This is a genomic window from Vibrio splendidus (assembly GCF_001557875.1).
GTDB classification, from domain to species: domain Bacteria; phylum Pseudomonadota; class Gammaproteobacteria; order Enterobacterales; family Vibrionaceae; genus Vibrio; species Vibrio splendidus_F.
The window spans coordinates 519,045-576,715 of sequence record NZ_LNRF01000001.1 but is presented as its reverse complement, the minus strand read 5'-3'; the positions used below and the strand labels follow the sequence as shown (position 1 = coordinate 576,715).

48 protein-coding genes (1 of these 48 only partly in view) are annotated in these 57,671 nt (G+C 44.9%); 24 read left to right on the top strand and 24 right to left on the bottom strand.

Annotation, left to right across the window (positions count from 1 at the left end; genetic code table 11):
- Both ATB74_RS02505 and ATB74_RS02500 read right to left on the bottom strand, forming a co-directional pair.
- Nucleotides 1-231 carry the beginning of a response regulator transcription factor gene (locus ATB74_RS02505; RefSeq protein ID WP_061016325.1) on the bottom strand. Its footprint begins 372 nt before the window's first position, so the window shows 231 of its 603 coding nt (coding positions 1-231); the start codon lies at nt 229-231; its stop codon lies beyond the left edge, outside the window.
- Nucleotides 232-242: 11 nt separating this feature from the next.
- On the bottom strand, nt 243-2,105 hold the full coding sequence (locus ATB74_RS02500; RefSeq protein WP_060981129.1) for a sensor histidine kinase: 1,863 nt from the start codon (nt 2,103-2,105) through the stop codon (nt 243-245).
- A 222-nt stretch (nt 2,106-2,327) separates the two neighbouring features.
- Here ATB74_RS02500 and dsrO point away from each other — a divergent pair, with 222 nt between their 5' ends.
- The 5 genes from dsrO to ATB74_RS02475 all read left to right on the top strand — a co-directional run bounded on the left by dsrO (nt 2,328) and on the right by ATB74_RS02475 (nt 9,540).
- Nucleotides 2,328-3,164, top strand: coding sequence for a sulfate reduction electron transfer complex DsrMKJOP subunit DsrO (dsrO, locus tag ATB74_RS02495; RefSeq protein ID WP_061016323.1), 837 nt, complete (start codon nt 2,328-2,330; stop codon nt 3,162-3,164).
- Nucleotides 3,161-4,309 (top strand): NrfD/PsrC family molybdoenzyme membrane anchor subunit, encoded by a 1,149-nt coding sequence (nrfD, locus tag ATB74_RS02490; protein WP_061016322.1) that lies wholly within the window; start codon nt 3,161-3,163, stop codon nt 4,307-4,309. Before dsrO ends, nrfD begins: the two co-directional genes overlap by 4 nt.
- A 14-nt stretch (nt 4,310-4,323) precedes the next feature.
- Nucleotides 4,324-7,416, top strand: coding sequence for a tetrathionate reductase subunit A (locus ATB74_RS02485; RefSeq protein WP_061016318.1), 3,093 nt, complete (start codon nt 4,324-4,326; stop codon nt 7,414-7,416).
- Between the two features lie 411 nt (nt 7,417-7,827).
- Entirely contained in the window at nt 7,828-8,469 is a 642-nt protein-coding gene (locus ATB74_RS02480; protein WP_061016316.1) for a c-type cytochrome, read from the top strand.
- A 9-nt stretch (nt 8,470-8,478) separates the two neighbouring features.
- The gene (locus ATB74_RS02475) at nt 8,479-9,540 is read left to right on the top strand and encodes a c-type cytochrome (protein ID WP_061016314.1); all 1,062 of its coding nucleotides are present in this window, start codon (nt 8,479-8,481) and stop codon (nt 9,538-9,540) included.
- 157 nt (nt 9,541-9,697) lie between these two features.
- Here the strand turns inward: ATB74_RS02475 and ATB74_RS02470 are convergent, their stop codons facing one another.
- Complete coding sequence (locus ATB74_RS02470) at nt 9,698-10,627, bottom strand: LysR family transcriptional regulator (RefSeq protein ID WP_061016313.1); 930 nt, start codon at nt 10,625-10,627, stop codon at nt 9,698-9,700.
- A gap of 26 nt (nt 10,628-10,653) precedes the next feature.
- Complete coding sequence (locus ATB74_RS02465; protein WP_061016312.1) at nt 10,654-11,094, bottom strand: Lrp/AsnC family transcriptional regulator; 441 nt, start codon at nt 11,092-11,094, stop codon at nt 10,654-10,656.
- A gap of 141 nt (nt 11,095-11,235) precedes the next feature.
- Here ATB74_RS02465 and ATB74_RS02460 point away from each other — a divergent pair, with 141 nt between their 5' ends.
- The gene (locus ATB74_RS02460; RefSeq protein ID WP_059017579.1) at nt 11,236-11,820 is read left to right on the top strand and encodes a LysE family translocator; all 585 of its coding nucleotides are present in this window, start codon (nt 11,236-11,238) and stop codon (nt 11,818-11,820) included.
- A 55-nt stretch (nt 11,821-11,875) separates the two neighbouring features.
- Here ATB74_RS02460 and ATB74_RS02455 read toward each other — a convergent pair whose 3' ends face one another.
- Nucleotides 11,876-12,265, bottom strand: coding sequence for a DUF1294 domain-containing protein (locus ATB74_RS02455; protein ID WP_061016310.1), 390 nt, complete (start codon nt 12,263-12,265; stop codon nt 11,876-11,878).
- Nucleotides 12,266-12,876: 611 nt separating this feature from the next.
- On the opposite strand from ATB74_RS02455, the gene pulA reads away from it, so the two are divergent.
- The gene (gene pulA / locus ATB74_RS02450; protein WP_061017703.1) at nt 12,877-16,518 is read left to right on the top strand and encodes a pullulanase-type alpha-1,6-glucosidase; all 3,642 of its coding nucleotides are present in this window, start codon (nt 12,877-12,879) and stop codon (nt 16,516-16,518) included.
- Between the two features lie 593 nt (nt 16,519-17,111).
- On the opposite strand, the gene ATB74_RS02445 is transcribed toward pulA, so the two are convergent.
- The gene (locus tag ATB74_RS02445) at nt 17,112-17,942 is read right to left on the bottom strand and encodes a MalM family protein (protein ID WP_061016308.1); all 831 of its coding nucleotides are present in this window, start codon (nt 17,940-17,942) and stop codon (nt 17,112-17,114) included.
- 162 nt (nt 17,943-18,104) lie between these two features.
- Nucleotides 18,105-19,313, bottom strand: a complete 1,209-nt coding sequence (gene lamB, locus ATB74_RS02440) for a maltoporin LamB (RefSeq protein ID WP_048660984.1) — start codon at nt 19,311-19,313, stop codon at nt 18,105-18,107.
- 434 nt (nt 19,314-19,747) lie between these two features.
- Between lamB and glgX the strand changes: the two genes are divergently transcribed.
- From glgX to ATB74_RS02425, 3 genes are all read left to right on the top strand, one after another.
- Nucleotides 19,748-21,721, top strand: coding sequence for a glycogen debranching protein GlgX (glgX, locus tag ATB74_RS02435; RefSeq protein WP_061016306.1), 1,974 nt, complete (start codon nt 19,748-19,750; stop codon nt 21,719-21,721).
- 248 nt (nt 21,722-21,969) lie between these two features.
- Complete coding sequence (locus tag ATB74_RS02430; protein ID WP_061016304.1) at nt 21,970-23,712, top strand: sensor domain-containing diguanylate cyclase; 1,743 nt, start codon at nt 21,970-21,972, stop codon at nt 23,710-23,712.
- 131 nt (nt 23,713-23,843) lie between these two features.
- The gene (locus ATB74_RS02425; protein WP_061016302.1) at nt 23,844-24,566 is read left to right on the top strand and encodes a tRNA (adenine(22)-N(1))-methyltransferase; all 723 of its coding nucleotides are present in this window, start codon (nt 23,844-23,846) and stop codon (nt 24,564-24,566) included.
- Between the two features lie 119 nt (nt 24,567-24,685).
- Here ATB74_RS02425 and ATB74_RS02420 read toward each other — a convergent pair whose 3' ends face one another.
- Complete coding sequence (locus ATB74_RS02420; protein WP_061016300.1) at nt 24,686-25,621, bottom strand: acyltransferase; 936 nt, start codon at nt 25,619-25,621, stop codon at nt 24,686-24,688.
- A gap of 342 nt (nt 25,622-25,963) precedes the next feature.
- Here ATB74_RS02420 and ATB74_RS02415 point away from each other — a divergent pair, with 342 nt between their 5' ends.
- The 3 genes from ATB74_RS02415 to ATB74_RS02405 all read left to right on the top strand — a co-directional run bounded on the left by ATB74_RS02415 (nt 25,964) and on the right by ATB74_RS02405 (nt 28,364).
- Nucleotides 25,964-26,767, top strand: a complete 804-nt coding sequence (locus tag ATB74_RS02415; RefSeq protein WP_061016298.1) for a ferredoxin--NADP reductase — start codon at nt 25,964-25,966, stop codon at nt 26,765-26,767.
- 68 nt (nt 26,768-26,835) lie between these two features.
- Nucleotides 26,836-27,174 carry a DUF1971 domain-containing protein gene (locus tag ATB74_RS02410; protein WP_060980644.1) on the top strand — a complete coding sequence of 113 codons (339 nt, stop codon included), beginning with the start codon at nt 26,836-26,838 and terminating at the stop codon, nt 27,172-27,174.
- 194 nt (nt 27,175-27,368) lie between these two features.
- Nucleotides 27,369-28,364 carry a 2-hydroxyacid dehydrogenase gene (locus tag ATB74_RS02405; protein WP_061016296.1) on the top strand — a complete coding sequence of 332 codons (996 nt, stop codon included), beginning with the start codon at nt 27,369-27,371 and terminating at the stop codon, nt 28,362-28,364.
- Between the two features lie 100 nt (nt 28,365-28,464).
- Here ATB74_RS02405 and ATB74_RS02400 read toward each other — a convergent pair whose 3' ends face one another.
- The 8 genes from ATB74_RS02400 to ltnD form a co-directional block, all read right to left on the bottom strand.
- Nucleotides 28,465-29,337, bottom strand: coding sequence for a patatin-like phospholipase family protein (locus tag ATB74_RS02400; protein WP_061016294.1), 873 nt, complete (start codon nt 29,335-29,337; stop codon nt 28,465-28,467).
- A 205-nt stretch (nt 29,338-29,542) separates the two neighbouring features.
- On the bottom strand, nt 29,543-30,994 hold the full coding sequence (locus ATB74_RS02395; RefSeq protein ID WP_061016292.1) for a catalase: 1,452 nt from the start codon (nt 30,992-30,994) through the stop codon (nt 29,543-29,545).
- A 201-nt stretch (nt 30,995-31,195) separates the two neighbouring features.
- A complete protein-coding gene (locus ATB74_RS02390) occupies nt 31,196-32,380 on the bottom strand; it encodes a glycerate kinase (protein ID WP_061016290.1) in 1,185 nt (394 codons plus the stop codon).
- Nucleotides 32,381-32,493: 113 nt separating this feature from the next.
- Complete coding sequence (locus ATB74_RS02385; protein ID WP_061016288.1) at nt 32,494-33,948, bottom strand: GntP family permease; 1,455 nt, start codon at nt 33,946-33,948, stop codon at nt 32,494-32,496.
- Nucleotides 33,949-34,109: 161 nt separating this feature from the next.
- On the bottom strand, nt 34,110-34,886 hold the full coding sequence (gene otnI, locus ATB74_RS02380; RefSeq protein ID WP_061016285.1) for a 2-oxo-tetronate isomerase: 777 nt from the start codon (nt 34,884-34,886) through the stop codon (nt 34,110-34,112).
- Nucleotides 34,886-35,533 (bottom strand): aldolase, encoded by a 648-nt coding sequence (locus tag ATB74_RS02375; protein WP_179946885.1) that lies wholly within the window; start codon nt 35,531-35,533, stop codon nt 34,886-34,888. Before ATB74_RS02375 ends, otnI begins: the two co-directional genes overlap by 1 nt.
- A gap of 11 nt (nt 35,534-35,544) precedes the next feature.
- Nucleotides 35,545-36,801 carry a 3-oxo-tetronate kinase gene (gene otnK, locus ATB74_RS02370; protein WP_061016283.1) on the bottom strand — a complete coding sequence of 419 codons (1,257 nt, stop codon included), beginning with the start codon at nt 36,799-36,801 and terminating at the stop codon, nt 35,545-35,547.
- 2 nt (nt 36,802-36,803) lie between these two features.
- Nucleotides 36,804-37,718, bottom strand: a complete 915-nt coding sequence (gene ltnD / locus ATB74_RS02365; RefSeq protein ID WP_061016281.1) for an L-threonate dehydrogenase — start codon at nt 37,716-37,718, stop codon at nt 36,804-36,806.
- 280 nt (nt 37,719-37,998) lie between these two features.
- Between ltnD and ATB74_RS02360 the strand changes: the two genes are divergently transcribed.
- Together ATB74_RS02360 and ATB74_RS02355 are read left to right on the top strand one after the other, a co-directional pair.
- Nucleotides 37,999-38,757 carry a DeoR/GlpR family DNA-binding transcription regulator gene (locus ATB74_RS02360; RefSeq protein WP_061016279.1) on the top strand — a complete coding sequence of 253 codons (759 nt, stop codon included), beginning with the start codon at nt 37,999-38,001 and terminating at the stop codon, nt 38,755-38,757.
- 179 nt (nt 38,758-38,936) lie between these two features.
- Nucleotides 38,937-39,398: a hypothetical protein gene (locus tag ATB74_RS02355; protein ID WP_061016277.1), complete on the top strand. Its 462-nt coding sequence runs from the start codon at nt 38,937-38,939 to the stop codon at nt 39,396-39,398.
- Between the two features lie 61 nt (nt 39,399-39,459).
- On the opposite strand, the gene ATB74_RS02350 is transcribed toward ATB74_RS02355, so the two are convergent.
- Nucleotides 39,460-41,694: a hypothetical protein gene (locus tag ATB74_RS02350; RefSeq protein WP_061016275.1), complete on the bottom strand. Its 2,235-nt coding sequence runs from the start codon at nt 41,692-41,694 to the stop codon at nt 39,460-39,462.
- Nucleotides 41,695-42,100: 406 nt separating this feature from the next.
- Between ATB74_RS02350 and ATB74_RS02345 the strand changes: the two genes are divergently transcribed.
- Complete coding sequence (locus tag ATB74_RS02345) at nt 42,101-43,000, top strand: AraC family transcriptional regulator (RefSeq protein ID WP_061016274.1); 900 nt, start codon at nt 42,101-42,103, stop codon at nt 42,998-43,000.
- Nucleotides 43,001-43,076: 76 nt separating this feature from the next.
- On the opposite strand, the gene ATB74_RS02340 is transcribed toward ATB74_RS02345, so the two are convergent.
- The 3 genes from ATB74_RS02340 to ATB74_RS02330 form a co-directional block, all read right to left on the bottom strand.
- On the bottom strand, nt 43,077-43,415 hold the full coding sequence (locus ATB74_RS02340) for a hypothetical protein (protein ID WP_060980660.1): 339 nt from the start codon (nt 43,413-43,415) through the stop codon (nt 43,077-43,079).
- A 197-nt stretch (nt 43,416-43,612) separates the two neighbouring features.
- Nucleotides 43,613-44,587, bottom strand: coding sequence for a Gfo/Idh/MocA family protein (locus ATB74_RS02335; protein WP_061016272.1), 975 nt, complete (start codon nt 44,585-44,587; stop codon nt 43,613-43,615).
- 3 nt (nt 44,588-44,590) lie between these two features.
- Entirely contained in the window at nt 44,591-44,893 is a 303-nt protein-coding gene (locus ATB74_RS02330) for a putative quinol monooxygenase (protein ID WP_061016270.1), read from the bottom strand.
- Nucleotides 44,894-44,999: 106 nt separating this feature from the next.
- On the opposite strand from ATB74_RS02330, the gene ATB74_RS02325 reads away from it, so the two are divergent.
- The gene (locus ATB74_RS02325) at nt 45,000-45,857 is read left to right on the top strand and encodes a LysR substrate-binding domain-containing protein (RefSeq protein ID WP_061016268.1); all 858 of its coding nucleotides are present in this window, start codon (nt 45,000-45,002) and stop codon (nt 45,855-45,857) included.
- A 65-nt stretch (nt 45,858-45,922) separates the two neighbouring features.
- Here ATB74_RS02325 and ATB74_RS02320 read toward each other — a convergent pair whose 3' ends face one another.
- Nucleotides 45,923-47,116 (bottom strand): winged helix-turn-helix domain-containing protein, encoded by a 1,194-nt coding sequence (locus ATB74_RS02320; RefSeq protein WP_061016266.1) that lies wholly within the window; start codon nt 47,114-47,116, stop codon nt 45,923-45,925.
- Between the two features lie 116 nt (nt 47,117-47,232).
- Nucleotides 47,233-48,030: a Cof-type HAD-IIB family hydrolase gene (locus tag ATB74_RS02315; protein WP_061016265.1), complete on the bottom strand. Its 798-nt coding sequence runs from the start codon at nt 48,028-48,030 to the stop codon at nt 47,233-47,235.
- Nucleotides 48,031-48,349: 319 nt separating this feature from the next.
- On the opposite strand from ATB74_RS02315, the gene ATB74_RS02310 reads away from it, so the two are divergent.
- The gene (locus tag ATB74_RS02310; RefSeq protein WP_017060936.1) at nt 48,350-48,691 is read left to right on the top strand and encodes an ArsR/SmtB family transcription factor; all 342 of its coding nucleotides are present in this window, start codon (nt 48,350-48,352) and stop codon (nt 48,689-48,691) included.
- Nucleotides 48,692-48,793: 102 nt separating this feature from the next.
- Nucleotides 48,794-49,849 (top strand): ACR3 family arsenite efflux transporter, encoded by a 1,056-nt coding sequence (gene arsB / locus ATB74_RS02305; RefSeq protein ID WP_061016262.1) that lies wholly within the window; start codon nt 48,794-48,796, stop codon nt 49,847-49,849.
- Between the two features lie 115 nt (nt 49,850-49,964).
- Here the strand turns inward: arsB and ATB74_RS02300 are convergent, their stop codons facing one another.
- Nucleotides 49,965-50,852, bottom strand: coding sequence for a LysR family transcriptional regulator (locus ATB74_RS02300; protein WP_061016261.1), 888 nt, complete (start codon nt 50,850-50,852; stop codon nt 49,965-49,967).
- 129 nt (nt 50,853-50,981) lie between these two features.
- Here ATB74_RS02300 and ATB74_RS02295 point away from each other — a divergent pair, with 129 nt between their 5' ends.
- The 5 genes from ATB74_RS02295 (at nt 50,982) to glpD (ending at nt 57,203) form a co-directional block, all read left to right on the top strand.
- Nucleotides 50,982-51,413: a PACE efflux transporter gene (locus tag ATB74_RS02295; protein WP_061016259.1), complete on the top strand. Its 432-nt coding sequence runs from the start codon at nt 50,982-50,984 to the stop codon at nt 51,411-51,413.
- Nucleotides 51,414-51,860: 447 nt separating this feature from the next.
- Nucleotides 51,861-52,715, top strand: a complete 855-nt coding sequence (locus tag ATB74_RS02290) for an MIP/aquaporin family protein (RefSeq protein ID WP_048609888.1) — start codon at nt 51,861-51,863, stop codon at nt 52,713-52,715.
- A gap of 59 nt (nt 52,716-52,774) precedes the next feature.
- The gene (gene glpK / locus ATB74_RS02285) at nt 52,775-54,295 is read left to right on the top strand and encodes a glycerol kinase GlpK (RefSeq protein ID WP_017064019.1); all 1,521 of its coding nucleotides are present in this window, start codon (nt 52,775-52,777) and stop codon (nt 54,293-54,295) included.
- 292 nt (nt 54,296-54,587) lie between these two features.
- Complete coding sequence (locus ATB74_RS02280; protein WP_017096306.1) at nt 54,588-55,373, top strand: DeoR/GlpR family transcriptional regulator; 786 nt, start codon at nt 54,588-54,590, stop codon at nt 55,371-55,373.
- A 270-nt stretch (nt 55,374-55,643) separates the two neighbouring features.
- A complete protein-coding gene (gene glpD, locus ATB74_RS02275) occupies nt 55,644-57,203 on the top strand; it encodes a glycerol-3-phosphate dehydrogenase (protein ID WP_061016257.1) in 1,560 nt (519 codons plus the stop codon).
- A gap of 206 nt (nt 57,204-57,409) precedes the next feature.
- Here the strand turns inward: glpD and ATB74_RS02270 are convergent, their stop codons facing one another.
- Nucleotides 57,410-57,646, bottom strand: a complete 237-nt coding sequence (locus ATB74_RS02270; protein ID WP_060980671.1) for a YdcH family protein — start codon at nt 57,644-57,646, stop codon at nt 57,410-57,412.
- Nucleotides 57,647-57,671 lie beyond the last annotated feature (25 nt).

Here is a 57,671-nt window from a genome sequence, read left to right as displayed (position 1 = left end):
CTGCACTTTCACCATCAACTCATGAACTTGCTGCCCTCTCATCTCTGGCATTCGACTGTCTAATACCACACACCCCGGTGCACTCAAATCTACTGAGTCCAAAAAACTCGGGCCATCTTCAAAAGCTGACACGGTGAAATCATGCTCTTCTAATAGGAACACCAACGAGTCACGCATCGACTCATCGTCATCAACCACATAAACAGGAAGCCTTTGATGAAGTTCAGACATAACAAGATTCCTTATGAATCACTTGAAAGAGAGAAAGGCAGTGTCACCGCAACATGACATCCATGTGGGGTAAGTGACGTGATCGTCATTTGCCCACGGTGATCTTCAATAACATCTTGGCAAATCGCGAGCCCAAGCCCCAAGCCGTTTTCTTTGCTACTCACAAAAGCTTGAGTCACATCTTGTTCAGTGAAATCTAAACCCGTGCCGTTGTCGATAATCGACAACATCATTTTATCCGGTTGATACTCGGTAATCACTTTAATTGTCGCCGGCTCACTGTTTTTGTTATCAATATCAGACATCGCACGTTGCTGTTGTGCGTTGCACGCATCGGTCGCATTGTTGATCAGGTTTACAATTACCTGTTGCAAGCCCACTGGGTCAACATTTAGCTTGATAGATTTGCCCACCGCATAACGTTCAATGCTGATCTTGTGCTTCTGTAATCGGAATTGCAGTAACTCAATGGTGTCTGTTAGCAACTGCTCAATATCGGTCTGAGACTTCTCTGATGAACGTTTTTTGATCATGTTTCTCAAGCGCTGGATGATTGCGTCAGCACGATCCACTTGCGACTGGATCTTCTCGAAGACAGGCTCTATATCAGTCAGCGGTTTGTTCTTCGAAATCCGCAGTAAACCACCTTCGCTATAGTTACGAATAGCTGCCAAGGGTTGATTGATCTCGTGTGCCAAACTGCTTCCAAGCTCACCAACTACCGCGATACGTTGAGAGTGCTCTAACTGCTCGCTCTTACTTTTCAGCTTGTGCAGCGTTGCTTCTAACTGCTTTTTGCTGCGACTGAATTTGTATTCCAACCAAAAGTGGTAAGCATTCAGTAACACCACCAAAATAAAGAACGCCCATGCCCACTGTTGATTGTATTTAAGCCAAATTAACGCCTCTTTCCACCAAGGTTGTTGCAGTGGGTGCATGTCGAGTTGTTGATAAAGCTTGTCTATCGAGAGCAGGCTTGTCGGTGGCGTCCAACCCGATGCATTCGCTGCAATCGCGGGCGCACTGCTCTTAGGCATCGCAAATAACACCTGACTCATTTGTTTGGCCAGTGCCGAAGAAGCCCGCTCTGTTTTGGCAAACGACCAGTTGGGGTACAACGGAGTAGACACTTGGCATCGGAATCCTTCTGGTGCTTGATTCTCGATAATTCTATATTGCTCTGCCACCAGCAAACCTTCACTGATCATGTTCTCAACTAAACAGCTTGGTACGACAGCCGCTTCAATGTGCCCTTCACGCAGTTGATACAAGCTGGCGTCAATTGGGAAACCTAAAAATTGGGTGTTAGAGAAAAAGTGGTTGGGATTAAGCCCTTGTTGCATCACTTGATAACGCATTGTTAGATAGCCACCGAATGCATTTTCAGATACTGCCGCAATCGGCTTACCACTCAATTGTTCGAGCGAAATATAAGGCGACATTCTTCTCACCACCAAGGCAGAGCCAATACTTCGGGTATTGCTGATGCTTCGATCTTCGAAGTTATGGCTGGTCATGGTCGCCATCCAAGAGAGGTCATATTGACGACCTAATCGTACCGCCTGACCCGGGTTGGTGATGACAAAGTCGACCTCAACACCTTTTACCGCCTCGGCCATCTCTTCTAAGTTGAAAGGCTTGAGAACAAAGTGTTTGCCGGGAATGCGCTCCGACAACCAATCCATCGTCGGCTGCCAACGCTGCTGCGCGGAAAGCTTACCTCGGATCGCCAGCACACCGACCTCAATAACCTGCTCCGACTCAACAGTGCTTGTCGTTGTAATTTCTTGCTCCGTTTGAGCGGCTAAACAGATTCCTGCGGTTAAGCTCAACCAACAAAGGCTAACAATTGATATTAGGTTTCGGACTGTCACTAAAATCTCTTTCTCCACACTGACGGCATATCCATCACTCAAATAACGCATTGACGACACGTTAAATAGAGCCTTTAAACAAAGCATAACAGCTAGGTTGCTAAAACCACATTTGTTCTAGATCAACTTTGATCTGGGTATGTGGAAATCCACAATACCCCGCGTACGCCCAAAATCTGACAATGAGCCCAACAGATAGAATACCCATTTATAGGTACCAATATGGACTCATTGAAAAGACGGTTTCTCAGCCAGTTCGGCAAAGTTTCCGCTGGTGCTGCGCTCATTCCCATTACCGGAATCAACACCGCAGTTGCCAGCACAGCCATTCGCAATAACAACCAACCAGACCGCAAAGGCGAAGTGGGTAAACGCTACGCCATGGCGGTTGATTTACGTAAATGCGTTGGCTGTCAGGCGTGTACTGTTGGCTGTAGCGTTGAAAACCAAGCGCCAATTGGTCAGTTCAGAACCACCGTAAAACAGTATGAAGTCTCCCTTGATGATGGTTCGACTGCTCAACAAGAGGTGAAGTCATTCATGTTGCCTCGCCTGTGTAACCACTGCGACGATGCTCCGTGCATCAAGGTTTGTCCTGTTCAAGCGACCTTCCAACGTGAAGATGGCATTGTAATGGTCGACAACGAACGCTGCGTAGCTTGTGCTTACTGTGTTCAAGCCTGCCCTTACGACGCTCGTTTCATCAATAACGACACCCTTACCGCAGACAAATGTACCTTCTGTGCACACCGCCTTGAAGACGGCTTACTGCCCGCTTGTGTCGAAACTTGTGTTGGTGGCGCGCGTGTCATTGGTGACCTTAAAGACCCAAACAGCGAGATCAACCGCCTGCTTAATGAAAACCAAGACGACATCAAAGTGCTTAAGCCAGAGCAGAATACCAACCCACATGTTTTCTATATCGGCATGAACGAGCGTTTCGTTAGCCATATCGAAGGTCAGCCTGCGATTTATGATCCAGCCACCATCGATAACTCATCCTCTAGCAAACAAGAATTGGCAATCGCGACACAAGGCAAACAAGGAGAGACAGCATGAATATCACTGAGGTGTTAGTTCCCGCTCAAGAGATCGCTTGGCTACCGTGGGCGGTTCAATATTTCTTCTACATTGGTTCGGCTTATGCGGCGGCTATTCTGTTTTTGATTGCACTGCTCTTCAAAAACTCAACCAGCCATCAATTTCGAGCAGCCCTCGTGCTTGTGATGGCTATCGGCGCGATTGTTGGGCCATTAGCGTTAACAGGTGACTTGCACCAACCCGGACGTGCTTGGCATTTCTATGCTCACATCACGCCTTGGTCATGGATGTCGTTAGGATCTCTGTTTCTCCCTCTGTTCTCTGGTCTAGCTGTCGCGACTGCTTGGGTTTATCTGCGAGATGACATTGCACAACTTAAAGAGAGTGAAAACCCACTTCTAAAACGCTTGTCTTGGCTGACACTAGGTCAGTGGCAAGTATCGACAAAGCTGATGATTACACTCGCTGCTGTGACAGCTATTTCGGGTTTAAGTATCGCGCTTTACACTGGTGCAGAGATTGCGATTTTGGCGAGTCGCCCGCTTTGGCATCAACCAGCTTCTCCACTGCTTTGGTTTACGACCGCATTTTTTGCTGCAACGGGTTTAACGCTGTTGATTTGGGCTCTACTGCCTTCAAGCAAGCCAAGCTTAAAACCAACAGACCTCGCTCTGGTACAAAGAACCATTACGTTAACGGGTGGCCTTGCCATCATTCTTACGTCGATTTGGGCATCTAACCATGGTCACTTCAACCTGTATGAGAACGACGCTTGGGGTATCAATCTAGGCATCATGACCACCAGCATCTTGCTGTGCATGATCTTAGTTTTGCCTCTGCAACGTCTATCGCAAAGTAAGCTAGGAATTATCTGTGTTGCGCTTGCGACCATCGTTTCAGCATGGGCGGTACGTTGGGTCACCATGATGGAAGTTCAAACCATTCCACGTTTTGATGTGGGTCTATTCCCTTACGAACTGCCTATGGGTAGCGCTGGGTTACTTGGCATAGTTGGCATGTGCGGCCTTTGGTTAGCGCTTGCGTTGTTCGCCTCTGAAATCGTGTCTGCTGGATCGACAAGAACAACTGGCTCTGCGACAAAAACAACATCTAAGCCAAACCAAAATACATCGTCACCACTTAACCGCTCACATAGCTTGTAGCCTGAGGAATCATCATGGATAACAAACGTCGTCAATTTTTGAAAACAGGCCTTGCTGCCGGTGGTGTTGGAGCTTTTGCGGCAGGTTATGCGACAACCACAAAGCACATGGTTCACGGTACTATCGATGGCACCGCAGGTAAGAAAACCAACCACATCCATCACGGTAACTCACTAGAGACGGAATACAGTGTCGATGAACAAGATAAGATCTCGCCGAATCCAAATCAGCGCGTAGCACCATCAATGTGTTTTGGTTGCTGGACACTGTGTGGCTTGCGTGTACGTATCGATAATCGCAATGACGAGATCTTGCGTATCTCAGGCAACCCGTACCATCCACTATCAAGCGACCAACAGATCCCGTTCAAAACACCGGTAAAAGACGCCTACATTGGCTTGTCTGGTGAGTCCGGTATCAATAACCGTTCGACAGCCTGCGCCCGTGGCAACGGCATGTTAGAGATTCAAAACAGCCCTTACCGAGTCACTCAACCGCTCAAACGCGTCGGTAAGCGTGGTGAAGGCAAGTGGGCACCGATCAGCTACGAACAACTTATCTCTGAGATTACCGAGGGTGGGGATCTATTCGGAGAGGGCGAAGTCGAAGGCTTACGTTCGATTCGCGACATTGAAACACCACTTGATCCACATAATCCTGAATACGGCCCAAAAGCCAATCAACTGCTTGTGACCAATGCCGGTAATGAAGGTCGTGACGACATCTTGAAGCGCTTTGCTTTTAACAGTTACGGCACACGCAACTTTGGTCACCACGGATCTTACTGTGGCTACGCGTTCCGCGCAGGTTCAGGCGCGATCATGAACGATCTAGACAAGTTCTCGCACTTAAAACCAGACTTCAACAACGCAGAGTTCATTCTTTTCATCGGTATGTCTCCGGCTCAAGCGGGTAACCCGTTTAAGCGTCAAGCAAGACAATTAGCTGAGGCTCGTACCAACGGAAAACTCAGCTACACCATAGTGACTCCAAGTCTTCCAGCGGGATCGTCAAGCCTTGCTGCAGGCGATCGTAACAACTGGCTGCCGATCAAACCGGGCACCGACTCAGCATTAGTTCTGGGCATGATCCAATGGATCATTGAAAACCAGCGCTACAATCACGACTTCTTGTCTCGCCCAAGTGCGCAAGCGATGAAGAAAGCAGGCACCACGCATTGGTGTAATGCATCTCACCTTGTGATCAGCGACGAAACACACCCACAAAACGGGCGTATGCTACGCGCATCAGATATTGGTTTGCTAGAAACGGGTGAGCCACTATCTGACGATGATGCATTTGTTGCACTAAATGTGACAACGTCACTATTATCATCACATATTCAGGTCAATGAAGCGACTCTGTTCGTCGATCAGGACGTAGAAATTGATGGTCAGACTGTCCGTGTTAAGTCTTCCCTACAAAGATTGAAAGAAGAAGCCTTCAAATATGACCTTGCTTACTACAGCGAGCAGTGTGACATCCCACAAGACCAAATTATTGCATTAGCGAAGCGTTTCACAAGCTACGGAACGAAAGCAGTGGTGGATACTCATGGTGGTAACATGCACACCAACGGCTTCTACAACTCGTTCTCTATTCTGATGCTGAACGCGCTGATCGGTAACATCAACGCGAAAGGCGGTGCGATGGCGAAAGCGGGCGGCTACCCAACTTCGGTCGCAGGTCCTCGTTACGACTTTACCAAGTTCAAGGGTAAAACGAAGCCTCAAGGCGTGTTCTTATCTCGCAGCAAATTCCCGTATCATAAAACCAGCGAATACAAACGTCGTGTTGCCGCAGGTGAATCCCCCTACCCAACGCGAGCGCCATGGTATCCAATCTCTGCGCCGCTGTTAACCGAGCACTTATCAGCTGCGATTGATGGTTACCCTTACCGCGCAAAAGCGTGGATCAACCACATGGCGAACCCACTTTATGGTGTACCGGGTTTAGACAACTTGCTAGGTGAGAAGCTTAAGGATCCAAAACAGCTTGGTTTGATCGTGTCTATCGATGCCTTCATCAATGAAACCACAGCGTTGTCTGATTACCTAGTGCCAGACACGGTAACCTACGAAAGCTGGGGCATGGCAACACCGTGGCACGGCGTCGCTACCAAAGCGATCACCGCTCGTTGGCCGATAGTTGAGCCTAAAACCTCACGCACTCAAGACGGACGAGCCATCAACCTAGAGAACTTCTTTATTGATCTGGCAAAAACACTCGAGCTAGGCGGCTTTGGTGATGATGCAATCAAAGACAGCCAAGGCAATTGGCACGGTATCCACAGTGCAGAAGACTTCTACCTGCGCTCTGCGGCGAACTTAGCATTTGCCAAAGGCGGCGTGCCGAATGTGGACGCTGAGGACATTATTTGGTCTGGTCTTGAGCGCCTTGTTCCTGCGATGAACAAAACAATTAAGTCTGAAGAGATGCTAAAAGTGGCGTACATCTTTGCGCGCGGTGGTCGTTTTGAAGACGCCACCAATGCCTACACCAATGAAACCATGAAGTACAAATGGACCAAGCCACTGGCTATTTGGAATGAAAAGCTTGGCACCTCTCGCAACACCATCAGTGGCGAGCAGTACATGGGTTGCCCAACGTGGTATCCACAAAAGTTGGCAGACGGCACGCCATTGGCTGAGCAGTTCCCAGCAAAAGAGTGGCCATTTACTCTGACTAACTTTAAATCCAACATTCACAGTGCGGTGTCTAACCTGTCGCCGCGCTTGGAATCTATCAAGGGTGTGAATCCGGTGTACATTCATCCGCAAGACGCCTCTTCAGCGGGCATAAAAACCGGGGACGTATTTGCGATTGAAACGCCGAGCGCAACCACAAAAGCATTGGCGATGGTGATCGATGGTATCAAGCCGGGCACATTAGGCTTTGAACATGGTTTTGGCCACAAAGAGCTCGGTGAACGTGCGCACTGGATTGGTGACACACAACAACCAGTGAAAATGAAATCGAACGATGGCGTTAACATTAATGATATAGGCTTGATTGACCCGACGAGAGAAGGCAAAGGTGTAATGCTGGATTGGGTTGTGGGCGCAGCAGCAAGACAAGCACTTCCGGCTAAGATCTACAAAGTCTAGGCGTTAAACCTCCCCTATTTCAGTCAAATCAAGACAGGGCAGAGTAGAGCAACTTCGTCATTCGAGGTTGCTCTTCTTTTTCTAACCGATTCAACACCCAACCATCAACTCTTCACGTCACTTCCCTACAAATCTCTTACCTAGCCCGATCAAGCGGCTATGCTTATACAATCGGTGCCATAAAAGAGCCTTAACAAGCAGTTACACCGAGGCGAACATGGCAGTTCCCTTGCATTTCGTTAACGGCAGTTGGATTGGCCTATCGAAATTCACATCAATGCCATTATGGTGGTTGAGGTTATTAATGTGAGACTTACCTCAAGTTCCAAGTGAATTAATGTGGAAATCCACAATAGCGCGAGCAACCAATTATGTCGAAAATGCGTGCACTATAACCAATAGCGACGCCTCATGATTAAGCTGAACATAAAAACTCAATCTCTAACGCTTTGCATCAGTGCTCTAGGAAGCCTTTCTTTATCAGGCTTTGCACAAGCAGTGCCTAATCCAATGCCAGAAGCCGCAGAAACTTGTAGCGGTTGCCACCAAGCCGACGGTAAAGGCATGCCTAACATCGCCCCTATGCTTGCTGGGCTGAATGCTGACTACCTAGAACATCAATTGATTCTATTTTCTAGTGGAGAGCGTCAAAGCGCGATCATGAAAGGCATGGCCGATGGCGTGTCTGATCCTGCTATTCGTCGCGAAGTTGCCGAATACTTTGCCTCACTACCTTCATACGAATTCACAGATTTAGAGCAGCGCGGCTCACAAGCAGATATCGAGAACCCGTATCGCAAGCTTGTATTTCAAGGCGATTGGGACCGAAATATTCCAGCATGTGCTACCTGCCACGGCCCAAGTGGTATGGGCGTAGACAAGTTCCCACGCCTAGCGAGCCAACACGCCGACTACCTTCAAGCTCAGCTCAACGCTTGGAAAAACGGCACTCGTAAGGGGGATGATTTGAACATGATGGGCAATATCGCCAGCAAGTTAACCGACGATGAAATCAAAAACCTGTCTTACTACTTCGCATCTTTTCGATACTAAAGGGCTAGCATGAAAACACTACTTTTAATTACCGCAACCCTTGCCTCTGGAATCGCTTACGCCGAAGGTGAGTTACCCGATCGTCAAACCGAACTGCCAGCCGTTGAAAAAGCGAAAGACAACAAATACCTGGTGCCACGCGACTTAGTAGATATTCCAGCGGGAGAATTTGGCGACAAAGTAAAATTGGGTTACTCACTGTTTGTTGATTCACAACAGATGCGCGGCAAATACGTCGGCAACGAGCAAAACTGTGTCAACTGCCACATGCAAGCAGGCATGAAGCCCAATGCAGCACCACTTTGGGGCGCGTACATGGCTTATCCGGCTTATCGTAAGAAAAACGACAAGGTCAACAGCTACGCTGAGCGTATTCAAGGCTGTTTCACCTACTCAATGAACGGAATCGCACCAGCCCTCGATTCAAAAGAACTGGTCGCACTCAGCGCTTATTCCTATTGGTTGGCGATGGGTGGCATCTTAGATAAAAACGGTATGCAAAACACGCCCGTTCCTGAAATCAGCGATGCAGATTTGCAAGTCGGTGGTAAAGCAGAAAGCTTCCCTCTCCCTAAAGAACTGTTAAGCCAATATCCAATCGATGACAGAAGTAAATTAGCTGGGCGCGGCTACCCTAAGATAGCTAACCCTGAACAAGAACCTTCGATAGCGCGTGGTGAGAAGGTTTACCAAACCAGCTGCCAAACATGTCATGGTCAAAATGGCGAAGGCATTAAAGGGGCTGATGGTCGCTCATACTTCCCACCACTTTGGGGGGAAAACGCGTTTAACTGGGGCGCTGGGATGCACCGCATAAACACAGCGGCTTACTTCATTTACGAAAATATGCCACTTGGTAAGAGCCAACAGCTTTCAATTCAAGATGCATGGGATGTGGCCGCGTTTGTGAATAGCCATGAACGCCCACAAGATCCGAGATACAAGGGTGATGTTGCCGGCAATGCTGAACGTTATCACAACCACCAAGGCTACTATGGCAAAGAAATTGATGATCATGTGCTGGGTACAAAAGCCTATCCGAGTGGTAAGGAAGTGATCCACAATCATTAGTCTCGAATAAATAGCCACGCTCTTCGAGGAAAAGAACTGTTCACGCCAGCTATAGCTCAACTTTACATTGTAAACTAGTGAACGCTAGAAAAGTAAAAAGAAGCCAGTTCGTGTAACGTTCTGGCTTCTTTTTTGATTTGATATAGCAGAGAAACCGTTAATCTTGCTGCATCTTCTCCCAAATCGTCGGCGACCCAATATAATCTTGAACTGAGGTAATGAACTCTTTCACTAACTTGGTCTGCTTGCGGTGTGGGTAGACAGCATAAATAGCGGTATCAGCTGTTGAGATGGCATAATCAGGGAGCAGTGTGACTAAGCCCAACTCTTTCATTGAGGCGTACAGGTTTGATTGATCGAGGAAGCCATAACCTAAGCCATCTTTCACACAAGACACCATGGTACGAACGTCACTCACTTTATAGTTACCGCGAATCGTCAGGCTCTGGAAAGTATCGCCGCCCGGCTCTTCGCTGATACACAGATGATCGACCGTCATATCACCATTGGTATAAATCACAGCAGGTAGCGCAAGTAAGTCTTGTGGCGTCTTCGGCTCACCGTGCTGCTTAACAAAATCATTCGACGCGACCAACATGAAGTTACTGTCAGCAATCTTCTTCGCAATCAAATTCGATTCAACGAGCTTGCTAAAACGAAACGCAATATCAAACTGTCCCGCAATGATGTTGGCGATCTTATCGTCCAGTGAAAGTACGATCTGAACATCTGGGTATTTTCTCATAAACTGAGTGATGATAGGTTGCAGGTATTGCTGACCAAAATAGATCGGTGACGTAATTCGTAGCACACCTTTAGGCTCAGACTGATAGGAATCAGCAATGCCCTGTATCTGATTGATGGTGTCTTTCAGCACATAAGTTTGCGCAAGAATATCTTCCCCAGCAGACGTCAGCGAAAACGAACGAGTAGAACGGTTGAGTAGCTGAACACCTAAGTCTTGCTCAAGCTTTTTGATCTGTTTAGAGAGAGAGGAATTGTCCATGTCGTGCAAGGTTGCCGCTTTGGTAAACGACCCTTGTTGAACCACATCTAAGAACAATAACAACTGATTCGTATTTGGCACTGTGCCGCTCCTGATATTAAGCTCGATTAACGCTCATCTTTAGGGGTGTCCATCACCACCATGGTTGTGATGGATTGAACCTGAGCACATTCCCCAAGCACATCGGCATGAAACTTCTTATAGCTCGGTAAGTCTTTAGTCTCAACTCTCAATAAGTACTCATTGGCACCGGTAATGTTGTGACACTCGACCACTTCTTTTTCCATGGCAACGTGCTCTTCAAACTCCAATTGAGCGGCTTTTTTGTGGCTTGATAAACCGATCGAAACGTAGGCAATAAAACCCACGCCCATTAAGCTGTTATCTAGAACCGCACGGTAACCTTGAATGATGCCTTTGCGCTCAAGATCTTGTACACGCCTTAAGGTCGCTGAAGCCGATAAACCAATCCGCTCTGAGAGCTCTATGTTGGAGATTCTGCCGTCCAACTTAAGCTCTTGCAATATCCTTTCGTCAAATCTATCCATAAGTACTTATTATTGTGCATTTAGTGATAAGAGAGGAAATAAAAGCACATAATTGCCTCACTTTCCACCTACTATGTTTCTCAACACGTGAAAGTCATGACCGGTCAGTCACTTCGTTCATTTTTTTGCTGGAGAACCATAATGCCTTTAGAACAACTTAGCGCACTTGCCTTGTTTGCGTTCGTCTCGACCTTCACGCCGGGTCCAAATAACATCATGCTCATGACATCAGGAGCAAATGTTGGTTTTGCCCGTACCATTCCGCACATGCTGGGGATTGCTCTAGGGTTTGCAGCCATGTTGCTATTGGTTGGCTTTGGGTTAATGGGTATTTTCAACGCTTATCCGGTCACTCACCAAATATTGAAGTACCTAAGCCTTGCTTACCTCGTCTACCTTGCAATTAAGATAGCATTGAGCGGCAAAGCCAAAAGCAGCGAGGCTTATAAACCAATGACCTTCATCGGCGCAGCAAGTTTTCAGTGGGTGAACCCGAAAGGCTGGTCAATGGCGCTAACAGCGATTTCAGTCTATAGCAGCGGCAGTTCATGGTGGGAGCTCGCCATCATCGCAGGTATCTTCACGCTAGCCAACTTGCCATCAGTGACCTTCTGGACGGCAGCAGGCAAGCAACTGCAACACTGGCTAACAACGCCAGTCCGCATCAAAAGCTTCAACTATGGTATGGCGGGGTTGCTATTAGCGTCGACAATTCCGATGCTCTAATCGAATAACTTCTATATTGTAACGGTTAGTACTCCGGTGCTAACCGTTATTCTCGTTAAAAGTAACCCACAAGCTCACTAAACCAACGACCAAACATCTCCTGCCCGCTCGGCGTTAACGTCCAGACAAACGCCGCTACATTGATTACCACTGTTAACCAATAAATCGCTCTGAACGGTTGTTTTTGTGTTTTATGACGCAGCTTATCTTGTGCGATCAAAGCCCCTAGCCAGCCACCAGCTACCGAAAAGATGTGCAAGGTTTTCTCTGGCACGCGCCAATTACCATTAATCGCCGCTCGTTTGTCCTTTGCGTACACAAAAAACGTCACGACACCGATAACTAAATACCATACCAATAGCGCTTTAGAACTTTCCGCAAACAGCACAGACACCGCCACCAGAACAAGATAAGTGGTAGCGATTTGAATAGATGAAGACAACATCAACTCCTTTTGGGTAACAGCTCACATACTGTGGCAATTACGCCCTGTAGATTTTGGTGAAAAGAGACAAGCAGCATGAATTGAGCTTCCAAGAAACCTCTCCCTAAATACACATGGAATCTATAGCAATTGCAGCTACCTGCAAAATAAAAATGATGTTATTTTCAATATTATATTAATCCACTATATTACGCGCCATAAGTTGTGGTTGTTCTGAAGGTATTTGACAAGGTTATTATTAATAAGACTGGAAGGGCATGAAACTTTATTACCCTTAGAAATTAAGGGCATAAAAAAGTGATATTCATCTCACATTAATAAGGATGAGCTCTCATCCTTATTAACTACGCCTAGCTTCTACGCCCTATATCATTGATATTAAACAAATGAGTGATTGATCCAATTAATTTAACCACAACCAGATACAAAGCGTGATATTGACACTAGGTTTCCTATATTTACGAATTAAAAATAACTTTATACATTTCCATCACAAATAGTTGACCTTAGTTAAAGCTAGGATATTCATCTTCATAAAAAGTGAAATATGGATATCAAACGTGAACAACATAAATATTAATAACAGCACGATTCTACGAAATACCTTCAACATAACCAAAAAGAGAAGCTTCAAGCGTTCTACTTTGGCCAAAGCGATTTTACCTCTATTCACGGCTACTTTGATCGCTGGTTGTGGCAGTGATAGCGACAATGGCACCGATGCTGGCGACAGTGGCCTATACAAAGCTGGCGAAAACGAAGTTGTTGTTTATTACAAACGTGATGTTGCAGCCGCAAGCACTTCAGGCTCTACTTACGACGGCTGGGGACTTCATCTATGGAATGGCGAAGGCTGTACTAGCACAGACTTAATCGCGATGGGTCTCAGCGAAAGCGGTACTAACTGGGAAGCACCTTACGAATTTGACGGTATTAGTGATACTTACGGTGCTTACTATGTGTTGAAAGTCGATCCTGATGCTTCTGACCCACACAAATGCATGAATTTCATCTTACACAATGGCGACGAAAAAGCGTTTGGTAGTGCCAATTCAAAGATCGAGTTAACCAAACTTGGTGACTCGCAAGGTGTATTCGGGTTCCACGGCAGTAGCGAGTTGTATTACGACCCAATTTCAGAGCGCCCAGTGAATATTGATGGTCAAAAAGCACATTGGTTGGATGCGACCACCATTGCTTGGGAAGCCGCTGGCAACGCCGATTCTGTGAAGCTGTTCTACGCTCTCGATAACAGCATCACGATGAACGACGACAAAGAGATCGTGGGTGGCACTGCAATTGAACTAAGCAAAGACGGCGAGCTGTCTTCTGAATTGAAAGAGCGTTTCCGCCACCTTGCAAGCTTACCAGCCCTAGCTATCGACGTTGACGACAGCACACTTCGCACTATTTTAAAATCTCAGATAATTTTTGTTGCCTACAATGCCAATGGCGATGTTATCTCTTCAACTGAGGTTCAAAAACCTGGAGTGCTTGATGCGATATTTGCTAGCGAAGACGCTGGTAATGCGATGAGTGAAGAACTAGGCGCGATTGTTGAAGGCAGTGCCGCTACCTTCAAGCTTTGGGCACCAACAGCGCAAGATGTAGAACTGGTCCTATACAGCGAAGATCTGCAAAGTTCACAAGTGATCCCAATGACGGAAAACACTGAGACGGGTATTTGGGCTACTGATGCGGTACCTAACGCTGTCAACAGTTACTATCGCTACCAAGTGAAGGTTTACCATCCAACCACAGGCAACATTGAGACTCGCCTAGTAACTGACCCTTACTCACTCAGTTTGTCTAAGAACTCTGCATACTCTCAAGTGATTGACCTTAATGATTCAGCATTAATGCCTGAAGGTTGGGCTGGATATGAACGACCAACCGTAGAAAAAGACGAAGACCACGTACTTTACGAATCACACCTACGTGACTTTAGCTTCAGCGATAAGCTCGGCACACCTAGCCTAAATGGAAAATACCTCGCTCTCACAGAAACAAATCGTGAGTCGGTCAAACACCTACAAGCTCTGCAAGAAGCAGGTTTAACTACGCTGCATATCTTACCAGCATTTGATATCGCTACCGTCGATGAAGATGCCGCGAGCCGTGTCGATATTACGGATACGGTCGGTAAACTGTGTGATGTAAAACCTGCTGCCGCTTTGTGTGGTAACGAAGATGAAAACAAAAAAATCCAAGAAGTATTAGACAGCTATGACCCTTCAACGGGTGACGCCCAAGCGTTAATGAATGACCTTCGTATGCTTGATAGCTTCAACTGGGGCTACGACCCATTCCATTACACGGTTCCTGAGGGAAGTTACGCGACCGATCCTAATGGTTCTCAGCGTATTCTCGAATTTCGTCAGATGGTGAAAGCCACGCACGACATGGATCTCAAGCTGATCATGGACGTGGTATACAACCACACCAATGCGTCTGGTGTGAACGATAAGTCGGTACTGGATAAGATTGTCCCTGGGTACTACCACCGTCTTAACGTCAACACTGGTGGCGTAGAAAACTCGACTTGTTGTGACAACACTGCGACCGAAAACCTGATGATGGGTAAATTGATGGTCGACTCTCTTAAGGTGTGGGCTGACGACTACAAAGTGGATGGTTTCCGTTTCGACTTAATGGGCCACCAGCCAAAAGACGTGATGGTCGAAGCGCTAGAAGAAGTACGTAAAATTGACCCGAATACTCTGTTCTACGGGGAAGGCTGGGACTTTGGTGAAGTCGCCAACAACGCTCGCTTCGATCAAGCGAACCAAGTAAACATGGCAGGTACAGAGATCGGCACATTCTCAGACCGTTTGCGTGACGCCGTTCGTGGCGGTAGCCCATTTGATGGTGGCGTCGATTCAGAAGGCAACCACCCACTTCGCTTTAACCAAGGCTTTGGTAACGCAGCGATTGCCAACGAAGAAACCAAAGTTGACCAAGATTCGATCAATGGTCGTTTACATAACCAAGACCTTGTTCGTTTGGGTATGGCAGGTAACCTCGCAGAATACGTACTGATTGATTACAAAGGCGATACAAAACTGGGTAAAAACGTTGATTACAACGGTGCTCCAGCTGGTTACACCAAGATGCCTTCAGAGAACATCTCTTACGTTTCAAAACACGATAACCAAACGCTTTGGGATAACAACGCATACAAAATCGCCACTGGTACTAGCTCTGCAGAGCGTGCTCGCATGCAGTCTGTATCGCTCTCTACAGTGATGTTAGGCCAAGGCATACCATTCATCCATATGGGTTCTGAGCTATTGCGTTCTAAGTCGATGCAGCGCGATTCTTACGATTCAGGTGACTGGTACAACCGAGTCATGTTTGATGGTACTGATAACAACTGGAACGTTGGATTACCACGTGAAGACAAAGATGGCGCCAACTGGGATCTGATCAAGACTATCATTGCTGACAGCACGGCTAAACCAGACACAGACGACATTGAACTGACTAAGCAGCAATTCCTAGAGCTATTAAAAATCCGTAGCTCAAGTGAACTGTTCCGCTTAGACACTGCAGACGAAGTCATGAAGCGCGTCGACTTCCGTAACGTTGGCGAAGATCAAGTCGAAGGCCTAATTGTCATGTCTATCGATGATGGTGTGTCTGCGGGCGAAGACCTTGACCCTGCCAATGATGCGATTGTGGCAATTGTAAACTCAACCAATAAATCTCAATCGTTCAAGATCACAGGAGCGACAGGCTTTACACTTCATGACGTTCAACAAAACTCTGCTGATGACACGGTGAAAGGTGCAAGTTTCGCCGCTGAGACCTTCACGGTCCCTGCACTAACCACCGCTGTATTTGTACAAGCTCAAGGCGATGCACAAGGTGCTGGTTTGCCAGTTGATAACTCAGACAAGGATGTATCTAGTATTCCACCATACGGACAAACAACGGTTTACGTTCGAGGCGACATGAATGGCTGGGGCGCAGCTGATGCTTGGGCAATGAACTTTGTCGCTAATGGGGTTTATTCTGTAACAGGCAATTTGGAAGCGGGTAACTATGGCTTCAAGTTTGCAGATGCTGATTGGAAAACACCTAACTTTGGTTGTGACTCCGTTGAACTTGCTGATGGTTCAATCGACCTAGGTGGTGATGGTAACTGCCAACTAAGCGTAACAGAAGCTGGCAGCTACACCTTCACTCTGAATGCGATTAATGAGCTGGATGACAATGTAGAAAAAGCGGTCGTTTCAGTAACCAAGAATTAAGCCTTAAAGCTTATAATTCTAATAAACAGATAATAAAACCAGCGCAAGCTAGCCTTTTGGGAGACGTCAGTCTCCCTTTTTTTGTGCTCAACAAACACCAATCCCAACACGTTCCCCCCTTCCCTGACCTTGATTAACATAAATGTTAAGAGATAAACGAACCGCCTGAGTTCTTGGTTCTTGGTTCTTGGTTCTTGGTTCTTGGTTCTTGGTTCTTGGTTCTTGGTTCTTGGTTCTTGGTAGAAAGTATAACGATGTCGTGTGAACGTATAATTCCAGTGTACGTAAAGTTCAGGATGCCGAGTTTAGGTCACTAGATGAAATAGCGATTCGTCAATAGAGCTCGTATTCAGCTATTTGATAAGAGTAAAATAGACGAGAGTGTTTTTTTAGTAGTTAGTAAATCAAAACTATAAATAACGAATTACGCCCATTTATATTAGCTATTGATTATTATGTGTAAGCCTGAGGTTATTTACATTCAAGTATTCTGGTTAACATGAGTATTACTTTAAATTTATTACAAGCAATAAAAAAGGCTCCCTACTAGGAGCCCTTCTCTTTATATCAATCAGTATTTACAAACTATTCGACTACTTTTTATTGACGGCTTTTACAAAGACTTCTTGCGCGCCTTCAATACCTAGTGCTTTTGCTTCATCTAATAAGCTCAGAGCTTTAGGAATATTGTCTTCAGTTACAGCCGTTTGAATCGCATTGTGATAGTAGGTTTGCGTTTCAGGTTGAATGGTATCGATCTTAGTCGCAGCGGCTGGTTTAGCGTTAGATTCGCTGCTCGATGAACCAATAGAGAAGAAGCTCGCTTTATCGATTGTTACTTCTATCTTACCAACGTTAGCATTTGGAATCGGGATATCTTTCACTTCAGGTAAATAGTTACCACGACCTTCCGCATCTAAACGAGCAGGATGGATCACATCAGTAAAATCACCAATATCAGCTTGATCTGTATAGATAACTAAATAAACTGATTTTGCTGTTGTCGGTGGGTAAAAATCGTTCTCAGCAACGAGACGGTTCCCCAAGTGTAGTCTTGGTTTAGCGTACTCGAAACTCTCTTTACCGTAACGCTCTAGCTCACTACCGTTTTCGTCATAGATAACCGCATTAGGAACAAACGCTGTATCGCCGATAATGCTCGTGATATTAATCGAGTACTCACCGCGATCTGCAGGCAGTTCAATCGCTACTACAGGGCTGTTTATTCCTTGATAGTTTAATACTTGGCTATTTGGTGTCACATCAAAAACTGCCGAGCTTGGAAGCTTCATCGGGGCAAATTGAAGACCAGCAATCGAGTTAACTTGTTCAGCCTGTGCCACTTGCACTTGCTCGACTACTTGTGCAGATTGGCAACCGGCCAATGCAACACAGCCACTCAACATTAGAGCTTTAAAATACATAACCCTTCCTTTTTTATTTTTTTAAGAAATTTACTAACTTTAATTACCACAAAGAGAACTATTCACCTAGGGAACGATCAACTTAATCGTACATTCCTTAAAAAAATAGCCGACGCAAGCCGGCTATGAATTAGGACAGTTTAGGATTTTAAGCTAAGTGGCTTACCACCAAGCTTCAACTTGGATACCAACAACGAAGTCGTTGTCTGCGCCTTGACCAGTAACAACACCGTTTTCATCTTTCACTTCACCGAATGAATCGTTTTCTAGATCCATCAAGTAGCTACCGTATACGCGGATTTCAGGACGAGCCCAGAAGCTGTCACCCATTGCCCATGCTTGAGCAACAGTAAATTTAGCGCCACCGAAGTCAACGTTGTCTACTTCACCAGCGTTATAGCCTGCTTCGAAGATAGTACGCATTGTGTCGTTCCACTTATACATTGGACGAGCTACGATAGAGTATTGGCTTGAATCATGTTTATCAACACCTAGATCTGAACCTGCTAGGTATGCAAGTTGGTGACCCATTTCCCAAGATTCGCCTAGGTTCATTACACCCCAGTTAAGGATACGGTAGCCAAAGCCATCATCTTGAGCACCAGAGCGATCATAGTATGCACCAGAACCCCAGAAGTTAGCCATTTGAACGCCGTAACCAGCAGTACCTAGCTGAACAACTGTTTGGTTGAAACCATTGCTCATATTTTGGTGGATAATACCTGTAGCAAGTAGGCCGTCATCACCATCGTATTTGCCATTTTTATTTTCAGTACCGAAGTTGTAAACAACGCCAAGCTCTAAACTAGCATCTTCCCATAGACCGATATTCGCTAGGCGAGCATCAGCCATGTAACCAGCACCGTTCTCATCTTCGCCATCTTGAATAATTGCTAAAGAAAGTTTCTGGTTACCAACTGAAATGTTTTCGATACCACCACCAGTACCCGATGTATTTAGGAAGTAGAAATCAGTAATGTGGATGTCTTTACGTTGGTAGTATGTTTTACCAGCCCAAAGAGTCGCTTCTTCATCGAAAGATAGAACGCCTTTTGCTTTAACAGCGAACTGAGCAACGTTAAAGTCACCGTCTTCCCAACCATTTGCGCCATCAGCACCAGAAGCAATCATTGACTCTAAACGCCAAGTTTGCTCACCAGTTTTTAGTTCTTCAGCCAAGCCAAACTCAGAGTAGTTGTCGTTTTCATTACCTAGACGACCAATACCATTCTTCATGAATGAAACGTCACCACCATCATTTCCGCTAATACCAGTACCAGCACGCATGTAGCCATTAAAATCTACAGCGAACGCAGAGCCAGCAGCTAATGTAGTTGCCACTGCAGCAGCAATCAAACTTACTTTTTTCATTCTTAACTCCATTAAGGACGATTTATTTTAGGTTTTTATATTTTTGCTCTCTTGCGGCAACCAAAGGCAGTAATGGTAGTCGTAAGATAGAGAGGTTTAGGGTTTCCCCTGATTCGTTTCAACGGGGTCAATATTAAGAGGGGATGACAAGTTTGACTTCCTCCACCCCTAAGTTAATTAAGGGGGACTAGAGGGGAGTAGAAAATATACAGAACGGTGTTTTAAAGAGGTAGATCACTTAATCTAGGAGGAGTAGACAGCACACAGATCTAATTATTCACCTTAAGTGAGATCTACTTCAAATATATAATTTGAACCTAATCGGTAAATTATTTTTTTAACAATAATTATTCTGTGAAGTTGCTTGACCTTACTGTGACAAAGCTTTTTACTTATAGTTCACTGATGTCGATAAACGAACAAGAAATCAAGCAATGACTAGAACGCTCGCTCGCCCTTATCCACTAGGCGCAACGCTAGGAAACACTGGCTGTAACTTCTCAATTTATTCTCCTGACTGTAAATCCCTCTCTCTTGCTCTTTTTGACGAGAACGATGAATTCACCACTTATAAGTTGGAAAATGAATACGCTGATATCAGATATGTTTTTATTGATGGTATAAAAGCGGGGCAAAAATACGGCTTCATTGCTGACACGGACAATGGGCCAATCCTACTTTCAGACCCGTATGCCAAAGCAATCAGCGAACCGCTCGATTACGTCACGCCGTATACCAATGAGAAGAGCTTTGCTATGGCGAAATGTGTTGTTATTGATGACACTTTCGATTGGCAAGGCGTAGAAAAACCACGAATTAGCCGCGAAGAGACCGTTCTTTTTGAAACCCATGTAAAAGGCCTATCTCAACTTCATCCGGAAGTGGCAGCCGATACGAAAGGCCGTTACTTAGGGTTAGTGAGCCCCGAAATGCTTGCGTTCTACAAACAGCAAAATATCAACTCTCTACAGCTTTTACCCGTTGCTGCGTGCATGCATGAGCCTCATCTCCTGGACATGGGTAAAGTGAACTATTGGGGTTACAACCCATACCTGTTCATGGTGCCAGACCCTCGCTATGCAGAAAAAGACGCGGTTAATGAGCTCAAAACCGCGATTCGTGAACTGCACCGCAATGGTATCGAGGTCATCCTTGACGTCGTATACAACCACACAGCTGAAGGTGGTGAAGGTGGGACAACGTTCAATCTCAAAGCGCTGGATAGCAACGCCTACATCAAACATGGCTGTCATTATGCGAACTTCACAGGCTGCGGTAATACGGTCGATCTAACCCATCAACCTGCACTCAACTTAGTAATGGATACGCTTCGTTACTGGGTAAGTGAATTCCAAGTCGATGGCTTCCGTTTTGATTTAGCAGCCACGCTGGGGCGAGAAGGTGACAACTACAATCCTGAGGCCGCTTTTTTCAAAGCCGTTGCTCAAGATCCTGTACTTAAAGAAACTAAGCTCATCGCTGAACCTTGGGACATCGGCCCGAATGGCTACCAAGTTGGTAATTTCCCGTTAGGTTGGAATGAGTGTAACGACAAGCTCAGAGACATCACACGCAGCTTCTGGCGCGGTGATCAAGGCTACCTGAAAGAGTTTGCGACTCGTTTAATGGGATCGCGCGACATCTACAGTGCAGCACACTGGCCGTACAAATTGACCGTCAACTACATCACTTATCACGATGGTTTCACCATGCAGGATCTTGTTTCTTACAAGCACAAACACAACGAAGAGAATGGTGAAAACAACCGAGATGGACACGGTGACAACCGCTCTGAGAACTATGGTGTTGAAGGCGAAACCGAAAACCTGTTAGTTATCGCCACGCGTGAGAAGCAGAAACGTAACTTCATGGCGAGCTTGCTGTTTGCTTTTGGTATTCCACATATTCTGACGGCAGATGTGTTATCTCATACTCAAAAAGGTAACAACAACGCTTACTGCCAAGATGGCGTAACCAGCTGGCTCAACTGGGAAGATTCAGAGCGTAAGAGTTACTTCAAGACTTGGCTGTCTGAGATGATCTCCGCACGTCAACAATACATGGTGCCATTTATTAAGGCATTCAGTGGCGAAAAGCGTAACTCTAACCGCATCTTCTGGAGCCGTGTCGATGGCACACTCATGGAGCATGATGACTGGAACCGTTTAAGCTCAGTTGCGCTGCATTTAGGCATTGGTAAAAATGGGGACGAGTTGATTTATCTGATCAACCAAACCAACGCACCAGCACGTTTTTCTTTACCTAGTGATCGCGATCAAAACTGGGTGAAGATCTGCGATACTAATCTACGAAATGTAAAACCAGGTCATGCTGAAGGTGAAATGTTATTGTCGCCAACTTCGATGGCGATTTTGCACTATTCACCAGGCAAGACTGAGTTAAGTTAAAAGTTAAGCCAACGTAATAAAACACCGAAAACCATAGAAGCCAGTTATATTTATGACTGGCTTTTTTGTTAGCCTAATATCACAAAACTCATTCATTTATATGGAATCATTTGCATTGATGTGATTACGAAAACTGTTTAGTATGGCCGTACTATAAAAATGAATCTATAACGTCTTTGGATATCATGGCTTTACCTAAAACATTAATTCGGCTTTTTAAACCATACATTATTTTATTAACTGGAGGGATGCTCTATCTAGCTGTGGCTCAGCTTGAAAAAGTAGAAACAGCAGCAACTGAACAATCATCGTCAAACATTCGTATCGCAAGCTCCACTATTCGTTCCAACATCGAAGCGACATTCGGCAAGCTCTATTTTTTAGAAACCAGTCTAGGCTTACCGAAAACGGCTCCAATCGGTGATAAAAAATTCAGAGAATTGAGCGATAATATTCTAAAAAGAACGCCAAACTTCTCCGATATCGTTCGATACCAACCACAATCCCAACAATATATATCAAGTCGTGGATTACCTCTTTCCCATGAACAAATCGACTCCATAAAATGGAACTCAATAGACAGTGTGGTTGAGGATTTCTACATCTCTTCGATTTACCAAAAAGCAGATGGTCGTTGGGTGTTCGCAGTTAAACATACAGCGGAAAGATTGAATGAAGAAATATGGATTGAGTTTGACCTTTTACACACCACACAAGGATTAAGAGACTTAAAAACGCTTAATCACGGCTATGTGTTTGTAGTTGACCGAGCAACAGAACGACTGCTCTTCCACCCAGACCCAAAGCGTATCGGATCTAAATCAATCAGCTATCACGCAGGAATCAGCCATCAACTTTCACAAGGCGAAACCGTTGGTAAGCACGAATACTACTATCAAGATAACTTCAAAATATCGGTATTTGACGCTGACAACAGCTTGAATTGGGTATTCGTCGCAGGTACCGATCGCCACGATATCTTAACCAGCTCACACCAATTTACACTAACTGGCTTGGTACTTGGTTCACTGCTTCTATTGTGGATTGGTGCAAACTATTTGGCTTATCGTTTGAACGTGTCCTTGTCACAACTGAATAAAGTCGATGACCTTGTAAGCTTTAAGCGAGAGTTAAAGTCCATACTGGATAGCTTCACCTACCAAAAAGGCATTCAATTCTGTCTCTATCAGCCTGAGAACCACTCATTCAGCACCATCGACTATCACGGAAATAAGTCAACGGTACATTGTGACAAGGCCCTTGCAGAGCGATTTGCACCGGACACCATGGCTTATAGAAGCGGAAAGTACGCAGACCCATTAGCGTGTAAACTCAAAATACACCAACGTCATTACTGTATTCCTTTGCACTCTCGTAAGCAGTTGATCGCAGTGTTATACGTAAACGCAAACTTACCGATCAACCAGAGTATTCTTCGAATGATCCGAGATTACACTGAGGTCTCTTTGTCCAACTTATTGCTTCAACATCAATTGAGCAGCAAAGATCTGATGACGCAGTTAGACAATAAAAGCAGCTTCAGTATCGCCATCGAAAACTACGCGAGCGAGCCCGATACCTATGTTGCTCTGCTTGATATCGATAACTTCGACCACGTAAATCGTGCCTACGGTGAAGCTGTGGGCGACAAGATGATCAAGCTGACTGCAGAAGCGATACGCTATTACTTCCCTAAGCCGAAAGGACTTTGCTTGGCTCGTGTTGGAGGAAAGGAGTTCGCGGTATTGTTCAAAGCTAATGATGTGAAAGATGCCAAATTTCAGCTAGACCAGTGCAGAGTCGGAATCTCGGAGAAAACCATCGTCACTCCAGATATCACCTTATCACTAGGGGTTAGCGTGGGATACTCGCAAATAGAGGGTGAAACAGACTCAGCTTTAGCGCTGGCGGAACAGGCAAAGCTTATCGCACAACAACTTGGTAAGAACCGAGTGGAAGGCCATATCAGAGCTGTTGTCAAAGCATCGTAAACCTATACTAACAATTCTATAGCCACTACAAAGCACCTAGGATTCACACCCTAGGTGCTTTTGTTTTTCTCGAAAGTCATTACAATGCGCCTTCGATAAGACAACATCCCTTTTCTAACGACGCGAACCTTATGAAGCTAAGTAACCGACTGCAAACTCTCCACTCCCTTGTCAGCAATGACTACCAGCATATTTGGGACTGTTGCTGTGATCATGGCTTTTTGGGTGTTCAACTGTTGTCGGATAATAAAGCGCCTCAGATTCACTTTGTCGATATTGTCCAGCCTCTAATGAGTGAACTTGAAGACAAGCTAGCGCACTACTTTCCACAAGATAACAGAGCTGAACAAACGGTTACCAGTCAATGGCAAGTCTACTGCATGGATGTCGCCGCTATTCCGCTTGAGAAGCATACTGGCAAACACCTAGTTATTATTGCAGGCGTCGGTGGCGATCTTACTCAAAAGCTCGTTGATGATATTCATCGTAAACACCCAGACAAAGCGATCGATTTCTTGCTTTGTCCGGTGCATCAGCAATTCGAGTTGAGAAGCCATTTAAAGGCGCTCAATTTTGGTCTTATTGATGAAATGTTGATCGAAGAGAACCGTCGTTACTACGAGGTTTTATTGGTGAGTAATAACCAAGGCGAGGCAGAAAAGAGCCAAAACGTTAGCGAGATATCAAACGTAGGTGACAAGATCTGGACACCAAGTTGTGATGAACAAATGAAGATATCACAGCAATACAAAGCCAAAACATTGCAGCACTACTTACGTATCCATCAAGGACAAGAGAAGCAAGGCAAACCGAGCCAAGTGAAACACATCATCGAGGCTTATCAAGCAATTTAGCTATAGTAGGTACTCACTTTATCGCTTACCTATGATAAAGCCAATTCAACAAAAAAGCCGACAGTTCATTGAACTATCGGCTTTTTTAATGCTATCAATTTGGTTTAAGCTTACTGCTCTTATTTCTTATGAACCGCATCAGGCTCATCAGTCGTTTCAACCTCAGAGAGCGTATCAACACCATAAACTGTATCAAGATAGTCGTCTTTCTCTTTCCACGTATTGTTCAACCAACTGTGGAAGCGACGTTTAAATGCCTTATCTTCAAAGTAGTTACCATTCACGTTTTCATCCATTGGATGCAGTTTAATACGCACGACTACCTTGGTCATTTTGCCTTTCAGCATATCTTCAAATGGAGAAGTCTGGTTTTCCGGATAAGCCAAAGTAACATCGACGATACCATCTAAGATTGGACCCATTGCCGATAGAGCAAACGCCACACCGCCGGTTTTAGGCTTGAGTAAGTGACGATAAGGTGTTTTGACTGTCGCTAGTTTCTCATGATTGGCACGAGTCCCTTCAACAAAGTTCACCAAGGTTGTCGGCGCAAGTTTGAACTTAGTACACGCTTTGTTGATTGCATCGAAGTCATCATTACGACGCTCTGGGTTACGCAGCAAAAACTCACGAGAGTGACGTCTCATAAAGGGCATATCTAGCCCCCAACATGCCAACCCAACAAATGGGACGTACAGCAGTTCATGCTTAAGGAAGAACTTAGTCATCGGCATTTTGTCTTTCAAGATAGAAGACAAGATCACGATATCCGCCCAACTCAGATGATTCGACATCATCAAATACCACTGTTTAGTCGAGATATCTTCCCCGCCTTCCACTTGCCACTCGATGTCGTTGTTCACGTTCAACATCCAAAGGTTGAGCGAAGCCCAGCACCAAAATGTGAAGTTAGCTAAACGAGTACACGACTTCTGTACAACAGAGATTGGCAGAATCAGTTTGATGAGGCCAAAGAAACTCACGGTAAACGCAGTCATTGCAGTATTGATGGTCACGAACAGTACGTTCAAGACCATACGAAGATTATCAAGCATAAAACACGGCTATATTGAGATCGAAAGCCGCCATTATACTCATCTGCAAAATATTCTCTTCAGTAATTGATTGAATACCCTAGGGGTCAAACCACTGTACTAATTTTGCTCGTATCCAAAGACTAATTCATCGTTCTTAATCAACAAAACCAGCATCAAAAAACATCAATAGCGTCATTTAGACTCAAAACTAAATAAGTCTATTTGACACAATTCCAAATTATTTTTACGACAAACTTAGTATTGATAAGCATTCTCATTATTGGCATGGTACATGCAACTCCAAAATGTAAATAGTTGAGTATCCTTAATGAGATAACTTCTCTACGTAAAGGTGATGATATGACAGATATTCCTCATGGTTTGGTAACCGGCAAAGTCTTAAACAAGACGGATTGGACAGATCAACTGTTCTCACTTCAAGTCAGTGCTCCTATCTCTCCTTATCAGGCAGGTCAGTTCACGAAACTGGGCTTGCTAAATAGTGAGGGTGAGTTCGTAAGACGCGCCTATTCCATGGTAAACGCGCCAGAGCACGAACAAGGTCATCAACATCTGGAGTTTTTGATTATTAAAGATCAGAACGGTCAGCTTTCACCTCAACTTCATGAGTTGAAGGTAGGCGATGACATCTTTGTTGGTAAAGACCCAAGCGGTTTTATGACCTTAGATGAGATCCCAGAGATCGCCGATGACCTATGGATGCTTTCGACCGGAACCGCGGTTGGGCCTTTTATCTCAATGCTCGAAAGCATGCAGATACAGCAGCAAAACGGCTCTGAATCTGAAAAAGTCACCTCATTCAAAAACCTTGTACTGGTTCATGCCGTAAGAACAAAGCAAGACCTTACTTATCGAGACCGTATCACTCAACTCGTTGATCACTTTCAAGGGAAACTACAATATGTGCCAATTATTTCTAGAGAACCAGTCACCGGAACTTTGCGCGGACGAATCCCAAGCTTGTTACTTGGAGGCAACCTTGAGCAAGCCGCGTCTGTCGCTTTCAATCAAACCCACAGTTTCTTCTACCTTTGCGGCAATCCGCAAATGGTTCGTGACACAAGCGAAGCATTAACCAGCTTAGGTTTCGAAAAGCACTTACGTAGAAAGCCTGGTCAGTTCAGCAGTGAGAACTACTGGTAGACATTGACCACCAGCAACAAACAAGCACAGATTTTAAAGCGTCGTTAGAGTTAAATAAGAGGTTTTATATGAGTCATTTACGTATTCCATCACACTGGAAAATCCAGCGTTCAACACCGTTTTTCACCAAGGACAATATTCCAGCTGCGCTTCTCAATCATCACAATACCGCTGAGGGTGTATTCGGCCAGATCTGTGTAATGGAAGGCACCGTCACCTTCTACGGTTTTGCCGATGCAGAAGCGACAGAACCAGAAAGTGTTATCACGATCGAAGCTGGGCAATTTGCCACAAGCCCACCTCAATATTGGCACCGAGTGGAACTGAGCGACGACGCGCAATTCAATATTAACTTCTGGTCAGAAAAGGAAAATAAGAAGACGCTCAACACTCGTAAAAGCAGATAGCGGGGTCAATCGGCTAACCTTATGCTGAAATTAGTAATTGTGACTAAATAAACAATAACCTTAATAATAACAATGACTAATGATGATAGACAAGATTATAAAACTCTAGCACACTGCACAAAGTTATTTGTTTTACTCCCGTTTCAGATAATGAATATGTGGGGTTCTTTATATTTTAGGTAAGAGAGGAAGCCATGCTCAACATTGCTTTTTTTAGCTCAAAATCATACGACGAAAAGTCATTTAACCTTGCGAAAGGTGAACTCAACGCTGAGTTTCATTTTCATGATTTTCGCCTCACCACCACAACCGCAAGAATGGCGCACGACAACGAAGTCGTTTGTGCATTTGTAAACGATGACCTATCTAGAGACGTACTAGAGGTTCTTGCACAAGGCGGCACAAAGCTGATTGCAATGCGCTGTGCAGGCTTTGATAAAGTCGACCTAGACGCAGCCAAAGAGCTTGGCCTACAAGTGGTGCGCGTTCCAGCTTATTCACCAGAATCCGTAGCAGAGCACACGGTTGGCATGATGATGTGTTTGAACCGTAAACTACACAAGGCATACCAGCGTACTCGTGATGCGAACTTCTCCCTTGAAGGCTTGGTAGGGTTTAACTTCCACGGTAAAACCGTTGGTGTGATCGGTTCAGGTAAGATTGGCCTGGCGACTATGCGTATCCTGAAAGGTTTGGGCATGAACATATTGTGCTATGACCCATATCCAAACCCATTAGCCGTTGAACTAGGTGCTAAATACGTGGAACTGGATGAGCTTTATCAAGAGTCTGACGTGATTTCTTTGCACTGCCCTATGAGTAAAGAAAACTACCACCTATTAGATGCGACTGCATTTGAGAAAATGAAAGATGGCGTGATGATCGTCAACACCAGCCGTGGTGAACTACTGGATTCAACCGCAGCGATCGAAGCACTCAAACAAAGCAAAATCGGCGCGCTTGGCCTTGATGTTTACGACAACGAGAAAGAGCTGTTCTTCCAAGACAAATCTAACGATGTGATTGTCGATGACGTGTTCCGTCGTCTATCTGCTTGTCACAACGTCTTGTTTACAGGTCACCAAGCTTTTTTGACCAAAGATGCTCTGTTCAACATCGCCAATACAACCCTAACCAGTGTTGATGCCTTTTTCACAGGCAACACCAGCGGCAACGAACTGGTTCAATAACAAACTGAGTTAATAGTAAACTCGGTCTACAAACACAATGCCACGTTATTCCTAAGTGAACAGCGTGGCTTTTCGTTTATCCAGTATTCACAAACCGTGCCTAGACGCAGAAATGACAATCTTCGGTGTCTAAACCATACACGCCTTTTCGAATAGCAAGATGTTCTTCTCCTGCTTTGACGCCCATCTCGTAACCTGTATTAAGAGTACTTTGATCCATAGTTAAACGCTTGACCGCGAACGCTTCCGGTGGCGCTATCACCTTGATAGTCGCATCTTTTGGTGGATTACGAATGAACTCTAAAGATTGGTTGTAGTTTTCGGCACGCACCGCCATCGACTCAGCAATATTCGGGAATTTGTTTAATAGTTTTTTCAGCATCCACTGATACTTCTGCGGCTTCATTCGGTAGCTCAGAGGGTGAGAGAGAATCACCGTAATGTCTCGCGCACCACGACGATAGGCTTCACGAACCGGAATTGAATCAGCGACACCACCATCGGTATAACAACCACCAGAGAAACATGGAGTTTCACGGTAAGCGATAGGTAGTGCCGTTGTAGCTTCAACCACGTTAGATAAGTTTTCCGGCTTAATATGATAATAGTCAGCACTGCCAGTATCGATATTAGTCACCGCAGCGATCAGTGGAATACTTGAAAATAGCTCCCCACAATCCAGTGGGTAACGTTGGTTTGATTCATTCCATAACCACTTCACATCCACCAAGTTACCACCCTTAGCAAAACGAGCTGGGTTGAAGAAGGTTTTGTCGGTCGCCATCGTAGTGATCACGTTATAGCTGCGTTTTGGCGCTTGAGATAAGTAACCAACCAAATTGGACACGCCCGCAGATACGCCAATGGCAAAATTATAAGGACGGAAATCGTCTTGCATAAAGGCGTCCAACACTCCAGCAGCGAAAATACCTCTCATTGCCCCACCTTCAACGATTAATGCACTTTTACTCATCTCAAACTCTACTACTTTATAAACTGATAGCCGTAGGATAATCCCATCAAAATCATAAAGATAATGGGCATAATTTATTACTTCGATAGGGAAAAGCTATCGTTAAATATCGACTAAGATTCAATAGCTTACCAAGCCATAGGATCAAAAAAGGCCGTGAGTGAATCACTCAACGGCCTTTCATTTAGCTAATCAAGCTTATTGATTACGACTTAAATTCGCTCACATCGATTTCAAGCAGCTTACCAATGCCTTCACCGTATGCTGGGTCGGCTTTGTAACAGTGTCTTAGGTGACGCAATTGAATCTCTTTTGGTACGCCGCCTAGGTTACGAGCAGTGTTATCAAACAGAATCGCTTGCTTCTCTGGTGTCATTAGGCGGAACAAGTCACCCGGTTGCGAGAAGTAATCTTCATCTTCGCGGTGATCCCAGTGTGCTGCTGCGCCATCTAGGTTCAATGCTGGTTCAGCGAAATCAGGTTGCTCTGCCCACTGACCTTCGTTGTTTGGTTCATAACCCAATGTGCTACCGAAGTTACCATCAACACGCATCGCACCATCACGGTGGTAGCTGTGTACTGGGCAACGAGGTGCGTTCACTGGGATATGCTGATGGTTAACACCCAAACGGTAACGTTGTGCATCACCGTAAGCAAACAGACGGCCTTGAAGCATCTTGTCTGGCGAGAAGCTAATACCTGGAACCACGTTCGCAGGATTGAATGCCGACTGCTCTACTTCTGCGAAGAAGTTTTGCGGGTTACGGTTTAGCTCGAATTCACCCACTTCGATCAACGGGTAATCTGCATGAGGCCAGATCTTAGTCAAATCGAACGGGTTGTATGGCACTGTCGCTGCATCCGCTTCTGGCATCACTTGTACTTTCAGCGTCCATTTAGGGAAGTCTTGATTATCGATGCTGTCTAGCAGGTCACGTTGGTGACTTTCGCGGTCATCACCGATCAGCTTCGCTGCTTCAGCATCTGACAAGTTCTTAATACCTTGCTGAGATTTAAAGTGGAATTTAACCCAGAAACGCTCATTATCACTGTTGATAAAGCTGAATGTGTGGCTACCAAAACCGTGCATGTGGCGGTAAGTCGCAGGGATACCACGATCACTCATTACGATAGTGATTTGATGAAGTGCTTCAGGTAGAGAGGTCCAGAAATCCCAGTTGTTCTTCGCGCTACGCATGTTAGTGCGAGGATCTCGTTTAACCGCATGATTCAGATCTGGGAATTTAAGAGGATCGCGTAAGAAGAACACAGGCGTGTTGTTACCCACCATGTCCCAGTTACCTTCTTCGGTATAGAATTTCAATGCAAAACCACGAATATCACGCTCAGCATCAGCTGCACCACGCTCACCTGCCACTGTCGTAAAACGAGCGAACAAGTCGGTTTTCTTGCCTACTTCAGAGAATAATTTGGCCTTGGTGTATTTGGTAATGTCGTGTGTAACAGTAAAAGTACCGTAAGCACCAGAACCTTTAGCGTGCATGCGACGCTCTGGAATCACTTCGCGATCGAAGTGGGCCAATTTCTCTAAAAACCAAACATCTTGAAGAAGTTGAGGGCCACGCTTGCCCGCAGTTTGAACATTCTGGTTGTGAGCGACAGGACAACCCGCAGCTGTGGTCAGTTTTTTACTCATGGTCTATTCCTTAAGGTTAAAGATGTCACATCGTTGCCACATCTTAGGTTCAGTAGGCTTTATCATTTAAAAAAACCACTAAATTAGTATGGGTTAAGAATAGACCTGAGTTGAAAAAAAATATAATCGTTTATATTTATCGTTGCTATCTATAAAACCTATCAAACTGCATCAATAAGTAAGCGTCTGTTTGATATTGGTTTATTGTAAAATAGAAGCCCCTAATTTAAGCGTCGCAGCAATGTTTCTCGCCGTTCTTGTTAGGTTCACTTCTGCTTCTTTTAACACCTGATTAAGTGGCTGAGGAGAGCGTACTGTTCCAAACAAACTACTCATTTCACCATACAAAGCCTCTACTTCAGTACCCAGTGACCCGGCAATACCTATGGTTGGAATACCTTGTAAACTTGCACGCTTGGCAATGCCATAAGGTGTTTTGCCTTGCAGGGTTTGGTTGTCCATTTGTCCTTCGCCCGTAATCACAAGGTCAGCACCTTTCAGTATCTCATCGGCTTGTAATACATCGAGCACCATCTCAATACCGGGTTTAATCTGCATATTGAATAGCAAGCTAAGCCCCATCGGCGTACCACCAGCCGCACCGTAACCAGTTCGCTTGTGAACGGGGTCACCGCCACTAGCACAACCCTGCGTTTCAGCGATTCGAGCAAAATTCGTAAGCGCCTTATCAAGCATCAATACTTGTTCTGGTGTCGCTCCCTTTTGAGGGCCGAAGATATGGCTGGCACCATTATCACCACACAATGGATTATCAACATCGCACGCCACAATCAACTCGACATCAGCGCAGCGCGAATCTAAACCTGTAAGATCTATTGATGCGAGTTCCGAAAGTGCATCACCACCTCGGCTAAGATCTTGTCCATTATCATCTTGCCCTTTATTATCTAACAAGCGCCCACCTAGAGCTTGAACAATACCCGCGCCACCGTCATTAGTCGCACTGCCACCCAATCCAAGAATGATCGTTTGAGCACCCTGCTCTATCGCTTCCAAAATCAATTGCCCAGTGCCGAATGAAGAAGCAAGCAATGGATTACGCAGCTCTGGCGAGATCAAGTCCAAACCTGATGCCGCAGCAATTTCAATCAATGCCGTCTTTTTGGGGTTGCTATCTGACGGTTCAAGCATCGCCCATTCAGCATTAATCAATTCCCCTAAAGGGCCTTCCACTTGATGTGTCCGCTTTTGCCCCGTTAAGCCTTGCAGTAAGACATCGACTGTACCCTCGCCGCCATCGGCCAAGGGCAGCGTTACGCACTCAGCGTCAGGGAAGATTTCACGAAAGCCTTTTTCAATACACGCCGCCACCGATACAGCCGATAAAGATTCTTTAAACGAGTCTGGTGCAATAACAATTTTCATACTGAGAGATCCAAAAGATGAGTAATTTTGATGAGTGCCCGATCCAAAAATGCCCCTATTGAAGATCAGCAAGCTAATCACTTAATAGGGGCAGTATATAAAGGTAAGCAGTATTAGTTAGTAATAGCTGTCTTTACTTGTGATTTCTCTTTGCTTTTTAGCCACACAAATACAGCACCTAGAACCGCAATTGGAATCAGTGGGTCGATCAACGTGCCGCCTTTACCAAACACTAGGTTAAGAATCATGATGATGCTTGCACCAATCGCCCATGCGATAGTTGAAGACACAGACCAGATCTTAATTTGATCAGCCAGTTCAGTAATGCCTAACGTACGGTTGATGATGTGGAAGTATGAATCGTTCAAGTGAGAGAAGCCAACTGGACCTACCGCACAAGCAAGCGCTACGAATACAGGGTCTAAGCCAAGTGTCTCAACCAACGGTAGCGTCATTGTCGCTGCAACCATCATAGAAGCTGTTGCTGAACCTTGGATTAAACGAAGCATTGAAGCAATTGCTAGTGGTACAAGTAGAGGTGGAATACCGCTGCTCGCGATAGCTTCGGCTACTTGAGGACCAGCACCTGATGCTTTAAGCACGGCACCCATTGCGCCACCACAGCCAGTTACCACAAGAATTAGACCTGTAGTAGACAGAGCATCATCCATAGAGCTAACCATGTCTTTACGCTCAATGTGGCGAGTAAGACCGTACAGCGCCATAAGAACACCGATACCAACCGCAACCACAGGGTTACCAATTAATGAGATCACAGTGTGCATTACGCTATCACCCTGACCAACAAGCGTGTTGATTAGGATAAATGCGATTGGTAGTAGAATTGGACCGAATGATAAAAAGTTACTTGGTAGCTCTTTGTCATCTGTTTCTTTTACTTTCTCTAGGTTCGCCCAGTCAGCTTGGTTTGTGATCCAGTTTTCACCATTTGGTACGCGGTAGTACTCATTGCCTACGCGGCGGATGTAAATCATAGAAAGCAACATCATAGGGATAGATACCATCAAGCCCCACAGCATGTATTCACCTAGATCGACACCTAGAATACCGGCTACCGCAACCGGACCCGGTGTTGGTGGCACAAGCGCATGAGTGATCAGTAGGCCAAGCGCCAGCGTCACACCTAAACCAACCGCTGATTTACCTGTGTCACGTGAAATTGCGCGAACAAGAGAGTGTAAAATAATGTACGCTGAGTCACAGAAAACTGGGATAGCGACAAGTACACCTGTAAAACCTAGTGCTAAGTCTTCACGACCTTTACCACACAGCTTTACAAACGTTTTTGCCATTCGAACAGCTGCTCCAGAACGCTCGAAACAAGCACCCATGATTACGCCGAACGCGATAATCAAACCAATACCACCAAGTACACCACCAAAACCGGCTTTAATTGCATTAATCAACTCTGTTGGTGCCATACCAGCAAACAGACCCATGATGATACTGGCAATAATCATAGCAAGTGCGACTGGGATTCTCGTTTTAATGATCATACCCATCATGGCTAAGATGCCAATTACAATGCCTATCAGTGCTCCATCCATTGTGTATTCCTTTCTGTACTATTTTTGTTGTGTAGGGTTTGCAAGCGGGAGACATACGTTCACCTCCCACTGCACTTTGTATGCTGCGGTTTTTTATTTTGACCGCTTTATCGTATTTTTAAGTGTTCAAGAGTCAGTCTTAGTGCTCAAAAAGGCTGCCTTTATAAATAAGGTTTAACCCACCCCAAGCCTGCTTCAGTTGAGGCTCTCGGGTTGTATTCGCAGCCAATCCAGCCTTGGTAACCTGAATCATCCAAAACTTTGAATAGATGTGGGTAGTTCAGCTCGCCTTCCGAAGGCTCGTGTCTTTCAGGTACCGAAGCGATTTGAATATGGCCGGTATAAGCCGCAACTTCGCGAATCAAAGTACTTAAGTCACCATCCATGATTTGCGCGTGATACAGGTCGAGTTGCAGTTTCACATTTGGTCTATCGACCAACTTAATCAGTTCGACAGCTTCACGTTGATGCGCCACAAAATAGTTCGGAACATCACGGCTATTAAGAGGCTCAATCATCAATTCAATGCCTTGCTCAGCAAACTTATCAGCCGCAAAGCGAATGTTTGAGATGAAGGTTTCAACGTGTTGTTGCTTAGTAAAGTTCTCATTCAATATGCCTGACATTGCATGGACTTTTTTACAACCCAGAGCTGTCGCATACATAAGCGCCGTATCAACACTGGCTTTAAATTCCTCTTCACGACCTGGAATAGCGGCAAAACCACGCTCACCCGCATCCCAATCACCTGGAGGCATATTAAAAAGCGCCTGCTCAAAACCGTATGTATCCATTTTCTCTGCTAGTTCTTCTGCTTCAAACGCATAAGGGAATAGATATTCCACCGCTTTGAAGCCCGCTTGATGCGCTTTTTCAAAACGCTCTAGAAACGGCACTTCAGTGAATAACATGGTTAGATTTGCTGCGAACTTAGCCATTATTTACCTCTCCCTTTTAGGTCCATGACTTCTTCGTCTGTCAGGTAACGGATATCTTTATCTTTCAGCAGGAATGCCAATTTAGCGGTCTCTTCTAATTCTTCAGCGTTATCCACGGCATCAACAAAATCAGTACCAGTGACAACAGGTCCGTGGTTTGCTAATAAAAAGGCTCGATAGTCGCCAGCTCGTTTTGCCAATTCTTCTGCGATTTGCGGATCCCCCGGACGTAGGTAAGGAATCACAGGTAATTCACCAATTCGCATCACAAAGTACGGCGTAAACGCCTTAATCGCGTTGTTGCGATCAAGCCCTTCAAGGCATGACAGCGCCGTAAGGTACGTAGAATGCAAGTGAACAATGGCATTGCATACAGGGTTATTACGGTAAATCGCTAGGTGGAACGCCGCTTCTTTTGAAGGTTTCTTACCTGAAATGTGGTTGCCGTCGATATCAACAACAGACAATTCCTCAGCGACAAGGCGGCCAAATGAAGAGCCTGTTGGTGTTGCCAAGAAGTGTCCATTTGGCAATTTAATCGACAAATTGCCCGCCCCACCTGTCGCATAGCCTCGTTCGAACATTGAACGAGCGAGCGTCACCATTTGCTCTCTTAACTGTTGCTCGTTCATCAAAATTTCACTCATCTGAATCTCGCTTATGAAAAGAATGATTGCGCTTTAGCGAAGAAGTTTTCATCTCCGAAATTGCCCGATTTAAGCGCCAGTGAAAGCTCACCTTCAACCGATTTCACCCAAGGCACACCCGGTGCAATTTGAGGACCGATATGAAAACCTTTCACCGCTAAGCTCTGTGTCACTACGCCTGATGTTTCACCACCAGCAACGATGAAGTTTTTCACTCCATGTTGTTGTAGTTTGATCGCCAGTTGGCTAAAGAACTGTTCAACGGCGTGGCTTGAAGCTTGCGCGCCATACTCTTCTTGAATCGCTTTAAGCACGGCAGCATCTGCGGTTGCGTAAACTAAAGGTGCGAACTCGCCTTGGTTATTGGTCATCACCCAATCGAAGACTTCATCGGCATATTGGTCATTGGTTAAGCAGGCCTTTACATCGATAGCAAAGTGAGGGGCAAGTTGCTTGTATACCGCAACTTGTTGGTTAGTCATCACTGAGCAAGAGCCTGAGAACACAATCGTTGGCGCTTTTGCTGGGGTACCGGCATGTTTTGCATCGCTTTGGTCAGCAAGATGTTCTGTCCAATTTTTAGCGATACCAGCGGCTAAGCCTGAGCCACCTGTGATTAGCTTCAGAGGTTTCACGGCTTGACCTAGCGTCACCAAGTGCTCTGCATTGAATGCATCAACTACCGAGTAGCGATTGCCTTGAGCTTTTAACTCGTCAAAACGGGTAGTGATAGCATCAGAACCTTGTTCAATAGTCTGGAAGTTAACTAAGCCAGAAACGCCCTCTGATTGTGCATCCATCATTCGAACCACACTTGAATCTGTCATTGGTGTAACCGGGTGATTACGCATACCTGAATCACTTAACAACTCACCAAAAACAAACAAGTGACCGTTGTAAACCGTGCGACCGTTTACAGGCAATGCAGGGCAAACGATAGTGAAAGATTCTCCAAGCTCAGCCAAAAGCGCATCTGTTACAGGACCGATATTGCCCTCAGCAGTACTGTCGAACGTTGAGCAATATTTAAAATAAAACTGTTGGCAACCTTGAGATTGAAGCCATTTAAGCGCAGCAACAGAATCCGTTACCGCTTCGTCAACTGGGCAAGAGCGAGATTTAAGGCTGATCACCACAGCATCTGCTGATGCGTCAAAGTCTCCCGTTGGAATCCCGTTCAATTGAACAGTACGCATACCGTTTTCAACCAAGAAACCAGCAATGTCTGTTGCACCTGTAAAGTCGTCTGCAATAACACCTAATAACATGATTATTTCTCCCCTTTTGACGAGTCAACGCCTGGAAGGTCAATGCCTTGGAACACTTTAATCACAGCACTATCATCTTCTTGGCCAAAGCCTGCATTACTCGCACTAACGAACATGTTCAATGCTGCACTTGATAATGGGAGTGGGAATTTCAGATCTTTTGCCGTATCAGATACAAGGTTAAGATCCTTAACAAAGATGTCGACCATAGACTTAGGAGAGTAGTCTCCATCAACAACATGCTTCATGCGATTTTCGAACATCCAAGAATTGCCCGCCGCGTTGGTTACTACGTCGTACATCAGGTCTAGAGGGATATTCGCGCGAGCAGCTAATGCCATTGCTTCTGCACCCGCCGCAATATGAACACCTGCAAGTAATTGGTGGATGATCTTTACAGTCGCACCAAGGCCAATCGCTTCACCGATGTTGTAAACTTTTGCCGCTGTCGCATTGAGTACAGGAGCCAGTGCTTCGAATGTACTTACGGCGCCTGAGGCCATGATGGTCATTTCACCGGCTTCTGCTTTTACTGCACCGCCGGAAACTGGCGCATCAAGCATCACAAGATCATGTTCAGCTAGCTGAGTTTCGATTTGTTTAGCGTCTTCTGCTGAGATCGTTGCCGAGACCATTACTGGTGTGTTCGGTCTTAGTGCCGCCGCAAGGCCAGTTTTAAACAGTACCGTGTTAACTTGAGCGGCATTCACAACCAATACCAAAACAGAATCCAGTTTGTCTGCAAACTCAACGGCATCCGTCGATACCGCTTTAGCACCATATTCACCCAGAGTTTCAAGCGCTTGCGGATACAAATCGAAACCATATACATCAAGCCCTGCACGCACGCATGACTTCGCTGCGCCCATACCCATAGAACCTAAACCGATAACACCAACAGATTGAACTTCATTCATAGCAAGATGCCTTTCACGTAATTATTGAATTCTAGATTTGTTAATTCTTGTTTATGTTTGTGATTATATGTGAAGCAACCGAGTGCGACTTAGTGATAAGTCACATTTTTAACAAAAGTTAACATGCACGCGTGATTTACCCCTTTCGAGGCATTAGATAATGGTAATTTCGGCAACAATCACAGTTCTTATTGCTATATCACAACAGATATTCACAGATATTCACAAAACAACGAAAGGTTGATAGGATGATGAAAAATAAGAACATAGAAGAAGAATCATGATTCCAGCAGAACGTCAGAGAACCATTTTGTCACTATTATCACACCAAGAAGTGATCAGTATTTCTGAACTTGTTGAGCACCTAGAGGTGTCTCATATGACTATTCGTCGAGATATAGTAAAGCTAGAGACTTCAGGAAAAGTGATTTCGGTTTCGGGTGGTGTTCAGCTAACTAAAGCACTTCACAGCGAATTGTCACACGACATAAAAGTAGAGCAGCAAGCAAGCGAAAAGGCTCAAATAGGTCAACTAGCTGCTCAATTGGTTCCTGAGTATTCGACTATCTACCTAGATGCAGGAACAACCTCTTTGGAGATCGCCCACCAACTTGCAGGGCGAGATGATCTGCTGATCATCACCAATGACTTCGCAATTGCCGCGTACCTAATGAACAACACACAATCTGAGATTTACCATACTGGTGGCAAGATTGACCGTGAAAATCAATCAAGTATTGGGGGCAAAGTAGCTGAGTTCTTGTCTGGGATGAATATTGATATTGCGTTTATCTCTTCTTCATCTTGGAATCTAAAAGGGCTCTCGACACCTTGTGAAAATAAGGTATTAGTCAAACAAGCCATTGTTCAAGCAGCTCATACAAACTATCTGATTTCAGACTCAACCAAATACGGACGCATCGCTACCTTCCACGCCTTAGATTTAAGTATGCTTGATGGTGTAATCACGGACATCGATCTTTCGAACAGTGTGATTGATGAGCTTCGAGACAAAGGCATTAAGGTTATTAATTCGTAACTGATCCCCCATCAAATTTCACGCTCACCCACCGCACATTCAGAGCCTGAATAGATCTCATCCCAAACCATCTATTTATCTACTCGATAAAATAATTCTTACAATTAAACAGTTATATTCATTAATAATATTGGCGGTGGGCGGCATAATAGTCACGAATCCTTTTTACGAGTTTGGTTATGTTCTACAAGCGCCTTTTGGTATTGGCTTTACCGCTTACTTTTGTGTTTTCCATCCATGCTGAGACGTTTGGTGAGCGAATGGCGCGCATCGAACAAGAGAATGTACTTGCGAAAACCATGAGTGAAGAACAAGTCGAATTGATACAAAAAGTCGTACAGACCAACCACTGCGCTAAAGTGGCATTAACCCACCACCAACGCATTTTAGGCCAATATAAGGTTGAGACATCTTCTTCTGAGTTATTCGTCAAATGGCGTCAACTCGGTAAGCAGTTAGACGCTCAATACGAAACGGATTACCCCGGATACCCTAAGCACGCTTTTCAAGAATACCCAGCAGCTTCAAGCAAAGTCGATGGCTACCTTTTTGCTTTAATCGACAATGGTATAAACGAGCAATCGTGGATCGCCAAAGAGTTCAAGCAGTGTAAAAAGAATAAGCTAATTTCAAAAACCTAAACTTGAATTAGCGTCGGTTCGAAATTGCGCTAATTCAAATTCGCCCTCGTTGAAGTTCGCTCTAATAAAGCAAAAACAACCCTTCATAACCGCCAATCTTGATTTCACTCACATACTCACCAACGTTACCGTTAGCATCAACAGGTTTCATTGGGACATCCAGTGTGACAGTAAGTTTTACCGCTTCATAAAAGTTCACGTTCTTGCCGTGGAAGTCGGTTCGGTATAACACTCGCCCATTGCTGAATTCTCTCGCTAACACCATGTCCTCAGGACCACCAGCCACAACAGAGCGTTCAGATTGATACAAGAAATAGATGTACGTGGGAGAAAGGCGTGTCCGCCCTTTAGGTAGGTCAGCGTGAACCACTTCACTCATCGAGGAATCCCCAACAATCGTGTAATCCGCGGGTTCAGGAGTTCTTGTCGACAGCATTAACGAAACGGCCTCATAGCCCTCAGGGACGATATTACTTGGCTCACCTAAATCAACCGCTAGTAACGAGCTTGGTTGATAAGCCACATTCTTGGGCACCCCACTCTTCCAAAAATTATCTTCCGTCGTGTTATCGCTCCCGTAAACATAGCCGCTATTCCATTGATTGAAATAACTGTGTTGCGAGTGATGATTCAGGTAATAGATAGCTAAGGTTGAGTATTGATCTTGTCGCCAGTTTTGTTCGCTGTTACCAAAGAATTGAACCCTACCGAAACGAGTCGTCGCTTGAAAAATCACACTTTGACTGGCGTAAGCCAATGCAGAGCTATCCCACAACTTTGCAATACCTGAATAGCCACTAAACCCCGTTGATGGAAATAGATAATGCTCCCTGAAATACAAAGTGCCCGCTTCAATTAAATGGGATTGACCATTGCGTCCAAACAAATTAGCGGTCCCAATATTTAGTGCAACCAAAGCATCGCTACTTAATGAAGAGAGTTTTTTTAGGAAATTGGCAAATTGTGTTTTATACAGCTCATCGGCATCTGACGAGCCGACAACAAATCCTAGCTCTTGAACGTTGCCACCAGAGTGAACATAGAACTGATTTCCGCCGAGCAGCTTGTTAGTGTCATCATTGTAAGCACCATTAACCCCCTGCTCAATCCAGCTTTTCTGATAGTAAGCATGCATCGCAGCAACATAGTCAGGGTTAGCGACATTGGTTATCGCCCATGATGATTTATGGCTCCACATTCGCCCAAAAGGGATGACACGTGATTCCCAGCGGAATCGAGCGGTGGCATTTTTATTGGTGCGGTTGTTATATTCACTTTGTGATAAATAGTTATCGTGGTTAAGGTCGGCAGACACATCAAAGCCACTGATCTTCCGCCATTGGCTAATAACACTGCCGTCAGGTGCCGTCTCGGGAGCATTAGTTAACCGAACCGCTGGAAAGCTATTTTTTAGCGTAACTTCTTTAAGACGCGGCCTGTCATCCACGTTATCACCTTGCCAACGGATTCTCGCCACATACAAACGACCGCCGTCGCGCAAAAAAGTAGATCCAAAATATGGTCCACCACCATAGCTAGCACCGCTTCCATCGTGTGTGGTTACTCTCACCCAATCAGAAGGAACAGCCCACAAAAAAGTTTGATCCTTTCGCATATTGAGGGTTCTGCCTTTCTTTAAATCTAGCCTTTTCCATTGCGTTACTCTCCCGTGGGCATCCAAATCGACCGGGTATTCCAGCCAAAACTGACCGCTAGAGGCAAACTGAGAAAACTTAAGTGTCAATCTATCGAACTTCTCTGCGTGATATACATAAAGCGCACCACCTTGTTCGAAGTTTTCAAACACATCGACGTTCCAGGGAGGGTCCTGATAAAGCCAAAAACCAGCATGCTCTTCGCTTGCTGTATAACCGACGATCATAGGTTTGCGATTTAGGAGAGTATTTTCACTGTGGGTGTTATCGACTTCTGCGAGCACTGTGTCTTCAGAAAAATGGAGAAAGAAGTCTTCAAAATTGACGCCCTGTAATTCCGCGTTATTACGAAGATCGTTCTCCAACCAACCCGAATTAAGTTCCAACTTTTGGTTATACATGTAACCAATTGTCATCACTCGCTTATTGTCGACTTTGTCCGCATAAGAGCCAAACACGAGGTCACTGTTCGCAATTTCCCAATCAATAACATCGTGCTGAGACATTGGAAAGCCGCTTGAATCGACGCCCTGTTGATGCAATCCGGGTAATACAATTGCAGTATCAGCAGCAAAAGAGGCACTAGTGATCAGGTATAACGGAATCAGTGCTAGTAACCATAAAATGTAGAAATTCTTCATTCAACCTTCCTAATCGACACTTCCCCAAATCAAAACATCTGATTTAAATCAACAGGTTACAAGCTAACCCAGGATAGCAAAGAACGAAAAGAGTATCGTCTACAACTGTTCATTGTTCAAGCGTTAAGCCCCCGATGAGACTTGCCTAAAAGCATAGTATCGGATACCCGAATAAAGACGATCTGAAACTATCGTCCGGTAACGGGTAAATGACATGCTTCAACCCAAATGCGCACGGATTCCGGGATTAAATGATCGCGTTAGTCGATAAAAAAGATAAAGAGAGATAATTGGATTAACGTATCTAAGCTCAGTTTCAAGGGCACTCTATTGAAACTCAGTTGGGATAGGTTAGTCTCTGTAATTAAGCCTAGAACGATAACAACAGAGAGTGGTAAATAAATTGATGTACGTTGACTATCATAAGCGACTTATTCCTGTGATCCGCTATTTAGAGCAGCACTTTAACGATCCGCTCAACCTGATCGAAGTCGCGGCGTTAGCCAACTTTTCACCCTACCATTTTCATCGTACTTTTAAGGCAGTTCAAGGCGAGACGCTTGCTGATTTCATCAGGCGGTTGAGACTTGAAGCGGCAGCCAACGATCTCTTCCAATCCAAACAGCCTATTATTAACATCGCACTCGATTATGGATTCTCATCTTCTCAAAGCTTTGCCAAAGCCTTCAAGCAACACTTTGGTGTGACGCCTAGTGCCTTTCGTGATTGTGAAGACTACCAAGCGTTCAGTGAGTTAACTAGAAGTAGCAAGATTGGACACACGTTGCGCAAGAATGGAAACGATACTGTCGCCAGCAATTCATATACTGACTCCGAACTTTCAACATGGAGTATGACAATGAAAACGCAACAATTCGAACCATCAAAACTGGCGTATGTGCGAGTGACCGGCCCTTATGGACAAGGCTATGAAGAGCCAAGCGGTCGTCTTTATCAATGGGCAGAAATGAAAGGGCTATCGGGAAACAGCAGCATCTTTATCTATCATGACAATCCAGAAATCACTCCTACAGATAAGTGCCGAACAGACATCTGCTTGATGGTTTCAGACGACACTGAAGTACCAAGTGGGATCGAATTGAAAAATTTTCCCGGCGGGCAATATGCGGTGATGAGACAAACGATTACCGACATCGGCCAATATGCCAAAGCGTGGGATGATTTAATGAGTAACGTCATTAAGTCCGGTATTGAAACAGACGATCGACCTTGTTTTGAGCTTTACCACAGCTACGACCCGCAAACTCAACATTCAGATGTCAGCTTCTGTACTGCAATCAAGTAACGACAATGAAAGCCTACCTCGCGTAGGTTTTCATTTCTCTGGATCGCTTACCAAATAGCACAACCAATAAAGCGCCTTAAAGCCGTTTGTTCCACTTCCCTTGATGGTCGCGGTCGCAATTTTCCTGTGTATCGTAGCTAACATGCTTGCCGATATTCTTCAGTTGAATTCCAACTTGATTGAACGCTTGTTGAATAGCCCCAGAGACACTCTGTTGACCTTCGCCATTTAGGAAGTTCGTTCTATCCTGATTGGTATCGAATACGCAGACAATTTTCAAACTTTGCGGGAATGAAGAGAAGTTGACCGAGTGAGTCACCCACAGAAAACCATCGAAGCCTTTTAACGTGTCTTCACAAATGTCAGTCAAAACGTCTCTGATTTGATTTTCGATCTTCTTATCTGATTTACGCATGCGGCAAATGTCCTATTTAACACCTTAAAAAATAAGGTTTTTCGGTCAGTTTCGTACTACCTGATATTGGACACTGTGGCGCTTTCAAATGCAAAGTATTTATTGGGAAGAGTCAGCTAGAAGATATAGGGAAAGCCTCATGTTTGATCACTTACGAGGCAATCAAACATAAGGCTGGTACAGAGTTCACGAAGACACTAGCTCGCCGATTGTTCCCAATCTGTCAGTAACTTCATGATTACGCGAGAGTCTTGATGCATTGCCATTGGCGCAGCAAGCTGTGTGTCATCTCGCTCAACCGCTTGGCGGATATTGCGCACTTGATAATGAAAGCCATCGCCTTGCGCTTCGACTTTCACTTCACGGGTCGACGTCTCATAGATCTCTACGGTAAACGTGTTTTCTACAGTCGGTAGCCATGGATTCGTATCTAGCGTAATGCAGCCTTTGCTACCTAGAATCGTAAAACCATGCTTTAAGCCGTGGTCTTCAGCAGTGTGGATTTGCGCGGTAAAGCGGTCATTGAAACGCATCATCGCCGACGATTCACAGATGTTACCATCTTGGCCTCGTCGACCGATTGCTGAAATCTGCACGTCATTAAACACGCTCTCACCAAACTGGTGTTGCGCGACAGAATGAATAAGAGACATTGGGTAACAACCTAGGTTGTACAATGCACCTTTACTTTCTGGATTCACAAACTGGTCAATCGCCGCAACGTATGAACCTTGAATTGAGCGTACTTCGCCAATCTCACCTGTCGCTAGTTCTTGATGAAGCTTGGCGATAAGTGGGTGGTTTAAGTACATCAAACCTTCGGCAAAGAATACACCCGCTTCTTTCACCGCTTGCAAAGCTTGTTCGGTTTTTTCCATATCAACCGATAACGATTTTTCACACAGAATCGCTTTGCCTTTTTGAGCAGCTTTAATCACGTATTCGTGGTGAACGTGATTTGGTAGAGCGATGTAAATAATGTCGACCGACTCGTCTTCAATCAAGGCTTCATGGCTGTTGAAGGTTCGTGTTGGTTGGTATTGGGCAGCAAACTCGTTAAGTGTTTTTTCAGTGCGACCAGCAACGGCATACAACTCGCTTTGAGCATCGCCTTGAATCGCATCTGCCATTACGCCTGAGATAAAGCTGGTTCCTAAGATTCCCCATTTCATGACTTACTTCTCCTGCTTCTGAGTTTCAAATGCTTGTACTAACTCCGTAATATCACGCTCAATAAACGCTTGGGTATGAGGCATCACAAAGTGCTGATTAATCGCCTCACGGTTTGCGTATTGCTCAAGTAAAATGACGCGGTCGATTTGGTTTTTATCATAGGTTGCTATCGCTTGCAGGCAGCCCGGCTCACTCTGCATGTCTAAACAAAACTGTTCGATAGCTTCGATCGCGGCAGCTCGCTCTATGTTGGTTTTGATCTTAAGTTCGGCAGTGACAAAGATGATTTCATTCGATTGAGGCATTTCACGCTCTTATTTTAGTTAATTATCAGTTTGCCATTAATATAATTAACCCCTAATAATTGATAAACTTACCTTTTGTTTATTGTTTATCAACCAAGAGTGTTTAATGGATAAGTTAACCAGCATGAAGGTCTTCGTTTACGTGGTCGAGCAAGGCAGCTTTCGTAGCGCCGCAAATCACTTCAACCTGTCGGCGACTATGATCAGCAAACATGTCCATTCCTTAGAAACCGGTTTGAATTCTCAACTGATCCACCGCACCACGCGCAAACAATCATTAACCGACTCAGGGCAGCTTTACTATCGAGAATGTAAACGAATTCTCGAAGACATCAGCAATGCTGAAAACCTCATTCAAACCTTAGAAAATCAGCCTCAAGGCACAGTGAAAATTAACTGCCCTGTCACTTATGGGAACAAGGTTCTCGCCCCTATTGTGGCTAAGTTCCTCGCACATCACCCAACCATTAACGTTGAGCTGATGTTGAATAATGACCTTGTTGATCCTTACTCATCCGACATTGATTTGATGGTGCGAATTGGTGACCTGTCCGATTCAAGTTTGGTCGCAAGGTATTTAGGGGACTATGAGATGTGTTATTGCGCCGCTCCCGATTACCTTAACCAACATGCTCAAATCATAGTATTAGAAGACTTGGCGCAACACCCATCGCTTGGGTTCAGTTACAGCAGTCAAGCCCCTCACGCCACACCGAATAAAGAACGGGTGCGCTTGATGTCGAATAATGGTGATGTGTTGCGATATGCCGCCCTACAAGGTGTGGGCGTGTTGTTGCAACCGACTATCTTGGTATCAGAAGAGATTGATCGTGGTGCACTATTGGAAATCCTACCCGGCATGGCACCGTTACCCAAGCCTATTCACTTACTCTACAAAACCAAGCAACTGTCGTTGAAGAACCGAACCTTTGTTGAGTTTTTATTAGCCTCTCTTTCCAAGTAACTAAGCGCTGACTAATTCAAAAAAGGCTTTTAAGTAATGAAGGATTTCCGGAACAACAAAGACCGCTAGACTGTTTGCCAATGGCTCATCAAACGTTTACCAAGATCGGAAGGTGTGGTGTTATGGACGATCATCTCATCACATTGGTTAAACACCATGAAGTGCTTGAGTTCTTCGCATAAAGCGAGAATCAATGATTCATGGTTTTTGAGCCTGTCTTCAACAACCAAGTTGCGAATATTGAGTAAACCACTCTTCCTATCGACCTTACAATCCATTCGCGCCACCAGCCCACCTTGCCACAGAATAGGCAAACTAAAGTAACCAAACTGACGCTTGGCCTCTGGAACATAGCACTCAAGGAGGTAATCAAAGTTGAACAATGATTGCATTCGCTTTCGTTGAATCAGCAGGTTATCAAACGGAGACAGTATCTTAAGCTTGGTTCTGGAAAGAGGTTGATTCAACAGCTCAAACGCATCAGGCAGGACATAATAGTCCGAGCCTTGAATATCCACTTTCAGCACCTGCTTGTCTTCAAGCATCTGTTGGAGTGTTTTCTGAACCAGAGACTTAGTGTTCTTGAGCAGGTAGCTCATTTCCGATGCTATTCCAACTCCGTTAGCCTCTAAATAACGTGTTATCAGATGCTCTATGTACTCTTGTTCAGTTGGCTCAGAGGTATCAATTCCGCTCGGCAAAACTCGCTCGGTGAGGTCATAAACCTTATGAAAGTTCACTCGGCTTGGCACCATTAAGTCGCCTTGCATAAACAAGGTTTCTAGTGCCTGTTTGGCTGGTTTACCGCCCCACCCACCGCGATTTGGCCTGTCCCCTTCAAAGTCTTTCGCCATCAACGGCCCTTCATTCTCAATACGTTTGAGAACATGAGCCATCAGTGCATCATCCTTTTTATACCAATGCTTGAGCTTACCGCTCGCAAAACCATTCTTGCGATGTAGGCTGAATCGGAAGTCACGCATGGGTAAGTACGCGGCGGCATGCGACCAATACTCGAACACCTCTCGACGCTCTAACAGCTTGTCGATATGATCAAGCTGGTAGTCTTGATTACGATTCCACAACGTATGATGGTGTGCTCGCTGAATCACAGAAATAGTATCAATTTGCACATAGCCAAGGTTTTCAATCGCAGACAGCGTGTTCGCCAAAGCGCCCCCATTACGTTGCTTTTTAGGTGGCAGCTTTTGCGAAAGCAGTACAATTTTTTGCGCTTGATCGAGTGAAAGTGATTCCATGAAATTCAGACTCTGTTTATTCCAAATGTCATTAATTAGTCGTACCTGCAGTAAAAATGGAGCCCCATATTGATAAGCAGGCTTTCAATTAATCTTAGTAAAGCAAAACAAAAGAATTACGCTAATAACTTCTCAAGCACTTGGAATACGCCCGCATCAACATTACTTGGTGCACCAAAACGAGCTATCTCTTTAAGTTTTGGATGTGCATTTTCCATAGCATATGAGTGGTAACTTTCTTTAAGCATCTCGTAATCATTTAGGTAGTCGCCAAAGCTCATGGTCTGTTCGTAAGTGAAGCCTAATGTGTTTTGTAGGTGCTTAATCGCCGCACCTTTTGACGCTTCAGCATTCATCACATCTAACCAAATTTTTGCACTGACAACCACTTGGTAGTTCTCACCGAATTTGGCATCAATAGTTGGGTTCACTTTCTCTTGTGAACCGTCGAAGTGACAGATAGCCACCTTGATGAAATCGTCTTCTACCGCCAGTAAGTCTTCTACTTGCTCTCGGCGATGGTAGTACTTAGAGATCTCCGCTAAAGCACGCTCATCTTTGGTTTCGATGTACGCTGATTTCTTACCACAAAGCACCACATGTGCACCTTCAATGGCACGCGCTTCTTTGATGATGTCTTTGATGGCATCAGTATCAAGTAAGCAGCTGTAGAGCTCTTGCCCTTTGTGCATCACCAATGTGCCATTTTCAGCAACGAACATCATGCGATCTTTTAGCGGAGAAAATGTTTCCATCAAGCTGTAGTACTGACGACCCGATGCCGCCGCAAAAATGATGTCTTGAGCTTCTAGTCGCTCATAAAGATTGAAGAATTCTGGGTCTAACTTTCCGTGTTCATTAAGCAGAGTGCCGTCCATATCAGCAGCGATAAATTTGATGTTCTGTTGTGGCATTTCAGGGCTTACCTATAAGTAAAGATTAAAGTGTAAATTATGATTTTTCGTTATCTTGTGTAACGGTTCTGCGTTCGATTATATCGCTAGAATAGCCAGTGAATGCAATGCTTTTCGGTCGATTTCTTCGTTTAAATCTAAGATCTTGTTTATGCGTAATAAGGGGGCGAAAACAGATAAGAAAACGAGTATCAGCTTAACTAAAACGACTGATTTAATATGCCAATTTAGGCCGACTTTTAAATTTCGCGTTGACCAATAAAAGAAATAGGCTTACCATTAATCGTCTTTTAACGATTATGGAAAGCGAAACATCAATATGAACGAAACTTGCTCTACAACTGGTGGCTGTGCTCTGCCAATCGGACATGGTGATGCCGAAGCTGAAAAGCAAATGGCAACTCTAGCGAAAGCGCTCGCTCACCCGGCAAGAGTTCGTATATTAAGTATCCTTTCAACGTTAGAAAAATCGGGCGGCTGTTTGAACAGTGACTTGGTGAGTGAATTAGGTTTAGCTCAATCAACAGTATCAGAGCACCTAAGAATCTTGAAAACCTCAGGCTTCATCACTGCTGAATCGATACCGCCGAAGATGTGCTATCGCATTAACCGAGATAATATTCAGCAATTTGAATCGCTTATCGACACCATTTTAAAATAGATTAACCACGCTTAGTTTGTCGAACACAATAAACTAAGCGTATTTTTTGCCTTTAAATATCGCTTTTCGACGATTAACGATAACAACCAAAGAGATAATATAATGAAACCAAAGTTAGGTTTTCTAGATCGCTACTTAACACTCTGGATCTTCATCGCCATGGGTATTGGTGTGCTGCTTGGCACCGTATTCCCACAAATCGAACAGTGGAACGAATCTATGTCTGTTGGCACAACCAACATTCCACTCGCGATTGGCCTTATCTTAATGATGTACCCGCCTTTGGCTAAGGTTAACTACAGCCTATTGGGTACCGTGGTAAAAGATAAGAAAGCCATCAAACTGTCTCTGATCATGAACTGGTTGGTTGGCCCTATCCTAATGTTCGTATTGGCACTGACGTTCTTGGGCGATCACCCAGGTTACATGGTCGGTGTGATTCTGATTGGTCTTGCTCGTTGTGTGGCCATGGTTCTGGTTTGGAACGACATCGGTGGCGGTAACAAAGAATACGGTGCAGCGTTGGTTGCTCTAAACAGTGCGTTCCAAGTGGTGAGCTACAGCTTTATGGCGTGGCTATTCATCAGCGTTCTTCCTCCGGTATTCGGTTACGAAGGTATGTTGGTTGATATCTCAATGATCGATATTGCACACAGTGTGCTTATCTACCTAGGTATCCCATTCCTAGCAGGCTTCCTAAGCCGTAAGATCCTTGTGTCGATGAAAGGCGAGCAGTGGTACAGCAATGTGTTCATTCCACGTATCTCTCCAATCACATTGATTGCACTACTGGCAACTATTGTTCTGATGTTCAGCCTAAAAGGCGAGATGATTGTTGAGCTGCCAATGGACGTATTATTGATTGCTGTTCCACTGACTATCTACTTTACGGCGATGTTCTTCATCAGCTTCTTCATTGGTAAGAAGATGGGCATTGAATACGACAAGAACGCATCAATTGCATTCACAGCGACAGGTAACAACTTCGAGCTAGCGATTGCCGTTGCTATCTCAGTATTCGGTATTAACTCAGACCAAGCGTTTGCAGGCGTTATCGGTCCACTGATTGAAGTACCCGTGCTGATTTACCTAGTGAACGTTGCGCTTAAGATGAAAGACAAGTACTACAACGGTCTGACGGTTAAATCTAGCGCCTAGCATCTAGAGTTACAGCTAACAAAAAGCAGCATCACATCAAACAGAAAGGCTCACACGTTAAACGGTGAGCCTTTTCTTTATTCAGTTTGATCCAATTTAAGTTTCGTCCAGTTTTTTACGTTTCGTCTAATAAGCCTTTCAAAGCTTGTTCAAGCCAAAGCAAGGCTGGGCCTTTAGAGCGTGTTTTAGACAGAACAAGATCAACGGGCGGCGACCATGTTTTGTGATCGAATGAGACATTAATCTCCACTAAACGCTGCTTATTCAACTCCTCTTCGACGAGGTGCTTAGGTAAGTATGCCCAGCCAATATCACTGCCGAGTACCATCTCTTTGATAACAATAAAGCTATTTGACCACCATACCTTGCCCGCAATGAGTGGAAATTGATCCATCACCTTACCTTTGTCTCCCCTCAACATTAACTGACGATGCGGGAGTAAGTCAGAAAGCTTCGCCACACCTTTTTTTGCGAGCGAATGACTTGGATGGCACACCGCAATAAACGGTAAATGGCCAATAAAGCAAGGCTCAGAGCCGACATCAAAAGCCAAGTTGGTAAACATCAATCCAATGTCGGCTTTCTCTTCGATAATTAACGGATTGACCTCTGTTGTGGTACACGCAACCAGTTCGACTTCAGTAGCAGGGAACTGTTGACTGAACTGACTAAGGATCTTAGATAGGTTCGGGACCAATAAGGAATCATCTAATGCGATCTTGATGAGGCCCTCTTCTCCGCTCCCCATCGCATTAACCGTCACATTCAGATCTTCAACCTGAAGTACAATCGCTTTCACCTGTTTAAATAACTGCTCGCCTGCTTTGGTTAGTGAAGGCTTTCGAGTCGAGCGATCAAAAAGCTCAACATTAAAATCTATTTCAAGATTACTGATGCCTTGGCTCACCGCCGACTGTACCTTACCCAAATGACGAGCACTGGCAGAAAATGACCCTAATTCAACGGCATACACAAACATTTTCAGCTGTTCAATGTTGTACATTCGGTTTCTCCCAAAACTTACCATCACCATATGTGATGCTAACTATCTTTATATTATCACTTAACTAGATATTATCTAACCAAGTCATTAGCCCATCGGCGGCTATTTAATCGTAAAGAGAGTTAGAAAATGTCACATAAAGAACGCATGTTGCACATGGTGCTATTTGAATTGGTTGCTTTGGTTTTGATGGCAGGGCTTGCAACCTATATTACAGGAAACGGCGCAGGTGAAATGGCAGGCTTAGCGCTCGCAATATCATTGATTGCAATGGCTTGGAACTACATTTACAACTATGGCTACGACAAAGTATTCGGAGCTGACCGCAGTAAACGAACCAAGAAAACACGTGTTCTGCACGGATTAGGTTTTGAACTTGGCTTGATGACAGTGACTCTACCTGTTTTGATGTGGGTTCTACAACTCGACTTCCTAACCGTACTGATCATGGACATCGGCCTAGTGATTTTCTTCGTACTTTACGCGATTGCGTTCAACTGGGCATATGACTCGGTTCGAGATCAATTGGTAGCGAAAGGAAAAGTGGCAGCTCTGGTTTAGAGCCCCAGTTCGTAGCATGTAACTAGAACAAACACCTAAATTGAAACTGCCAAACTACAACTTAGTTGGCAGTTTATTCATTTATGCATATAAGCTCATTGATTAACGCCCTTGTTACATAGCAAAAACATCACACAACCCTTCCTAATTAAGTCTAATTATCAACCACTCACGAAGTAGCATCACAAATCCAAACATAAACTCCTCGTACCAGTTGTGCATCCGTTTACATACAGGTAGTTTTAGCGACCTCGAAACACATCCATTCGAACAATGACGTTCATGCGAGCATCTTTTCCGAGCAAAAGTGTTCGGATTAACATTTCAAGTGACTTTAATTAACAATTTTATGCTCAAACGCTCACTTTTGATGTTCGTTTATTTTCGAGTTCGCAAATTTATGCACAATACGCGTGCTAGATAAGCAAAACTAAAAAGGACTCGAACATGACAACAAACAAACACCCTTCTTTATTTGGGCAATGCTTGGCTGAATTTATCGGTACAGGATTACTCATATTCTTTGGCGTTGGCTGTGTGGCTGCACTGGTACTAACCGGTGCAACATTCGGACAATGGGAAATCAGCATCATCTGGGGCTTCGGTGTTGCGATTGCAATTTACTGTACTGCCGGCGTGTCAGGCGCACACATCAACCCAGCCGTAACGATTGCACTGGCCATGTTCCATGGCTTTGATAAAGCGAAAGTGCTGCCTTACATCATTTCGCAACTGCTTGGCGCTTTCTGCTCTGCAGCATTGGTTTACAGCCTGTACAGCAACCTATTTACTGACTACGAAATCGCACACAACTTTGTTCGTAGCAGCCAAGACGCACTATCAACTGCTGGTATCTTCTCGACTTACCCACATGCTTCACTCTCTTTCTTCGGCGCTTTTGCTGTGGAATTCGTGATTACTGCAGTGTTGATGTTTGCCATCTTAGCGTTAGGTGATGAGAACAATGGAGCATCTCGCGGCGCAATGAACCCGCTACTGATCGGTATTCTTATCGCAGTTATCGGTGGTTCTTTAGGTCCACTGACTGGCTTTGCAATGAACCCTGCTCGTGACTTCGGACCAAAACTGTTCGCTTACTTTGCAGGTTGGGATTTCGCACTAACAGGTGCTCGTGATATTCCTTACTTCATCGTACCAATCCTTGCTCCAATTGCGGGTGCATGTTTTGGTGGCTGGTTGTACCCACGTGTTATCGGTGCTTACCTACCTATTGAAGGCCAAGGCTGCACAATTCCAAACCAATGTGAAACAGAACAAGAAGCTGAACAAGCTCAAGCTTAATCACTAAGCGCCCCTACATTTACTAAAATATAAATAACAAAAGAAAAAGGATTCTTACCATGACCGAGCAAAAATACATTGTTGCCCTAGACCAAGGCACCACAAGCTCTCGCGCTGTAATCCTCGACCACGATGCAAACATCGTAAGCTCTTCTCAACGCGAATTTACTCAGATTTATCCTAAAGCCGGTTGGGTTGAGCATGATCCAATGGAAATCTGGGCGACGCAAAGCTCTACATTGGTTGAAGCGCTTGCTAAAGCAGGCATCCGCAGCGATGAGCTAGCGGGCATTGGTATCACCAACCAACGTGAAACCACCATTGTTTGGAACAAAGAGACAGGCAAGCCGGTTTATAACGCAATCGTATGGCAGTGTCGCCGTACAGCAGACATCTGTGAAGACCTAAAAGCACGTGGCCTAGAAGACTACGTACGTGACAATACAGGCTTAGTCCTTGACCCGTATTTTTCAGGTACCAAAGTAAAATGGATTCTAGACAACGTTGAAGGTGCTCGCGAAGACGCTGAAGCTGGCAAACTACTGTTCGGTACGGTTGATACTTGGTTGGTTTGGAAGATGACTCAAGGACGTGTTCACGTTACGGATTACACTAACGCGTCACGTACTATGTTGTTCAACATCAACGACCTATGCTGGGATCAAAAGCTACTTGATGAAATGGGTATCCCGTCATCAATGATGCCTGAAGTGAAGCGTTCTTCTGAGGTTTACGGTCAAACGAACCTTGGTGGTAAAGGCGGTACTCGTATTCCAATAGCGGGTATTGCGGGTGACCAACAAGCGGCACTTTACGGTCAAATGTGTGTAGAAGCAGGCCAAGCTAAGAACACTTATGGTACTGGTTGTTTCCTTCTAATGAACACAGGGCAAGAGAAAGTCACATCGAAAAACGGCCTACTAACAACACTGGCATGTGGTCCTAAAGGTGAGCCTGCATACGCACTTGAAGGTGCAGTATTCATGGGCGGCGCATCAATACAATGGCTACGTGATGAAATGAAACTACTGGCTGGCGCAGAAGACTCTGAGTACTTCGCAACCAAAGTAGATTCTTCAAACGGTGTTTACGTTGTCCCTGCGTTTACGGGTTTAGGCGCACCATACTGGGATGCTTACGCTCGCGGTACGATTGTTGGCCTGACTCGTGGTGTTAACTCTAACCACATCATCCGTGCAACCTTGGAAGGCATTGCTTACCAAACGCGCGACGTACTAGACGCGATGCAAGCGGACTCTGGCATCAAGCTAGCGAACCTACGTGTTGATGGCGGCGCAGTAGCGAATAACTTCCTAATGCAGTTCCAATCAGACGTGCTTGATACTGAAGTTCACCGTCCTGAAGTAACGGAAGTAACGGCTCTGGGTGCCGCTTACCTTGCTGGCCTAGCGGTTGGTTTCTGGGACAGCATTGACGAGCTTCAAGACAAAGCCGTTCTTAACCGCACCTTCATGCCACACCACGACGAAGAGAAACGTAACCGCCGTTACAAAGGCTGGAAGCGTGCTATCAAGTGTGCACAGGTTTGGTCTGAGCTGCACGATGACGACGAAGAGTAGTACTGAGTATTCAGCTCATCGTTAATCATTAATCGTTGACCTAGGAACTCGAGCAATCTCATCGATTAGATTGCTCGAACCTCAGCAAACGAAACTAAAAAGAGCACTCTTTTGTGCTCTTTTTTGCGTTTCAGGCTTAAATTCCACATTTTGACCAGCGTTTTTGCGGTTTAGACATGATTCCTTACCATCATTACTTCTCTCTTTTCATCAATTCGAGCACAATAGCGTGAGTTTATATTTTCGATTTTGACGCGCTAGAGCCCTTTGCGCGCAGGGAGTGGTAAGTTAAGTGAAGCAGATACCAAGACACCAGCAGATTGTAGATCTGGTAAAAACACAAGGATATGTGAGCACCGAAGAGCTCGTTGAAAAGTTCGATGTCAGCCCACAAACCATCAGACGAGACCTCAATGAACTGGCCGATAGCAACAAGATTCGTCGCTATCATGGTGGTGCAACCATTCCTTTAAGCTCGGAAAACACCTCTTATAACACGCGTAAAGCGCTTAACTTCAACGAAAAAGACGTGATCGCCGACGAACTGGTTAAGCACATCCCAGATGGTGCAACCCTGTTCGTTGATATCGGCACCACGCCAGAATCGGTGGCACGTGCGCTCAATAAAAATCACAAACAATTACGAGTTGTCACCAACAACATTAACGTTGCCAGCATCCTTCTGCCGAACCCAGAGATAAAGGTTATCTTGGCCGGTGGCGAAGTACGCAACCGCGACGGCGGTATTGTTGGCGAAGCGACACTCGATTTTGTGAAGCAGTTCCGCCTCGACTTCGGTATTTTGGGTATCAGTGGAATCGATTTTGATGGCTCACTGCTCGATTTTGATTACCACGAAGTTCGTGTGAAACAAGCCATCATCGAAAACAGTCGCAGCATCTTCTTAGCCGTCGACCACACTAAGTTTGGCCGTAACGCGATGGTTAAGCTTGGTAACATCTCTCAAGCGCACATGGTGTTTACTAATAAGCAGCCACCGGAAGAGATTCTCAACATCCTTAAAGATTCGGCAATACCATTAGAAGTGATCGATACAGCTCGTCCTATGAGCGAATAAATCAAAACAAGAGCTCAGTGACACCACTTTCTTAAATGAATCACCATTCTTTATAGAAAAGTTAATAAAGTAAAACTTGCTCGCTGTCACTGTCGCTTCTATGCTCGAATTAGTCTTATTTGAACCTCTACTTTCATAAGCAGAGGTTTTTTTATGCCCAAATCACATAAAACGCGCATAAACGAAAATAATAAATGACCGCAAACGAAAGTTCATATAGGATTCAATTATGTTCTAAAATGCTCGTTCGCTCAGAAAGAGGTCAAAACCATGAGTGCTCAACAAAATAATTCAAACAACAGTACATCTTCCACTTTAGACTTGATCGTGATTGGCGGCGGCATCAACGGTGCAGGCATCGCGGCAGACGCATCAGGTCGTGGTCTAAACGTTGGTTTATACGAAGCAAATGATTTCGCATCTGCAACGTCTTCTGCCAGCTCAAAGCTTATCCACGGTGGCCTACGCTACCTTGAACATTACGAATTTCGTTTGGTTTCGGAAGCACTCGCTGAACGTGAAGTCTTGTTAAGAAAAGCGCCTCATGTTGCTCAGCCAATGCGTTTCCGTTTACCTCATCGACCATTTTTACGCCCAGCTTGGATGATTCGCTGTGGCCTATTCCTTTACGATAACTTGGGTAAGCGCACCACTCTTCCGGGAAGTAAGACAGTCAACCTAGCGAAATCGGGCCTATTAAAGCCAGAAATGAAAACAGGTTTCGAATACTCAGATTGCTGGGTTGATGATGCGCGCATGGTATTGCTCAACGTGTTGGCAGCGAAAGAGAACAACGCAGAGGTACGTAACTACTGCCGAGTTGAAAAAGCGCACCGCGAAGGTGGTATTTGGCATGTAACGATCCTTGACGTAATGACAAACCAACGTTTTGAACGTAAAGCAAAAGCACTCGTTAACGCAGCCGGACCTTGGGTTAAGCAGTTCTTTGATGATGGATTAGAGCAAGCGTCACCGCGTAATATTCGTTTGATCAAAGGCTCACACATTGTTGTGCCACGCATTCATGACGAACCACAAGCGTATATTCTACAAAACAAAGACAATCGCATTGTGTTCATGATCCCTTACCTAGATAAGTTCTCGATCATCGGCACCACCGACCTTGAATACAAAGGCGACCCACGCGAAGTTGCCATTGATGATGTCGAAGTAGATTACTTGATTGATATTGTTAACCAACACTTTGTTAAACAGCTTGGTCGTGAAGATGTGGTTTGGACATACAGTGGCGTAAGACCGCTTTGTGACGACGAATCGGATTCACCACAAGCGATCACTCGTGACTACACGCTGGAATTAGATGCAGAGCTTGATCCAGCACCACTGCTTTCGATCTTCGGTGGTAAGTTGACCACTTATCGCAAGCTTGGCGAAGCGGCACTTAAGAAGCTTGAGCCACATCTAACCAACATGGGGGCACCATGGACAGCCAACGACACGCTTCCAGGTGGTAACTTTAGTTGCAGCAGAGAGCAGCTTGCGAAGATGATCCACACTAAATACTCTTGGGCATCTGAAGCGTTGTTACTTCGTTATGTGACTCAATTTGGTACTTACACATGGAAGCTACTAGAAGGTGCAAATAGCGAAGCTGACCTAGGCATCCAATTCTCAAGCGAAGCGCATGGCGTTTATCAAGTTGAAATCGATTACTTGATCAATGAAGAGATGGCAATGACTGACGAAGACATCTTGTGGCGCAGAACCAAACTTGGCCTGTACATGAGCGAATCCGAGCAGCAAGCGGTGACGGATTACCTGAAACAGAAACTACAAAGCAAGGTAGTGAGCTTTTCTCAAGTAGGCTAACCCCACCAGCCCAAACATGTTTCAAGAGCATAATTAACCATGAAGCTTAGCGTCCCCCGCGCTAAGCTTTTTTATATCCAAAGAAACCCAAGCTTATGTGTTCAGATAAAAATGGGAAAGCCAAAAACAAAAAAACTCCCGAAGGAGTTTTTTATTGTCTAAACCAACAAGCAGCCATTTAGCTAATCAGCAGAATTACCAGCCCACTAGCCAGTTAAACGTGCATGCAGTGCATCTTTCAGTACAGAACGGTCATGTTTCAGTTGGTGCATCGAACCGTCATCAATGGGTGAATCTTTCAGCTCTAGCTTACGAATCTCTTTATCAAGGTTGTCGTACGTCTTCATATCTTCTGCAAAGCCATCATCAGTTTTAGCAAGCTCAGCAATTTTGTCTTTCATTTCAGGAAATTCGTGAACAAGAGAGTGATTTTCACCTAGCATAGAAACCTCTTAAGTTGAGTAAAGT

Excerpts from the sequence above, each read along its gene's own strand:
- nrfD (WP_061016322.1), top strand. The coding sequence starts at position 3,161 with ATGAATATCACTGAGGTGTTAGTTCCCGCTCAAGAGATCGCTTGGCTA.
- arsB (WP_061016262.1), top strand. The coding sequence starts at position 48,794 with ATGAAACCAAAGTTAGGTTTTCTAGATCGCTACTTAACACTCTGGATC.
- ATB74_RS02430 (WP_061016304.1), top strand. The coding sequence starts at position 21,970 with ATGCTCTATCTAGCTGTGGCTCAGCTTGAAAAAGTAGAAACAGCAGCA.
- ATB74_RS02350 (WP_061016275.1), bottom strand. The coding sequence starts at position 41,694 with ATGAAGAATTTCTACATTTTATGGTTACTAGCACTGATTCCGTTATAC.
- ATB74_RS02455 (WP_061016310.1), bottom strand. The coding sequence starts at position 12,265 with ATGTTGTCTTCATCTATTCAAATCGCTACCACTTATCTTGTTCTGGTG.
- ATB74_RS02295 (WP_061016259.1), top strand. The coding sequence starts at position 50,982 with ATGTCACATAAAGAACGCATGTTGCACATGGTGCTATTTGAATTGGTT.
- ATB74_RS02445 (WP_061016308.1), bottom strand. The coding sequence starts at position 17,942 with ATGTATTTTAAAGCTCTAATGTTGAGTGGCTGTGTTGCATTGGCCGGT.
- ATB74_RS02320 (WP_061016266.1), bottom strand. The coding sequence starts at position 47,116 with ATGGAATCACTTTCACTCGATCAAGCGCAAAAAATTGTACTGCTTTCG.
- ATB74_RS02340 (WP_060980660.1), bottom strand. The coding sequence starts at position 43,415 with ATGCGTAAATCAGATAAGAAGATCGAAAATCAAATCAGAGACGTTTTG.
- glpD (WP_061016257.1), top strand. The coding sequence starts at position 55,644 with ATGAGTGCTCAACAAAATAATTCAAACAACAGTACATCTTCCACTTTA.
- ATB74_RS02310 (WP_017060936.1), top strand. The coding sequence starts at position 48,350 with ATGAACGAAACTTGCTCTACAACTGGTGGCTGTGCTCTGCCAATCGGA.
- glgX (WP_061016306.1), top strand. The coding sequence starts at position 19,748 with ATGACTAGAACGCTCGCTCGCCCTTATCCACTAGGCGCAACGCTAGGA.
- otnI (WP_061016285.1), bottom strand. The coding sequence starts at position 34,886 with ATGGCTAAGTTCGCAGCAAATCTAACCATGTTATTCACTGAAGTGCCG.
- ATB74_RS02300 (WP_061016261.1), bottom strand. The coding sequence starts at position 50,852 with ATGTACAACATTGAACAGCTGAAAATGTTTGTGTATGCCGTTGAATTA.
- ATB74_RS02475 (WP_061016314.1), top strand. The coding sequence starts at position 8,479 with ATGAAAACACTACTTTTAATTACCGCAACCCTTGCCTCTGGAATCGCT.
- lamB (WP_048660984.1), bottom strand. The coding sequence starts at position 19,313 with ATGAAAAAAGTAAGTTTGATTGCTGCTGCAGTGGCAACTACATTAGCT.
- ATB74_RS02415 (WP_061016298.1), top strand. The coding sequence starts at position 25,964 with ATGACAGATATTCCTCATGGTTTGGTAACCGGCAAAGTCTTAAACAAG.
- otnK (WP_061016283.1), bottom strand. The coding sequence starts at position 36,801 with ATGTTATTAGGTGTTATTGCAGACGACTTTACAGGTGCAACAGACATT.
- ATB74_RS02330 (WP_061016270.1), bottom strand. The coding sequence starts at position 44,893 with ATGCCTCAATCGAATGAAATCATCTTTGTCACTGCCGAACTTAAGATC.
- ATB74_RS02385 (WP_061016288.1), bottom strand. The coding sequence starts at position 33,948 with ATGGATGGAGCACTGATAGGCATTGTAATTGGCATCTTAGCCATGATG.
- ATB74_RS02410 (WP_060980644.1), top strand. The coding sequence starts at position 26,836 with ATGAGTCATTTACGTATTCCATCACACTGGAAAATCCAGCGTTCAACA.
- ATB74_RS02405 (WP_061016296.1), top strand. The coding sequence starts at position 27,369 with ATGCTCAACATTGCTTTTTTTAGCTCAAAATCATACGACGAAAAGTCA.
- ATB74_RS02375 (WP_179946885.1), bottom strand. The coding sequence starts at position 35,533 with ATGAGTGAAATTTTGATGAACGAGCAACAGTTAAGAGAGCAAATGGTG.
- ATB74_RS02325 (WP_061016268.1), top strand. The coding sequence starts at position 45,000 with ATGGATAAGTTAACCAGCATGAAGGTCTTCGTTTACGTGGTCGAGCAA.
- ATB74_RS02290 (WP_048609888.1), top strand. The coding sequence starts at position 51,861 with ATGACAACAAACAAACACCCTTCTTTATTTGGGCAATGCTTGGCTGAA.
- ATB74_RS02485 (WP_061016318.1), top strand. The coding sequence starts at position 4,324 with ATGGATAACAAACGTCGTCAATTTTTGAAAACAGGCCTTGCTGCCGGT.
- ATB74_RS02425 (WP_061016302.1), top strand. The coding sequence starts at position 23,844 with ATGAAGCTAAGTAACCGACTGCAAACTCTCCACTCCCTTGTCAGCAAT.
- ATB74_RS02345 (WP_061016274.1), top strand. The coding sequence starts at position 42,101 with ATGTACGTTGACTATCATAAGCGACTTATTCCTGTGATCCGCTATTTA.
- ATB74_RS02400 (WP_061016294.1), bottom strand. The coding sequence starts at position 29,337 with ATGAGTAAAAGTGCATTAATCGTTGAAGGTGGGGCAATGAGAGGTATT.
- ATB74_RS02460 (WP_059017579.1), top strand. The coding sequence starts at position 11,236 with ATGCCTTTAGAACAACTTAGCGCACTTGCCTTGTTTGCGTTCGTCTCG.
- ATB74_RS02270 (WP_060980671.1), bottom strand. The coding sequence starts at position 57,646 with ATGCTAGGTGAAAATCACTCTCTTGTTCACGAATTTCCTGAAATGAAA.
- ATB74_RS02335 (WP_061016272.1), bottom strand. The coding sequence starts at position 44,587 with ATGAAATGGGGAATCTTAGGAACCAGCTTTATCTCAGGCGTAATGGCA.
- dsrO (WP_061016323.1), top strand. The coding sequence starts at position 2,328 with ATGGACTCATTGAAAAGACGGTTTCTCAGCCAGTTCGGCAAAGTTTCC.
- glpK (WP_017064019.1), top strand. The coding sequence starts at position 52,775 with ATGACCGAGCAAAAATACATTGTTGCCCTAGACCAAGGCACCACAAGC.
- ATB74_RS02355 (WP_061016277.1), top strand. The coding sequence starts at position 38,937 with ATGTTCTACAAGCGCCTTTTGGTATTGGCTTTACCGCTTACTTTTGTG.
- ATB74_RS02360 (WP_061016279.1), top strand. The coding sequence starts at position 37,999 with ATGATTCCAGCAGAACGTCAGAGAACCATTTTGTCACTATTATCACAC.
- ltnD (WP_061016281.1), bottom strand. The coding sequence starts at position 37,718 with ATGAATGAAGTTCAATCTGTTGGTGTTATCGGTTTAGGTTCTATGGGT.
- ATB74_RS02465 (WP_061016312.1), bottom strand. The coding sequence starts at position 11,094 with ATGGATAGATTTGACGAAAGGATATTGCAAGAGCTTAAGTTGGACGGC.
- ATB74_RS02315 (WP_061016265.1), bottom strand. The coding sequence starts at position 48,030 with ATGCCACAACAGAACATCAAATTTATCGCTGCTGATATGGACGGCACT.
- ATB74_RS02395 (WP_061016292.1), bottom strand. The coding sequence starts at position 30,994 with ATGAGTAAAAAACTGACCACAGCTGCGGGTTGTCCTGTCGCTCACAAC.
- ATB74_RS02480 (WP_061016316.1), top strand. The coding sequence starts at position 7,828 with ATGATTAAGCTGAACATAAAAACTCAATCTCTAACGCTTTGCATCAGT.
- ATB74_RS02390 (WP_061016290.1), bottom strand. The coding sequence starts at position 32,380 with ATGAAAATTGTTATTGCACCAGACTCGTTTAAAGAATCTTTATCGGCT.
- ATB74_RS02420 (WP_061016300.1), bottom strand. The coding sequence starts at position 25,621 with ATGCTTGATAATCTTCGTATGGTCTTGAACGTACTGTTCGTGACCATC.